Below are 56,249 nucleotides of genomic sequence, written 5' to 3'. Positions count from 1 at the left end.
CCGCTCGATCTCCTGGTAGTGTGCCTGGTTGGTGGAGGAGTGCAAGGTGCATGATTCAGGGCGCTGCGCTTTATCACACGAACAGGGGGGGCGAATCTCATTCGCGCATGATATTTGCCAGCGCGACACGACGCGTTTGAATCGCTGTGCGCCGTTTTGAGCCGCTCGGGCTCGCCCCACTAATAGGTATACGTAGATAGCCCCGGGGCGGCGGGCAGGGGGCTCGCGCATGATAGAATCATAAGATTGCGCTGCGTCTGCGGCGTCCATGCGACAGCAGGGCGCGTTGCGCGGTTTGTCTGGCAGGCAGGCTTGCCGGCAGCCCCGTGCGCCCGATAACGACATCGATAATGGATCAATTCGCCAAAGAGACTCTGCCTATCTCCCTCGAGGAGGAAATGCGCCGCTCGTATCTCGACTACGCGATGAGCGTGATCGTCGGGCGGGCGCTGCCGGATGTGCGTGATGGCCTGAAGCCCGTGCACCGGCGCGTGCTGTACGCGATGCACGAGTTGAACAACGACTGGAACCGCGCTTACAAGAAGTCGGCGCGTATCGTCGGCGACGTGATCGGTAAATACCACCCGCACGGCGACACGGCTGTCTATGACACCATCGTCAGGATGGCGCAGGACTTCTCGCTGCGCTACATGTTGGTCGACGGCCAGGGCAACTTCGGCTCGATCGACGGCGATAACGCCGCGGCCATGCGTTACACCGAAATCCGCATGGCGAAGATCGGCCACGAACTGCTCGCCGACATCGACAAGGAAACCGTCGATTTCGGGCCGAACTACGACGGCAGCGAAAACGAGCCGCAGATTCTGCCCGCGCGCATCCCGAACCTGCTCATCAACGGTTCGTCGGGCATCGCGGTTGGCATGGCCACGAATATTCCGCCGCACAATCTCAACGAAGTGGTCGATGCCTGCCAGCATCTGCTGAGGAATCCGCAGACCACGATCGATGAGTTGATCGAAATCATTCCGGCACCGGATTTCCCGACCGCCGGCATCATCTACGGCGTCGCCGGCGTGCGCGACGGCTATCGCACCGGGCGCGGGCGCGTCGTGATGCGCGCGGCCACGCACTTCGAAGAGATCGACCGCGGCCAGCGCATGGCGATCATCGTCGACGAGCTGCCGTATCAGGTGAACAAGCGTTCGTTGCTGGAGCGCATTGCCGAGCTCGTCAACGAAAAGAAGCTCGAAGGCATTTCCGACATCCGCGACGAGTCGGACAAGAGCGGCATGCGCGTCGTGATCGAGCTCAAGCGCGGCGAAGTACCCGAGGTCATCCTCAACAATCTGTATAAGGCGACGCAGCTGCAGGACACGTTCGGCATGAACATGGTCGCGCTGGTGGACAACCAGCCGAAGCTGCTGAACCTGAAAGAAATGCTCGAGCATTTCCTGTCGCACCGCCGCGAAGTGCTCACGCGGCGCACGGTATACGAACTGCGCAAGGCGCGCGAACGCGGCCACGTGCTCGAAGGCCTCGCAGTTGCGCTTGCGAACATCGACGAATTCATCGCCATCATCAAGGCTGCGCCCACGCCGCCGATCGCGAAGCAGGAGTTGATGAACCGTCCGTGGGACTCGTCGCTCGTGCGCGAGATGCTCACGCGCGCGGAGCAGGAGAACGCCTCGGCGGGCGGCCGCGACGCATATCGCCCCGAAGGTCTGAACCCGCAGTACGGCATGCAGACCGACGGCCTCTATCGTCTGTCCGATACGCAGGCGCAGGAAATCCTGCAAATGCGGCTGCAGCGCCTCACGGGCCTGGAGCAGGACAAGATCATCGGCGAGTACCGCGAAGTGATGGCGCAAATCGCCGACTTGCTCGACATCCTCGCGCGTCCCGAGCGCGTAACGGTCATGATCTCCGACGAACTCACCGCGATCAAGAGCGAATTCGGCGACGCCCGCCGCTCGAAGATCGAGATGAACGCGACCGAGCTGAACACCGAGGATCTGATCACGCCCCAGGACATGGTGGTGACCATGTCGCATGCGGGCTACGTGAAATCGCAGCCGTTGTCCGAATATCGCGCCCAAAAGCGCGGAGGTCGCGGCAAGCAGGCCACGTCGATGAAGGAAGACGACTGGATCGACACGCTCTTCATCGCCAATACGCACGACCACATCCTGTGCTTCTCGAATCGGGGCCGCGTGTACTGGGTCAAGGTGTACGAAGTGCCGCAGGGCTCGCGCAACTCGCGCGGCCGTCCGATTGTCAACATGTTCCCGCTTCAGGACGGCGAGAAGATCACGGTCGTGTTGCCGGTGAAGGAGTTCTCGGCGGACAAGTTCGTGTTTATGGCGACTGCACTCGGTACGGTCAAGAAGACGCCACTCGAGGCATTCAGCCGCCCGCTGCGCAAGGGTATTATTGCGGTCGGCCTGGATGAGGGTGACTACCTGATCGGCGCAGCCATCACCGATGGCGCGCACGACGTGATGCTGTTCTCGGACGCCGGCAAGGCAGTGCGCTTCGACGAAAACGACGTGCGGCCGATGGGCCGCGAAGCGCGCGGTGTGCGCGGCATGCAGCTCGAGGAGTCTCAGCAGGTCATCGCGCTCCTCGTGGCGGAAGACGAGCACCAGTCGGTGCTCACGGCAACCGAGAACGGCTACGGCAAACGCACGCCGATCACCGAATACACACGCCACGGCCGCGGCACGAAGGGCATGATCGCGATCCAGACGTCGGAGCGCAACGGCAAGGTGGTGGCGGCTACGCTCGTGGACCCGGAAGCCCAGATCATGCTGATCACGACCACGGGTGTGTTGATCCGCACGCGCGTCTCGGAGATCCGTGAAATGGGCCGTGCGACGCAAGGTGTTACACTCATCAGCCTTGACGAAGGCACGAAGCTTTCTGGCCTGCAGCAGATCGCGGAGGCCGATGCCGAAGGCGACATCGCTGACGGCGAGGATGAAAGCGAAGAGTAAGTTTTGCGTGCAGGTTGATGTGGCCAGGCGGCCCGCGCGAGCGGGCCTCTTCATATCAGGATGCCGTCGGTGTTTTGAGTGGCCAACGGTGCTGAATGGTGCCGGGTGAATTGCAGGATCGGGCGGCGGGCGCGCAAAGCACGCTCCGGAGCGCCCCCCGCAGTTTGCGCGGCAGGCAGTTCGATTATTTTCTCAGAGGGAGTAATGATGCAAAAACGATTCAAGCAGGTAATGTTGCTGGCCGCTCTCGTGCCGACGTTCGCCATGGCGCAAGCGCTTCAGAACCAGGCGCCCGCTCCGGCGGCACCGGCTGCTGCCGCAGCACCGATCGATCCGGCCAAGCAAGCCGCGATCAAGGACCTGCTGGACGCGATCGATGCGCAGAAGCTCGTCGGCGCAATCGGCAACAGCGCGCAAATGCAGGCAAAGCAGCTCGTCCCGGCAATCCTGTCGGACGCGCTGTCGGAAAACAAGACGATGACGGACAAGCAGAAGCAAGCTTCCGTCCCGACGCTGCAGAAGAACGCAGTGCCGAAGCTGGTTGACTCGGCAGGCCAGGTCTTCGCCACGGAGTCGTTCAAGCAGGACGCGATGCAAGCTCAGTACGACGCTTATGCCAAGTACTACAGCACGTCGGAAATCAAGGACCTGACCACGTTCTACAAGAGCCCGACCGGCCGCAAGTTCATCCAGGTTCAAGACCAGGTGGGCCGCGACGTCGTCAACGGTCTGATGCAGAAGTACATGCCGCAGTCGATCAAGGCCACGCGCGACCAGGCTGACAAGGAAGTCGCTTCGGTCAAGCCGGCCAAGTAAGCATCGCCTGTCGCACTTGCCCGGGAGGCCCGCGTTGGCGGGTTCCCGGCGACAATGCGATAATGGCCGTTTGTGCGATAAGCACAAGCGGCCATTATTTTTTTGGCGCACCGGCCTGGGGCCGTGGCGTCTGCCTCGGGGATCCCCATACGATGCGCGTCTTCAACTTCTCCGCCGGACCGGCTGCATTGCCCGAAGAGGTGCTCCGCCAGGCCGCCGACGAAATGCTCGATTGGCACGGCAGTGGCATGAGCGTGATGGAAATGAGCCATCGCGGCCCGGAATTCATGCAAATTCACGGCGAGGCGCTGCTCGATCTGCGCGAACTGATGCAGGTGCCGGCAAGCCACCAGATCCTGTTTCTGCAAGGCGGCGGCATCGGCGAGAACGCGATCGTTCCGCTGAACCTGTTCGGCGCGAAGCCGCGCGCCGACTTCGTGATCACGGGCTCGTGGTCGCAGAAGTCGCAGAAGGAAGCGCTCAAGTATGGCGCGGCGCACATCGCAGCAACGGGCCGCACCGAAGCGGGCTTCACGCACGCGCCGGCGATGAGCGAGTGGAAGCTCTCCAACGATCCCGCCTACGTGCATCTGTGCACGAACGAGACGATCGACGGCGTGGAGACCTTCGAGATTCCCGATCTGGGCGATATTCCGCTCGTGGCCGACGCCTCGTCGCATATCCTTTCGCGCCCGATGGACCTCGCCAAATACGGCGTGCTCTACGGCGGTGCGCAGAAGAACATCGGCATGGCGGGCGTGACGGTCGTGATCGTGCGCGAAGACCTGCTGGACCGCGCAATGCCCATTTGCCCGTCGGCGTTCGAGTGGAAGACCGTTGCTGCGAACAACTCCATGTTCAACACGCCCCCCACTTACGCGATTTACATCGCGGGCCTCGTATTCAAGTGGCTCAAGCGCCAGGGCGGCCTCACGGCCATCGAGGCGCGCAATATCGAAAAAGCGCAGCTGCTCTACGACACGATCGACGCGAGCAGCTTCTACATCAACAAGGTGGAGCGACGCGCGCGCTCGCGGATGAACGTCCCGTTCTTCCTCGCCGATGAAACACGTAACGATGATTTCCTGGCCGGCGCGAAGGCGCGCGGGCTTCTGCAGCTGAAGGGCCACAAGTCCGTCGGCGGCATGCGGGCGTCGATTTACAACGCGGTGCCCCTTGAAGCAGTGAAGGCACTGGTCGAGTACATGAAGGAATTCGAGGCGAAGCACGCCTGACGGGGTTTCACGCCCCGCAAGCGCGCTCTCGCGCATCTCCTTTCAGATTGCCGGTTTCACGCATGGACGACGAACTCAACACACAACTCAAGCCGCTGCGCGAGCGCATCGATGCGATCGATGCCCAGCTCATCGCGCTCCTGAACCAACGCGCGGCGGTGGCGCTCGAAGTGGGCGAGGTCAAGAAGCACTTCAATGCGCCCGTATTCCGCCCGGAGCGCGAGCTCCAGGTGATCGAGCGCCTGCAGAGCATGAGCGAAGGTCCGCTCGGCAACGATCACATCAGCGCGATCTGGCGCGAGATCATGGCCGCGAGCCGCTCGCTCGAAAAGACCATCTCGGTGGCGTATCTCGGCCCGGTCGGCACCTATTCCGAGCAGGCGACGTTCGCGTACTTCGGTCAGTCGATCGAGGGCATGCCGTGCCTGTCCATCGACGAAGTCTTTCGCTCGGTCGAGTCGGGCTCCGCGGAATTCGGCGTCGCGCCGGTCGAGAATTCGACCGAAGGCGCGGTGTCGCGCACGCTCGATCTGCTTCTGCAGACGCAACTCGTGATCGGCGGGGAAATCGCGCTGCCGATCCAGCACAACCTGATGACGCAAAGCGGCACGCTCGACGGCGTGACGCGCGTGTGCGCGCACCCGCAGGCGCTGGCGCAGTGCCAGCGCTGGCTCACGGTCAACGCGCCGCAGCTGGAGCGCCAGGCCGTATCGAGCAACGCCGAGGCCGCGCGCCTCGCGGCGCAGGATCCGACCATCGCGGCCATCGCCGGCGAACGCGCGGCCACGCACTATGGCCTCGCGATCGCCAATGCGCTGATCCAGGACGACCCGCATAACCGCACGCGCTTCGTGATGATCGGCAAGCAGCCGGCGGGCGTGTCGGGCCACGACCAGACCTCGATGATCGTCTCGGTGAAGAACGAGCCGGGCGCCGTCTACAAGCTGCTCGAACCGCTCGCGCGCCACGGCGTGTCGATGACGCGCTTCGAGTCGCGCCCGGCGCGCGTCGGTACGTGGGAGTACTACTTCTACATCGACTTCGAAGGCCATCGCGACGAGCCGGCCGTGGCTGCCGCGCTCGAAGAGTTGGGCAAGAAAGCCGCATTCCTGAAGATTCTCGGCTCGTATCCGCGTTCGCGCTAAGTTCGTTTTTGCCCCGGTTTCGCCGCAGTTGTGCCTCCGCGGCGCGGCGGCCGAAGCCGCCAGCGATCCTGCATGGGGCGAAGCGACGACTTCACGCGGACCTTCGCCGATACTGGAGAAACACGCATGACCACGCAATTCGGCCCAACATACGTGCGCGCGATCGCGCCGTATGTTGCCGGCAAGCCGATTTCCGAAGTTGCCCGCGAGTTCGGCCTCGACGAGGCGCGCATCGTGAAGCTCGCGTCGAATGAGAATCCGCTCGGCATGCCCGAGTCGGCGCAGCGCGCGATTTCACTGGCTGCGAGCGAGTTGGGCCGGTATCCGGATTCGAACGCCTTCGAACTGAAGGCCGCGCTGGCCGCGCGCTACGACGTGCCGCCCGAGTGGATCACGCTAGGCAACGGCAGCAACGACATCCTCGAAATGGCCGCGCACGCATGCGTCGAGCGCGGCCAGTCGATCGTCTATTCGCAATATTCGTTCGCGGTCTATGCACTTGCGACCCAAGGGCTCGGCGCGCGCCATCTCGTGGCGCCCGCCGTACAGTACGGCCACGATCTGGATGCGATGCTCGCGGCCATTGCCGACGATACGCGTCTGCTTTTCGTTGCGAACCCGAACAATCCAACGGGCACGTTCATCGACGGCGCCACGCTCGAAGCGTTCATCGCCAGGGTGCCGGGCCACATTGCCGTGGTGCTCGACGAGGCCTACACCGAGTATCTCGCGGCGGACAAGCGCTACGACTCGATCGCGTGGGCGCGCCGCTATCCGAACCTGCTGGTTTCGCGTACGTTCTCGAAGGCTTACGGGCTCGCGGGCCTGCGCATCGGCTTCGCGATCGCGCAGCCCGAGCTCACCGAACTGCTCAACCGGCTGCGCCAGCCGTTCAACGTGAACACGCTCGCGCAGGCTGCGGCTATTGCGGCGCTCGGCGACGCGGCGTTCCTCGACAAGAGCGCTGCATTGAACGCCGAAGGCTATCGCACGCTGACCGCCGCGTTCGAGCGCATGGGGCTCGAGTACGTGCCGTCGGACGGTAACTTCGTGCTCGTGCGCGTGGGCAACGACGATCAGGCCGGCGATCGCGTCAATCTCGCGCTGCTCAAGCAGGGCGTGATCGTGCGCCCGGTCGGCGGCTATGGCCTGCCGCAGTGGTTGCGCGTGACGATCGGCTTGCCCGAGGAGAACGCGGCATTCCTCGCGGCGCTCGAACGCGCGCTCGCATAGCATGCGCGCGCAATTTTTCTTTATTCCGGTGATGGCGTGAGCGCGTTTTCCTTCAACAAACTGGTGATTTTCGGTGTCGGCCTGATCGGCGGGTCGCTCGCGCGCGCTTTGCGCGAGCGTGGCGACGCCCGGCGTGGCGACGCCACGGGCCAGGTGATTGGCGTGGGCCGCCGTGCCCATTCGGTCGCGCGCGCGCTCGAATTGGGCGTGATCGACGCGGCTGTGACGCTCGATGACGAAGCGGCGCTGGCCGCCGCGCTCGACGGCGCGGACCTCGTGCTGATCGCGGCGCCTGTGGCACAGACGCAGGCGCTGCTCGAACGCGTCGCGCCGCATCTGCAGTCGCACACCATTGTCACCGACGCTGGCAGCACCAAGGGCGACGTGATCGCCGCCGCGCGCGCTGCGCTCGGCGAACGCATCGGCCAGTTCGTGCCGGGGCATCCGATCGCGGGCCGCGAATCGAGCGGCGTCGAAGCGGCGTTGCCGGATTTGTACGTCGGCCGCAACGTCGTGCTGTGTCCGCTCGAGGAAAACTCGCCCGAGGCAGTCGAGCGCATCGCCGCGATGTGGCGTGCAACGGGCGCGGTCATCGGCCAGATGCCGGCTGCGCAGCACGACCGCGTATTCGCTTCGGTGAGCCATTTGCCGCACGTGCTTTCCTTCGCGCTCGTCGACCAGATTCTGGCCACGCCCGACGCCGAGTTGAAATTCTCGTTCGCCGCGGGCGGGTTCCGCGACTTCACACGCATTGCCGCGTCGAGCCCCGAAATGTGGCGTGACGTCTGTCTCGCGAACCGCACTGCGCTGCTCGCGGAACTCGACGCCTACACTAATGTGCTGGCGAGGCTGCGCGCGGCCATCGACGCGGGCGACGGCGCAGCGCTCGAAGCCGTGTTCGCGCGCTCGCGCGCGGCGCGCGAGGCATGGCAGGAACGCGGCGGCAAGCGCGCGAATGGCGAAGGCGGCGCAGCGGCGGAGGGCTCCCAAGCCGCGCCCGGCGCTACCGACGCCGCTGCCAAATAGGCGGTCCCCGGCAATCAGGCAACAGTCATGCGGCGCGGCGCATCGTTTTGAAGCCCGCCACGGCAATATCAGGACAAGCTCATGGAACACCTCAATCTCGGACCGTTCACCCGTGCATCCGGCACGGTACGCCTGCCTGGCTCGAAGAGCATCTCGAATCGCGTGCTGCTGCTTGCGGCGCTCGCCGAAGGTGAAACGACGATCACGAACCTGCTCGACTCCGACGACACCCGCGTGATGCTCGATGCGCTCGCGAAGCTCGGCGTGAAGCTCACGCGCGAAGGCGACACCTGCGTCGTGCAGGGTACGCGCGGCGCGTTCACGGCGAAGCAGGCGGACCTGTTCCTCGGCAACGCGGGCACGGCGGTGCGTCCCCTTACGGCGGCGCTCGCCGTGAATGGCGGCGACTATCGCATCCACGGCGTGCCGCGCATGCACGAGCGGCCCATCGGCGACCTCGTCGACGGCCTGCGCCAGATCGGCGCGAAGATCGACTACGAACAGAACGACGGCTACCCGCCGCTGCGCATCCGCCCGGCGCACATTAGCGTCGACGCGCCCATCCGCGTGCGCGGCGACGTGTCGAGCCAGTTCCTCACCGCGCTGCTCATGACGCTGCCGCTCGTGCGCGCCCAAGGCGGCGTGACGATCGTGGAAGTGGACGGTGAGTTGATCTCGAAGCCCTACATCGATATCACCATCAAGCTGATGGAGCGTTTCGGCGTGAAGGTCGAGCGTCACGGCTGGCAGCGCTTCGAGGTGCCGGCGGGCGTGCGCTATCAGTCGCCGGGCAAGATCATGGTCGAGGGCGACGCTTCGTCGGCGTCGTACTTTCTCGCGGCGGGTGCCATCGGCGGCGGCCCGCTGCGCGTGGAGGGCGTGGGCCGCGCGAGCATTCAGGGCGACGTCGACTTCGCCGCCGCGCTCATGCGCATGGGCGCGAACGTGACGGTGGCCGACGACTGGATCGAAGTGCGCGGCATCGGCAACGATCATGGCAAGCTCGATCCCATCGACATGGATTTCAACCTGATTCCGGACGCGGCGATGACGATCGCCGTGGCGGCGCTCTTTGCCGATGGCGCGACTACGCTGCGCAATATCGCGAGCTGGCGCGTGAAGGAGACCGACCGCATCGCGGCGATGGCGACCGAATTGCGCAAGGTCGGCGCCGACGTGGACGAGGGCCCCGACTACCTGATCGTGCGTCCGCCCGAAAAGCTCGTGCCGAACGCCGCGATCGACACCTACGACGATCACCGCATGGCGATGTGCTTCTCGCTCGTGAGCCTCGGCGGCGTGCCGGTGCGCATCAACGACCCGAAGTGCGTCGGCAAGACATTCCCCGATTATTTCGAGCGCTTTCTGGCGCTCGCGCAATCCTGATTCCACCGCAGTCGCCCCCCCCGCCGCATGAAACAGATTCGTCCCTTTTATCCGACGCCCCTGATCGCGATCGACGGCCCGACTGCCTCCGGCAAGGGCACGGTGGCCACGCTGGTTGCCGCGCACCTCGGCTTTCACTTGCTCGACAGCGGGGCGTTGTACCGGCTCGCCGCGCTCGCGAGCATGCGCTACGCGATTGCGGCCGATGACGCCGACGGGCTTGCAAGGCTGATCGACGATCTCCACATCACGTTCCGCGAAGGGCTCGCGCAACTCGATGGCGTTGACGTTTCGAACGAAATCCGCGCGGAGGAAGTCGGCAACCGGGCCTCCGTGATTGCCGCGCATCCGTCCGTGCGCGCCGCGCTGGTGGCCCGCCAACGGGCGTTCCGCAAGCTTCCGGGTCTCGTCGCCGATGGCCGCGATATGGGCACGGTAATCTTCCCGGACGCCGACCTGAAGGTGTTCCTGACGGCCAGCGTGGAGGCTCGCGCGGCCCGCCGGTATAAGCAATTGATCCAAAAAGGTTTTTCTGCTAATATGGATGACTTGCTCCGGGATTTGCGTGAACGCGACGCGCGCGACAGCAATCGCGCGGCCGCGCCGCTCAAGCCCGCAGCGGATGCGAAGCTGTTGGATACCTCGGCGCTGTCCATCGACCAGGCGGTCGAACAGGTCGTGCAGTGGTACCAGGAGTCGAGCCAGCGATCCGTGCGCCATCCCGATGGCCACGGCAAGTCGCAGAGTAAAGAGCAGTCGTAGCAAGTAGTGGTGCCCTGCTGGGAAGCAGGGCGTTTGTTAAACCCTTTAACCCCGTATGGCTTTTGCATCTGCGCCGCGAACGTAAGCGCTCCGGCCTCAACGCCGACAGTCAAAACTGACTGACGTGCAGCAAAAACCATGCAAATCCAGATTTTTATGTCCGACCTGCAAACCTCCACCCCGAATACCGAATCTTTCGCGGCTCTGTTCGAAGAGTCGCTGACCCGCCAGGACATGCGTGCCGGCGAAGTCATCTCCGCTGAAGTCGTGCGCGTCGACCACAACTTCGTGGTCGTCAACGCTGGCCTGAAGTCCGAGGCTTACATTCCCATCGAGGAATTCCTGAACGACCAGGGCGAAGTGGAGGTTCAGGCGGGCGATTTCGTTTCCGTCGCGATCGACGCGCTGGAAAACGGCTACGGCGACACCATCCTGTCGCGCGACAAGGCGAAGCGTCTCGCTTCGTGGCTGTCGCTGGAAAAGGCTCTCGACAACAACGAACTCGTGACCGGCACGATCACGGGCAAGGTCAAGGGCGGCATGACCGTGATGGTCAACGGTATCCGCGCGTTCCTGCCGGGTTCGCTCGTCGACACGCGTCCGGTCAAGGACACGACGCCGTACGAAGGCAAGACGCTCGAATTCCGCGTCATCAAACTCGACCGCAAGCGTAACAACGTCGTGCTGTCGCGCCGCGCAGTGATCGAAGCCACGCAGGGCGAAGAGCGCGCAAAGCTGCTCGAAACGCTCAAGGAAGGCGCGATCGTCAACGGCGTGGTCAAGAACATCACCGACTACGGCGCGTTCGTGGACCTCGGCGGCATCGACGGCCTGCTGCACATCACCGACATCGCATGGCGCCGCGTGCGCCACCCGTCGGAAGTCCTGTCGGTTGGCCAGGAAGTCACCGCCAAGATCCTCAAGTTCGACCAGGAAAAGAACCGCGTTTCGCTCGGTATCAAGCAACTGGGCGACGATCCGTGGGAAGGCATCTCGCGCCGCTACCCGTCGGGCACGCGCCTGTTCGGCAAGGTCACGAACATCACCGACTACGGCGCGTTCGTCGAAGTCGAATCGGGCATCGAAGGCCTGGTTCACGTGTCGGAAATGGACTGGACCAACAAGAACGTTGCTCCGTCGAAGGTTGTCCAGCTGGGCGACGAAGTCGAAGTCATGGTCCTCGAGATCGACGAAGACCGCCGCCGTATCAGCCTCGGCATGAAGCAGTGCAAGGCCAACCCGTGGGATGACTTCAGCCGCAACTTCAAGAAGGGCGACAAGCTGCAAGGCGCGATCAAGTCGATCACCGACTTCGGCGTGTTTATCGGCCTGCCCGGCGGCATCGACGGCCTGGTTCACCTCTCCGACCTGTCGTGGAGCGAAACCGGCGAAGAAGCTGTCCGCAAGTACAAGAAGGGCGACGAAGTCGAGGCCGTGGTTCTGGGCATCGACGTCGAGAAGGAACGCATCTCGCTCGGCATCAAGCAGCTCGAAGGCGACCCGTTCAGCAACTTCGTTGCTGTCAACGACAAGGGCTCGATCGTCGACGGCGTGGTCAAGTCGGTCGACGCCAAGGGCGCTGTCGTGACGCTGAACGCAGACGTCGAAGGCTACCTGCGTGCTTCGGAAATCGCGCAAGACCGCGTGGAAGATGCTCGCAACGTGCTGAAGGAAGGCGACAAGGTCAACGCGATGATCATCAACATCGATCGCAAGTCGCGTGGCATCAACCTGTCGATCAAGGCGAAGGATTCGGCCGAGACGCAGGAAGCGCTGCGCAGCATGTCGGCTGATTCGGGTCAGGCTGCCACCGGCACGACCAACCTCGGCGCGCTGCTCAAGGCCAAGCTCGACGGCCAGAACCAGTAAGCCTCAAACGGGGGCAAGCTGAAGTATGACCAAATCTGAATTGGTCGCGCAGCTGGCTACGCGATTTCCGCAACTTGTTCTGAAGGATGCGGATTTCGCGGTCAAGACGATGCTCGATGCGATGTCCGAGGCGCTTGCCAAGGGTCATCGCATCGAAATTCGTGGCTTTGGCAGTTTCGGCCTGAATCGCCGGCCGTCGCGCGTCGGACGCAATCCCAAGTCGGGTGAGAAGGTGCTGGTGCCTGAGAAGTTCGTGCCGCATTTCAAGCCTGGCAAAGAGTTGCGCGAGCGCGTCGACCGTCATTCGGGCGAGCCGCTGAAGGCAGACGAGCCGGACGACGATCTGTAAGCGCCGCAGGGTATTCGCAGCGGTTGCAGCCGTTGGCGGTCAATGCCAGATGGCCAGTGCATGGACCGAAAAAAGCGCAGGGTTTTTCGAAACCCGGCGCTTTTTTTTCGTCCACGTTTTTGCCGGTGCGGCTTGCGGCTTTGCGCACGTGCCGGCTCGCGAGCCGTTCCATTACAATACGGGACACTTCGGCGCCCCCGATGCTGCGGCGCAGCAAAGGGGCGGTGCCGGCGCATTCCCGCAACTGCCAAGAGAATCCTTCATGAGATTTATCGCCTGGGTGATCCGTGTACTGGTGTTCGTGTTATTGCTCGTGCTTGCACTGGAAAACACGGATCCTGCGACACTGCACGTCCTGGCCGGCTATTCGTGGCAGGCTCCGCTGATTCTGATCGGGCTGGCGTTCTTCGTTGTGGGGCTGCTGGCCGGTCTGCTTTCGGCGCTGCCCGCGATGTTCCGGCTGCGCATGGAGAACGGACGCCTGAAGCGCGACCTTCGCACCGCGAAGGAAGCGCCCGCAACGCCTGCGGAGCCGCCGCTGCCGCCGCTTATCTGATTTGACTTGCCGTGCCGCGCGCCGCCGATGCCACAAAGGTGCTTTACGGGTGCTTGAAGGGTGTCCGCAGCACGCGGCCTGATTACCGTTCCTACCATCGCTCGCATGGATCTCGATTTTTGGTGGCTGCTCGTCATTCCCGTCGCATTTGCGTTCGGCTGGATGGCGTCGCGCTACGACCTGAAGGCGTTGCTGTCCGAAAGCGCCAATCTGCCGCGTTCGTATTTCCGCGGTCTGAATTTCCTGCTCAACGAGCAGCCCGACAAGGCCATCGACGCGTTCATCGAGGTTGCCAAGCTCGATCCCGAAACAGTCGAACTGCACTTCGCGCTTGGCAACCTGTTTCGCCGCCGCGGTGAAACCGATCGCGCGATCCGTGTGCACCAGAATCTGCTGTCGCGCTCGGACCTGCCCGTGAACGAGCGCGATCACGCGCTCTATGAACTCGGCCAGGACTTCCTGAAAGCCGGCATGCTCGATCGCGCGGAAGAGACGTTCAGCATGCTCAAGTCGGGCGACTATGCGCAGGGCGCGCAGCGCGCGCTGCTCACGATCTATGAGATCGAAAAGGACTGGAACCGCTCGATCGAGACGGCGCGGTTGCTCGAAACCATGGGAGCGGAGCCGCTCGGCCTCGAAATCGCCCAGTTCCACTGCGAGCTTTCGCAGGAAGCGCTGCAGCGCAAAAACCCGGACGAGGCGCGGCGCCAGCTTGTGCTCGCGCTCAAGGCCAATGAGCAGAGCGTGCGCGCGACGATTCTCGGCGGCGACGTCGACGCTGCGAGCGGTGACTGGCAGGCTGCGCTCGCGCAGTGGAAGCGCGTCGAAGCCCAGAACCCCGCCTATCTGCCGCTGGTGGCCGAGAAGATCATGAAAGGCTACGAGGCGCTGGGCCGCACGCAAGAAGGGGCGCAACTGCTCACCGGGTGGGTCGATCGCTATTCATCGAACGATCTACTCGATGTCGCCTATAGATACGTGGCTGAGCTGAGCGGCCCCGACGCGGCCCACGCGCTCGCCCGCGCGCAAATGCAGAAGTCACCGAATCTCGCCGGCATGACGCGCCTGCTCGAAGCTCAGCAGGCGAACGCCGAAGAGCCGCGGCGCGGCGAGCTCGAACTCATGAGCAAGCTGATCCAGCAGCGCACCAAGAATCTGCCGCGTTACACGTGCCAGAATTGTGGCTTCCGGGCGCGCCTTTTCTACTGGCAGTGTCCCGGTTGCAGCGGCTGGGAAACGTATGCGCCGCGCCGCGTCGAGCCCATCCCCGCACCAGGTTGATGCGCGCATCGGCGCATAAGCCACATCCATTTCCGAATTTGTCACCGGAGCGCGTATGAAAATCACCATTATCGGTACCGGCTATGTCGGTCTCGTCACCGGGGCGTGCCTTGCCGAAATCGGTCACGACGTGTTCTGCCTCGACGTCGATCCGCGCAAGATCGATATCCTGAACGGCGGCGGCGTGCCGATCCATGAGCCGGGTTTGCTCGAACTCATCGAGCGCAACCGCAAGGCCCGCCGCATCACGTTTTCCACCGACGTTGCCGCAAGCGTCGCGCACGGCGAGGTCCAGTTCATCGCCGTGGGCACGCCGCCCGACGAAGACGGCTCGGCGGACCTGCAGTACGTGCTCGAAGCTGCGCGCAGCATCGGCCGCTACATGAACGGCTTCAAGGTGATCGTCGACAAGTCGACGGTGCCGGTAGGCACCGCCCAGCGCGTGCAGGCTGTGATCGCCGAAGAGCTTTCGAAGCGCGGCCTCGACGGCAGCGGCCAGCACCGCTTCTCGGTGGTCTCGAACCCCGAGTTCCTGAAGGAGGGCGCAGCGGTCGATGACTTCATGCGCCCCGACCGCATCATCGTCGGCATCGACGACGACGCGAACGGCGAGGTCGCGCGCGAGAAGATCAAGCGCCTCTATGCTCCGTTCAACCGCAACCACGAACGCACGATCTACATGGACGTGCGCTCGGCCGAGTTCACGAAGTACGCGGCCAACGCCATGCTCGCCACGCGCATCTCGTTCATGAACGAGATGGCGAATCTCGCCGACCGCGTGGGCGCCGACATCGAGTCGGTGCGCCGCGGCATCGGCTCCGATCCGCGCATCGGCTATCACTTCCTTTACGCGGGCTGCGGCTATGGCGGCTCGTGCTTCCCGAAGGACGTGCAGGCGCTGATCCGCACGGCTGCCGAGTCGGGGCAGAATCTGCGCATCCTGGAAGCGGTCGAGAACGTGAACGATGACCAGAAGGACGTGCTCGTGCAAAAGATCGTCAAGTCGCTTGGCGAGGACCTCACGGGCAGGCGCTTCGCGGTCTGGGGCCTCGCGTTCAAGCCGAACACCGACGACATGCGCGAGGCGCCGAGCCGTCGCCTGATCGCCGAGCTCCTCACGCGCGGCGCGACAGTGTCGGCCTACGATCCGGTCGCGACCGACGAGGCGCGGCGTGTGTTCGCGCTCGATCTCGCTGGCGCGCCGGATCAGCACGCGCGCCTCACGTTCGCGGCGAGCCAGGACGAGACGCTCAAGGGTGCCGATGCACTCGTGATCGTCACCGAATGGACGGCGTTCAAGGCTCCAGACTTCGAGTATCTGAAAGAGACGCTGAAGGCGCCGCGCATTTTCGACGGGCGCAACCTCTATGAACCCGACACAATGGCGGAGCTCGGTTTTGACTACCACTCGATTGGACGGCCTCATGTCAAGCACGCAACAGCCCCAGCAGCCTGAGAACGCGGCGCTCGCTCCCGAGGTTACGGTCGTGCCGCGCGAGAGATTTGCGGCGTCGCGCGTGCTGGTAGTGGGCGACGTCATGCTCGACCGCTACTGGTTCGGCGACGTCAACCGCATTTCGCCGGAAGCACCGGTGCCGGTGGTTCATGTGCAGCGCCAGGAGGACCGCCTCGGCGGCGCAGCCAACGTGGCGCGCAACGCGGCGGCGCTCGGTGCGAGCGCGGGCCTTTTGTGCGTGGTGGGGCACGACGAGCCCGGCGAGCGCATCGTCGAGCTGCTCGGCGAGAGCCACGTGAGAGCGTATCTCGAGCGCGATCCCGCGCTGCCCACCACGATCAAGCTGCGCGTGCTGTCGCGTCAGCAGCAGCTGCTGCGGGTGGACTTCGAAAAATCGCCCGCGCATGAGGCGCTGCTCGCGGGCCTCGCGCGCTTCGATGCGCTGCTGCCCTCTCACGACGTGATCCTGATGTCCGACTACGCGAAGGGCGGCCTCACGCACGTCACGCAGATGATCGCGAAGGCGCGCGCCGCGGGCAAATCCGTGCTGGTCGATCCGAAGGGCGACGATTGGGAGCGCTATCGCGGCGCGAGCATCATCACGCCGAACCGTGCGGAATTGCGCGAGGTGGTGGGTTCCTGGAAGTCCGAAGCGGATCTGCTCGCGCGCGTGACGAAGCTGCGCCAGGAACTGCAGTTCGACGCGCTGCTGCTCACGCGCTCGGAAGAGGGTATGACGCTCTTTTCCAATGCCGGCGTGCTGCACGCGCCGGCTGTCGCACGCGAAGTGTATGATGTCTCGGGTGCGGGCGACACCGTGATCGCGACGGTCGCGGCCTCACTGGGCGCGGGCCTCTCGCTCGTCGAGGCCGTCGCGCTCGCGAACCGCGCCGCCGGCATCGTGGTCGGCAAGCTCGGTACCGCCACCGTCGACTACGACGAACTCTTTCAATGACGTTCCGCGGGCGGCCCGCTTGTAACATAGCGGGCGCGGCTGCTCGACGGGCGCGGTGAGGCAGGGATTTCAGGAGAGTTTTCCCGGCCTCGCGTGAACCTCTTCACCGCAGAATTACCATGACCCTCATTGTGACCGGCGCGGCCGGCTTCATCGGCAGCAACATCGTCAAGGCGCTGAACGAACGCGGCGAAGACCGCATCATCGCCGTCGACAATCTCACTCGCGCGGACAAGTTCAGGAATCTCGTCGACTGCGAGATCGACGATTACCTCGACAAGACCGAGTTCGTCGAACGCTTTGCGCGCGGCGATTTCGGCAAGGTGCGCGCGGTGTTTCATGAAGGCGCCTGTTCGGACACCATGGAAACCGACGGCCGCTACATGATGGACAACAACTTCCGTTATAGCCGCACGGTGCTCGACACTTGCCTCGCTCACGGCACGCAGTTTTTGTATGCGTCGTCGGCGGCCATCTATGGCGGGTCGAGCCGCTTTGTCGAAGATCGCGAAGTGGAAGCGCCGCTGAACGTCTATGGCTATTCGAAATTCCTGTTCGACCAGGTGATCCGGCGCGTGCTGCCCACCGCGCAAAGCCAGATCGCAGGCTTTCGCTACTTCAACGTGTATGGGCCGCGCGAGACGCACAAGGGCCGCATGGCCTCGGTGGCGTTCCACAACTTCAATCAGTTCCGCGCCGAAGGCAAAGTGAAGCTGTTCGGCGAATACAACGGCTACGCACAGGGCGAGCAGACGCGCGACTTCGTGTCCGTCGAAGACGTCGTGAAGGTCAACCTGTTCTTCTTCGATCATCCCGAGAAAAGCGGCATCTTCAACCTTGGCAGCGGCCGTGCACAACCGTTCAACGACATCGCGAGCACGGTGGTCAACACGCTGCGCGTGATGGACGGCAAGAGTGCGCTCACGCTCGAAGAGCAGGTGCAGCAAGGCCTCATCGAATACATTGCGTTCCCCGATGCGCTGCGCGGCAAGTACCAGTGCTTCACGCAGGCCGATCTCGCGAAGCTGCGCGCAGCGGGCTACGACGCCCCGTTCCTGACGGTGCAAGAGGGCGTCGATCGCTATGTGCGCTGGCTGTCCGGCCAGGTGTAAGCGAAGGCCGCGTCTGCCTAAACTGGACTCTCCTCGCCGGCGATGGTCGCTGGCGTTGGCATCAAGGAGATCCAGCATGATCAAGAAGTTGCTCGCTGCGGCAGCGCTCGTTGCCGCATTCGGCCAGGTGTTCGCCGCCGTGGACGTCAACACGGCCAACGAAGACGCGCTGCGCGGCATCAAGGGCATCGGGCCCGCGCGCGCCAAGGCCATTCTCGATGAGCGCAGCGCGCACGGTCCGTTCAAGGATGCATCCGATCTCGGCAAGCGTGTGAAGGGCCTCGGTGGTCATACCGTCGAACGTTTGCAGTCCGAAGGGCTGGCGGTCGGGCCTGCCAATGCGCAGGCCGCGCAAGGCACGCAGACCGCACAGGCGGGTGCGAAGGCCGCCCCAGCGAAGACCACGGCAGTGCAACCGCAAGCCGCAACGGTGGCTGTCAAGAAGTAGCTTTTTCGACTTCTTATTCAGGAGGCCTACCTGTATCTCACGGGGCTCGTCTCCTTCAGGCACCGTACCGGCGAGGTCGACCCGCGGCCCGGGCCGCGGGTTTTTGCGCCGCCGACATCCCTTACGCCTGCAGGGCTCCCTCAGCGCGGGATAGCCGCGTGGTTTAGAATCCAAAAATCACCCATCACGCCAGACCGGCGCCCGACCGCCATTACCTATGCCATACAAGACCATTGAAGACACGATCGGCAACACGCCGCTCGTGCAACTCGTCCGCGTGCTCGACGACGAGATTCGCGCCCGCAACAACATCGTGCTGGCCAAGCTGGAAGGCAACAACCCGGCGGGCTCGGTGAAGGACCGGCCGGCGCTTTCAATGATCCGCAAGGCTGAAGAGCGTGGTCGCATCAAGCCGGGCGACACGCTCATCGAAGCCACCAGCGGCAACACGGGCATCGCGCTGGCCATGGCCGCGGCCATTCGCGGCTACAAGATGGTGCTGATCATGCCCGAGGACCTGTCCATCGAGCGTCGCCAGAGCATGGCCGCCTATGGCGCCGAGATCATGCTCACGCCCGTAAAGGGCGGCATGGAATATGCGCGCGACCTCGCCGAGCAGATGCAGCGCGACGGCAAGGGCATCATCCTCGACCAGTTCGCGAATCCCGACAATCCGCTTGCGCACTACGAGGGCACCGGCCCGGAAATCTGGCGGGAGACCGAGGGGCGCATCACGCACTTTGTTTCGTCGATGGGTACGACGGGCACGATCATGGGTACGTCGCATTACCTCAAGGAGCAGAACCCGGCGATCGAGATCGTCGGTGCGCAGCCCGAAGAGGGGTCGCGCATTCCCGGCATCCGCAAGTGGCCGGAAGCCTACATGCCGAAGATCTTCGACCGCAGCCGCGTGGACCGCACCGAAAACGTGAGCCAGGCCGCCGCCGAAGCAATGGCGCGCCGCCTTGCCTCGGTGGAAGGCATTTTTGCGGGGATTTCGTCGGGTGGCGCATGCGAGGTGGCCTTGCGCATCGCGCGCCAGGTCGAGAATGCGACCATCGTGTTCATCGTCTGCGACCGTGGCGACCGCTATCTGTCGACCGGGGTGTTTCCGGCGTGATGGCCGCCGTGGCGCGGTAAAACGGGCGCATTGTGCGCCTGAATTGAAAAACGGGCGGGTTGTCTCTCGAAAGACAACCCGCCCGTTGTGGTATCCGGCGCTTAATGTTTCTTACTGACGCTGCGCCGATTGTGCGCCGCCGGTCGCGAGCATCTGCGCCTTCACGCGTTGGCCCAGTTGATAGACCGCGAGCGCGTAAAAGAAGCTGCGGTTATAGCGCGTGAGCACATAGAAGTTTTTCAGCCCGAGCATGTACTCGGTCGCGCGGCCCGGGGTAGGCAGGTCGATGACCGTGATCGGCGTGTTGCCCTCGGCGGCGAGGTCCACGCCCGGCTCGTTCAGGGCGAGGCCCGAGCGCATCAATTGCGCGAGCGGCATGCGGGGCTCGGGCTTGCCGTCGGCGGCGGCCTGCGCGATGCCCTGGCTGCCCGCGTCGCTTGCGATCTTCCATACCACGGGGCGGCCTGGCTCCCAGCCGTTCTGCTTCAGATAGTTGGCGACGCTGCCGATCGCATCGGCCGGGCTGTTGCGCAGGTCGATGTGATGATCGCCTTCGTAATCGACGGCGTATTGCACGATGCTGCTCGGCAGGAACTGCGGAATGCCGATTGCGCCTGTGTACGAGCCGAGCACCGAACTCGGATCGAGCTGCTGGTCGCGCGTCCATACGAGATAGTCTTCGAGATTCTTGCGGAACGTCGCCATGCGGTCGGTGCGATTGGGCGTGTCCGGATAGTCGAAGGCGAGCGTGGTGAGTGCGTCGAGCACGCGGAAGTTGCCCATGTAGCGCCCGTAGATCGTCTCCACGCCGATGATGCCGACGATCACCTCGGGCGGTACGCCGAACTGGTCGGCCGCGCGCTGCAGCGTGGCCTCGTTCGCGCGCCAGAAGCGCACGCCCGCGTTGATGCGCACCGTGTCGAGAAAACGCGCCTGATACGCGCGCCAGTTCTTCGCGCTCGGCGTGGGCGAGGGCGTGACGAGCTTCACCGCCGTGGCCGAATAGCTCACGGTCGAGAAGAGCGCGTGCAGCGCGTCGGCGTTGAAGTCGTAGCGCGCGACCATGCCGTTGATGAAGGTGTCGACATTGGCATTGTTCGCATAGCGCTGAGGGACGATTTCCTCTTCAAACGTCTGACCGTTTTGCGTGGTGCCTTGCTGCGGCGCCGGGACGGGCGCAGAGGGCTTCTGGTTCGCGCCCGGCGCGGCCTGTCCTGCGGATTGCGCCGGTTGAGTCGCCTTCGCGGGTTTCGTCGATTGCGCTTGCTCGGCGCATGCCGACAGTGCCGCCACAGCGCAAAGCGCGACGGCGAAAGACTTGAAGCGCGGTTGGCTGAGGGCGGGTGAAGCGCACAGGTGCGCGGGCTTTTGCGTCATGGCAGGCGGGCGGGTTTGAACGAGAGGACGTGATCCGGCGCAGTATACCCGAGCCCTTGGCGCAGAAAGCCCCTGGACGTGCGCTGATACGGGCTCGTGGTTGATGTGCGGGGGCGCTGTGGTAACGTGGCAACTGTTCGCGCTCGAACGCGGCCTGTGCGACTGTTGCAAACGCTTGCGCGGCAAACCCGACGAAAGACCTGATGGAGACCCGCAGCGTGCCCGAGTGCAGACTCGAGCGCACGGTGCGGCCAGTACGAGACATGACGACCGGCTTTTTCTCGCATCCCGATTGCCTGCTGCATGAAATGGGCGAGTGGCATCCCGAATGCCCCGCACGCCTGCAGGCGATCGAAGACCAACTCATTGCGAGCCGCATCGACGTGCTGATCGAGCGCGACGATTCCGCGCCGCTTGCCGGCGAAGGCGCGCTTCTGCGCGTGCACACCCAGGCGCATATCGACTATCTGCGCGAGCTTTCGCCGCAGGAAGGCTACGCGGCAATCGACCCCGACACGTCGATGAATCCGCACACGTTGCAGGCCGCGTTGCGTGCCGCGGGCGTGGCCGTCGCGGCGACCGATGCGGTGATCGAGGGCCGCTACGAAAACGCGTTTTGCAGCGTGCGCCCGCCCGGACACCACGCCGAGCCCGCGCGCGCCATGGGCTTTTGCTTTTTCAACAACGTCGCGGTTGCGGCGCGCCATGCGCTCGATGTGCACGGTCTGTCGCGCGTCGCGATCATCGACTTTGATGTGCATCATGGAAACGGCACGGAGGCCGCGTTTGCGGGCGATTCGCGCGTGCTCATGTGCAGCATTTTCCAGCACCCGTTCTATCCGTTCTCGGGCGCGGACAACCAGGCGCCGAACATGGTCAACGTGCCGATGCCGGCGCGCAGCAAGGGCATGGACGTGCGCGAGGCGGTCGACATCATGTGGCTGCCGCGACTGCACGAGTTCAAGCCGGAGATGGTGTTCGTCTCGGCAGGGTTCGATGCGCATCGCGAGGACGATCTCGGCAATCTGGGCCTCGTCGAGGACGACTACGCGTGGATCACCGAGCAGATCCGCGAGGTCGCGAAGCGTCACGCGAAGGGGCGCATCGTGAGCTGTCTCGAAGGCGGCTACAACCTGTCGGCGCTGGGGCGCAGCGTGGTGGCGCATCTGCGCGCGCTGGCCGATATCTGATCGAGGCGGCCGCCGCCGTTCCCCGAATCCCGCGCGGCCGCATCGGGCGCGCCTACCTTAGAAGGAGCCGTGCATCATGAGTGCCGCAGGCGTTCCGCTTTCATCCGCATCATCGGCCGATGACGCGCCGCTCGTCGAGGTCGAGCATGACGCGCATGGCGTGTCCGGCGTCGTGCGTCTCACGCTGAACCGGCCGGATGCGTTCAACGCGCTCTCCGAAGCGCTCATCGACGCGTTACAGGCGCAATTGACCGGCATCGCGAAATCGGATGCGCGTGTCGTGGTGATCGCAGCGGCGGGCCGCGCGTTCTGCGCCGGTCACGACCTCCGGGAAATGCGTGCGGCGCCTTCGCTCGATTACTACAAGCGGCTGTTCGCGCGCTGCTCGAAGATGATGCTCACGGTCCAGACGATGCCGCAGCCCGTGATCGCGTGCGTGCAGGGCGTGGCGACAGCGGCCGGCTGCCAGCTCGTCGCGATGTGCGATCTCGCCGTGGCCGCCGAGTCGGCCCGTTTCGCGGTGTCGGGCATCAACCTCGGGTTGTTCTGCTCGACGCCGGCGGTCCCGCTCACGCGCAACGTCTCGCGCAAGGCCGCGTTCGAGATGCTGATGACAGGCGAATTCATCGATGCACAGAAGGCCTTGCGCGAAGGGCTCGTGAATCGCGTCGTCGCGGCGGACGAACTCGATGCCGCGGTGAGCGCGCTTGCCGCGAGTATCTGCGCGAAGCCGCGCGAGGCGGTGGCGGCGGGCAAGGGGCTGTTCTACCGTCAACTGGAGATGGGCATCGAAGCCGCGTATCAACTGGCCGGGCAGACCATGGCCTGCAACATGATGACCGATCCGGCGCTCGACGGCGTGCAGGCGTTCATCGAGAAGCGGTCGGGTAAATAGACGCACTAGCAGCAGCACAAGCAGCCGCAACCACGCGCCGGCCTCAAGGCAGGTGGCGGCCGATCCAATCCACCATTGAATCAATCACGCGCTGGCGGTCGAGATCGTTGAGCGTCTCGTGATAACTGCCTTCGTAGAGCGTGAGGGTCCGGTCGGGCGACCCCACCTGCGCGCTGAACGCGCGGCTGCCTTCGGGCTCGGTGAGCTTGTCCTCGGTGCCATGCCAGATCAGCACCGGCATGCGCAAGCGTGCGCGGCCCGCTTCGATGCGCTTCATTGCTTCGAGCAACTCGGCGCCCGTGCGCGCGGGAATCGCGCCGTGGTGAACCAGCGGATCGGCGCGGTTCGCCGCGACCACGGCGGCGTCGCGCGCGAGCAGGGCTGCGTCGATCTTCATGGCGGGAAAGCCCGGCCAGACCGCGCTCATTACGCGGCTCGCCGCGATCATCCAGTTCGGCACATCGCGGCCAGGCGCGAGCGCGGCGCTCGAAAGCAGCAGGCCCGCGAACGCGACGTCCGCGCGTGGGGCGCGCTCGATCGCATAGAGCGCGGCAATCGCGCCGCCCATGCTGTGGCCCATCAGGAAGAGCGGCGTCTTGCGCGCGCGGCATTGCTCGGCGGCGTGCTCGACTAGCGCCTGGACATCGTCGAGATAATCGTCGAAGCGGGTGACCCATGCGCGGCGTCCGCCGGCGTGACCATGTCCCCGCAGATCGATCGCATAAACATCGATGCCCGCCGCGTTCAGGCGCGCCGCGAGCGGCGCGTAGCGGCCCGCATGCTCGGCGAGGCCGTGCACGAGCGCAATGGCCGCGCGGGGCTCGGCGCCAGGGGCGTACCAGGCATAGAGCGGCAACTCGGTGCCGTCGCGGGAGCGCAGCGTCTTGCGCTGCGGCGGGGCACTGGCCGTCGATGCCGCTGCCGCGCATGCCGCGTCCCTGGGTTGGGTCGTCTCCATCGTCGCTGCTCTCCCGACTATTTATTGATGTCGTGCTGAACGGTCGGCAGAGAGTAGCACCCGTTTCCGGAGTTTCGGGACATCGACGCCGCAATCCCGCTCTAATGCCCCAAGGTTATTAAATTATCGGAAACGATTATTAATAGGAATTTGCCCGCCAGGGTAAAATGCCGGATCAATTCCAGTCCAGCAAGCGGCGGCTGTCTGCCGGCGCGACGCGTCTTGTGATCTTGTGCGATCGAAAGATCGCGGCACATGCAACGCGGCGCGCGGCACATCCGCCGTTTCGTTTTTTTCATGATCGAAATTCGAAACGTTTCCCAGCGCTTTGCCGGGCCACAAGGCTGGATCGAAGCGCTGCACAACGTCAATCTGACGGTTCCGCCGGGGGAAGTGTTCGGCATCATCGGGCGCAGCGGGGCGGGCAAGAGCACGCTCGTGCGCACCATCAATCTGCTCACGCGGCCCACCGAAGGCGACATCGTCGTCAATGGGCGCACGCTCACGTCGCTCTCCAGCGCCGACTTGCGCGAGGCGCGCCGCGAGATCGGCATGATCTTCCAGCATTTCAATCTGCTCTCGTCGCGCACCGTGTTCGACAACGTCGCGCTGCCGCTCGAGCTCGCGGGCATGAAGCGTCCGCAGATCGAGGAGGCGGTGCTGCCGCTGCTCGAACTCGTCGGCCTCTCCGCGCAGAAGGACCGCTATCCGTCGCAGATCAGCGGCGGCCAGAAGCAGCGCGTGGGCATTGCGCGCGCGCTCGCGAGCAGGCCCAAGGTGCTGCTCTCCGACGAAGCGACGTCCGCGCTCGATCCGGAGACCACGCGTGCGATTCTCGACTTGTTGCGCAAGATTAATCGCGAGCTGAATCTGACAATTGTGATGATCACGCACCAGATGGAAGTGATCAAACAGGTCTGCGATCGCGTGGCCGTGCTCGACGCGGGCCGCGTCGTGGAAACCGGTCCCGTGATCGACGTGTTCTTGCAGCCGCGCCACGAAGTCACGCGCGCGCTGCTAGGCGACGTGATCGCGCAGGAGCTGCCGCCCGCGCTCAAGGCGCGCGTGGCCGAGCGTCTCGCGAAGGGCAGCGGGCACTTGCTGCGACTGGCCTTCACGGGCACGGGCGTCGATCAGCCGGTGCTCTCGGAGACGATCCGCCGCTTCGAGCTCGATTTCAACATCTTGCATGGCCAGATCGACGAGATCCAGGGCCAGGCGTTCGGCTCGCTCGCGGTGCTCGCGGGCGGCGATCCGGTGAAGGTTGCGCAGGCCATTGCCTGGCTGCGCGAGCAGGGCGTGGTGGTGGAGGAGTTGTCTCATGTGGACTGAAATGTTCGATATGTTCGTCCAGTCGTTCTGGGAGACGCTCATCATGGTGGGCATTTCCGGCGTGGTGGGCGCGGCCATCGGCCTGCCGCTCGGCGTGCTGCTTTATCTGACCGACCGCGAGGGCGTGTTGCAGAACCTCGCCGTCAATCGCGTGATGGGCGGCATCGTCAACGCCGTGCGCTCGACGCCGTTCATCATTCTGCTGGTTGCCGTGATTCCGTTCACGCGCGTCGTGGTGGGCTCGTCGATTGGCACTGCGGCCGCCATCGTGCCGCTCACGATCTCCGCCGCGCCGTTCATCGCGCGTCTCGTGGAAACCGCGCTGCGCGAAGTGGATCGCGGCCTTATCGAAGCCGCGCAGGCCATGGGTGCGAGCACGCGTCAGATCGTCTTCAAAGTGCTGCTGCCCGAATCGCTGCCGGGCGTGGTGGCCGGCTTGACCATCACGTTCATTTCGCTCGTCGGCTATTCGGCGATGGCTGGCGCAATCGGCGGCGGCGGCCTCGGCGACCTGGGCATCCGCTATGGCTATCAGCGCTTCGAGCCCGAAGTCATGCTGATCGTCGTCGTGATCCTGATCGTGTTCGTGCAGCTCGTGCAGTCGTTCGGCGACTGGCTCGTGCGGCGCTTGAGCCATAAATAAGCAGTCCTTCGAGAACTTCACACAGGACAAGGGGTGGGGGTATGCAACGTCGTTTCATGATCCGGCTGGCGGCTGCGCTTGGTGCGGCCTCGATCGCCGCGCCGCTGTTTGCGCCGCTCACGGCGCACGCCGACGAGACCATCAAGGTGGGCGTGACGGGCGGCCCGCACGAGCAGGTGATGGAAGTGGTGAAGCAGGTCGCAGCGAAAAGCGGCCTCACCATCAAGATCGTCGAGTTCTCCGACTACGTGCAGCCTAACGCGGCGCTCGCGAGCGGCGACCTCGATGCGAACAGTTATCAGCACGAGCCGTATCTCGACGCGCAGGTGAAGGATCGCGGCTACAAGCTCATCAAGCTAACCGACACGGTCACGTTCCCGATGGGCATCTACTCGAAGAAGATCAAGACGCTCACCGAACTCAAGCCCGGTGCGCGCATTGCGGTCCCCAATGATCCGACCAATGGCGGCCGCGCGTTGCTGTTGCTGCAGAAGCAGGGCCTCATCAAGCTGCGCGCCGATGCTGGGTTGAAGGCCACGCCGCGTGATATCGTAGAAAATCCCCGGAAGCTGAAGATCGTCGAACTCGACGCTGCGCAGATTCCGCGCTCGCTCGACGACGTGGACGCCGCAGCGATCAACACGAACTTCGCAATGGAGGCGGGGCTCAAGCCGAAGCAGGACGCAATCGCGATCGAGGACCCGAAGGGGCCTTACGTGAACATCGTCGCGATCCGCGCGGTGGATCGCAACAAGCCGTGGGCCGCCAAGCTGGTGGCGGCGTACCACTCGCCGGAAGTCAAGCAGTACGTCGAGCAGAAGTTCGGCGGGGCGGTAATCGCCGCATGGTAAATGGGCCAGATAAGGCCTGCGTAGCAGGCCTGGTTTGCGCGGTGGGATAGTCGCCGCCAGGGTGTCGGGCCCGGTAGAGAATTCGGTCGGAGAAACCCGGGCTTGAGCCCGGGTTTTTTCCGACATAAAATCGCACGATCGTTCGCAATCCATGGCCATCGGACCTGAAAAAAGGTAAGCGGGGCCAGAAGCGGGTTGTGCGGGAAATGTGCTGGCGGGTGGGTGCGAGCGGGAACGCTATCGCTATAATGTCCGCCAGGTTGACGTATTCGTAACTTCGGAGCATGTGAATGAAAGTCCTTGTGCCAGTCAAGCGCGTAGTCGATTACAACGTCAAGGTTCGTGTGAAGTCGGATGGCACGGGCGTCGACATCGCCAACGTGAAGATGTCGATGAACCCGTTCGACGAAATCGCCGTGGAAGAAGCGGTTCGTCTGAAGGAAGCCGGTGTGGCGACGGAAGTCATCGCCGTGTCCGCTGGTGTCGCGCAAGCGCAGGAAACGCTGCGCACGGCGCTGGCGATCGGCGCGGACCGCGCGATCCTCATCGAATCGAATGAAGACCTGCAGCCGCTCGCAGTCGCGAAGCTGCTCAAGGCGCTCGTCGACAAGGAGCAGCCGCAACTCGTGATTCTCGGCAAGCAGGCGATCGACGACGATTCGAACCAGACCGGCCAGATGCTCGCCGCGCTGGCGAACCTGCCGCAAGCGACCTTCGCTTCGAAGATCACGGTCGCCGACGGCAAGGCCACGGTCGCGCGTGAAGTCGATGGCGGGGCGGAAACGCTGTCGCTGAAGCTGCCCGCCGTGGTCACGACGGACCTGCGCCTGAACGAGCCGCGCTACGTCACGCTGCCGAACATCATGAAGGCGAAGAAGAAGCCGCTGGAAACGGTCAAGCCGGAAGACCTGGGCGTCGATGTCACGCCGCGTCTGAAGACCCTGAAGGTTGCCGAGCCGCCCAAGCGTAGCGCGGGCGTGAAGGTTGCCGACGTGAAGACGCTGGTCGAGAAGCTGAAGACCGAAGCCAAGGTGCTGTGAGGAGCGAAAGAGAAATGACGAATCTGGTTATTGCCGAACACGACAACGCAACCATCAAGGCTGCGACGCTGAACACCGTGGCTGCCGCACAGAAGATCGGCGGCGACGTGCACGTGCTGGTCGCGGGTCACAACGCGCAAGCTGCTGCTGACGCAGCCGCGAAGATCGCCGGCGTGGCGAAGGTACTGCTGGCCGACGCGCCGCAACTCGAAGCAGGTCTTGCCGAAAACGTCGAAGCGACGGTTCTTTCCATCGCGAAGCACTACTCGCACATCCTCGCGCCGGCGACGGCTGCGGGCAAGAACGTCACGCCGCGCATCGCCGCGAAGCTGGACGTCGCGCAGATCAGCGACATCACCGCAGTGGACTCGCCCGACACGTTCGAGCGTCCCATTTACGCGGGTAACGCGATTGCGACGGTTCAATCGGCTGATCCGGTCAAGGTGATCACGGTCCGCACGACGGCATTCGATGCGGTTGCAGCCGAAGGCGGCAGCGCAGCGGTGGAGAAGCTCGACGCGGCAGCAGACAGCGGCCTCACACAATTCATCGGCCGTGAAGTCACGAAGCTCGACCGTCCGGAACTCACGAGCGCGAAGATCATCGTCTCGGGCGGCCGGGGTCTGGGCAGTGGCGAGAACTACACGAAGGTGCTGGAGCCGCTCGCGGACAAGCTGAACGCAGCGCTCGGCGCTTCGCGCGCGGCAGTGGACGCGGGCTACGTGCCGAACGATTACCAGGTCGGCCAGACCGGCAAGATCGTCGCGCCGCAGTTGTACGTCGCGGTGGGCATCTCGGGCGCGATCCAGCACCTTGCAGGCATGAAGGACTCGAAGGTGATCGTGGCGATCAACAAGGACGAAGAGGCGCCGATCTTCAGCGTGGCCGATTACGGCCTCGTCGGCGATCTGTTCACGGTTGTGCCGGAACTCGTCAAAGAACTCGGCTAAGCGCTGCAACAAAAAGGGGCGCTTCGAGCGCCCCTTGGATTGCCGACAAAACCCAGGCCTTGCGCCTGGGTTTTTTATTACGCGTATGCTGGGCGATGCGCGGCGGCCGTCTCTCCGAGATAACGATAGACCGAGAGATCGTCGGCGCGGATCGCGGGCTGCTTGCCCGAGATGAGGTCGGCGAGCAACTGGCCCGATCCGCACGACATGGTCCAGCCGAGCGTGCCGTGCCCCGTGTTCAGGAACAGGTTCGAGAACGGCGTGCGGCCCACCACCGGCGTGCCGTCCGGCGTCATCGGGCGCAGGCCGGTCCAGAAGGTGGCCTGCGAGGTATCGCCGCCGCCCGGGAACAGGTCGTTCACGCACATTTCGAGCGTCTCGCGGCGCGCTTGCTTGAGCGCCGTGTCGTAGCCCACGATTTCGGCCATGCCGCCCACGCGGATGCGGTCGTCGAAACGCGTGATTGCAATCTTGTAGGTCTCGTCGAGCACGGTGGAGACCGGCGCCGCGCCCGCGTTCACGATAGGCGCTGTGATCGAGTAGCCCTTGAGCGGGTAGACCGGAATCTTCACGAGGCCGGCCAGCATCTTCGTGGAGAACGAGCCGAGCGCGACCACGAATGAGTCCGCGCGCACGAGTTCGCCACCGCACTGCACGCCCGCGATGCGCTCGCCTTGCACGGCGAGGCCGTCGATCGGCGTGTTGTAGCGGAACTTGACACCCAGTTCCTCGGCCATTTTGGCGAGGCGCGTGGTGAAGAGCTGGCAGTCGCCGGTTTCGTCGCCGGGCAGGCGCAGGCCGCCGGTGAGCTTGTGCGAGACCGCGGCAAGCGCGGGCTCGGCACGGCCGAGCTCGGAGGACGTGAGCAGTTCGTACGGAACGTTCGCATCCTTCAGCACGGCGATGTCCTTTGCCGCGCCGTCGAACTGCTGCTGCGTGCGGAACACCTGCAGCGTGCCGCCGGTGCGGCCTTCGTACTGGATGCCGGTTTCGGCGCGCAGCGCCTGCAGGCAATCGCGGCTGTATTCGGCGAGGCGCACCATCCGGCCCTTGTTGAGTGCATAGCGCTCGGGCGTGCAGTTCTGCAGCATCTGCCACATCCACTGCAACTGGAATTTCGTGCCGTCGAGGCGGATGGCGAGCGGCGCGTGCTTCTCGAACATCCACTTGATCGCCTTGAGCGGCACGCCCGGCGCGGCCCACGGCGCGGCGTAGCCGGGCGAGATCTGGCCGGCGTTCGCAAAGCTCGTTTCGAGCGCGGGACCGGACTCGCGGTCGATCACCGTTACCTCATGGCCCGCGCGGGCAAGATACCAGGCGCTGGCGACCCCGACAACACCACTGCCCAACACGACGACTCGCATAGTCTGCTCCAGATAGATTTGTTGGGGCTACGCCGCGCTGCCGAGGGCTTGCCGCATCCGTCTCGGGGGATTCAGCGCCGAAGGCATGAAAAATCAGGAGTAGCCAGTAATATCGACTATGCTATTGTTCTACGACTAGATTTTGTTATCGTATTTGTCAAATTTTCAGGAAAAACACATGAGAACGCAGCGTCAGCCGGTCCGCGCGCTGGACCGGCTCGATCACCGCATCCTTAAGCTGCTCCAGGAGGACGGCCGCATGGCCATGAAGGACCTCGCAGAGCAGGTCGGGCTCTCCGTCACGCCGTGCATCGAACGGGTCAAGCGCATGGAGCGCGACGGCGTCATCACGGGCTACTACGCGCGCGTGAATCCGAACGTGCTGGGCGCGGCGCTGCTGGTGTTCGTGGAGATCACGCTCGACCACAAGAGCGGCAACATGTTCGACCAGTTCCGCCGCGAGGTGAAGAAGATCCCGGAAGTGCTCGAATGCCACCTGGTTTCGGGCGACTTCGATTACCTGATCAAGGCGCGCATCGGCGAGATGGCCGACTACCGCAAACTGCTCGGCGACATCCTGCTGCAACTGCCGGGTGCGGTGCAGTCGAAGAGCTATGTGGTGATGGAGGAAATCAAGGAAACTTTGACGATCGCGGTGGGCGAGTAGTCGCGCGAAGCCGCGCTCGAAAGCGCCCCGTTTTTAGCGCTCGACAAGGCGTCTCGATACTGTATATTTATACAGTATCGAGACGCCTTGCTGCATTGTGCCGTGAAAGAACTGGACCCTGACCATCCCGCCGAGACCTGGTACCCTGTCGCGCCGCCTGCGCCGCGCAAGGGGCGTGGTGCCGTCACGAACCTGCAGGGGCGCTACGAGGTTGATCGGCGCGAAGTCTTTGACGACGGCTGGCAGCATGCGCAGCCGGATGAGAGCCCCGGCGATCTTGCCGCCGAAGAAGCCCCGGCATTGCGCACCGAGGTCTTCGAGGAGCGCGCGAAGAGCATCCTTACGCGCAACCAGTCGCCCGATATTCCGTTCAATGTTTCGCTCAATCCGTATCGCGGTTGCGAGCACGGCTGCATTTACTGCTTCGCGCGACCCACCCACAGCTATCTGGGGCTCTCGCCGGGACTCGATTTCGAGAGCCGCATTTACGCAAAGATCAATGCGCCCGAGTTGCTCGCGCGCGAAATCGCGAAGCCCGCTTATGAGCCGGAGCCCATCGCGCTGGGCGTGAACACCGATGCCTGGCAGCCGGTCGAGCGCGATATGCGCATTACGCGTCGCGTGATCGAGGTGCTGAGCGAGCGCCAGCATCCGTTCGCGGCCATCACGAAGTCCTCGCTGATCGAGCGCGATCTCGATCTGCTAGCGCCCATGGCGCAGCGCCAGCAATTCATGGCGGCCATCACGATCACCACGCTCGACGCCGAACTCGCGCGCACGCTGGAGCCGCGCGCGGCCACGCCGGCGCGGCGGCTGCGCACGATCCGCACGCTTGCGCAGGCGGGCATTCCGGTTGGGGTGAGCATCGCGCCCGTGATTCCGTTCGTTACCGAACCGGACATGGAGCGCGTGCTGGAAGCCTGCGCCGAGGCGGGTGCGAGCAGCGCGAGCTATATCGTGCTGCGTCTGCCGTGGGAGGTGGCGCCGCTCTTCGAAGGCTGGCTCGAAGCGCATTTTCCGCAACGCGCGGCGCGCGTGATGAGTCGCGTGCGCGACATGCGCGGCGGCAAGGACTACGACTCGGCGTTCTCGCAGCGCATGAAGGGCACCGGGCTTTGGGCCGACCTGCTCAAGCAGCGCTTTCACCAGGCCGTGAAGCGGCTCGGCTTGAACGAGCGGCGTTACGGCATTCTGGATATGTCGGCGTTCATGCGCGCGAAGACGGTGCGCGAGAAACCGCAACTCGATCTGTTCTAGCGCCGCGCTGCAGTTGTCGGGCAGTCGTCGCTCTCAAGAAACAAATCCTGCGGGGCCGGTTTTAGGCTGCCGTTTCGGGTTCAAGGCGGAAGCCCAGTGCCTTGGCGCGGCGCTTGAGAGCGGCCACACTGCGCTGCTGTTGCTGCTGCTCATAGCGCTGCTGCCCTTGGTCGACGAAGGCCTCGCCGCGCGTGAGCATGAAATACACCATGCGGGCGAGCTTGTGGGCCACCGCGGTATTGGCGCGCGGCTTGTCCATGCGGGCGCACAGGCGGCGATAGAACGCGCCGAGTGCGGAGTCGCTGCGCGACAGGGCCATGGCCGCCATTTTCAATGCCTGGCGGGCGCGGTTGGCCGAGCGCTTGGTACCGGCAGACAGGATCTTGCCGCCGCTGATCTTCGTGGCGGGGCAGAGTCCCAGCCAGGAACAGAAGTGCTTCACGCTGGCAAAGCGGCGCAGGTCCGGGCCGATCTCCGAAAGCAGGGTCATCACAGTGCTCACACCCAAGCCGTTGATGCGCGTCAGATCGACGCCAGCCCAGTTCGCGAGTCTCTGCCGCAGGTCGAACTCCACCCGTTGTCTGCTGCCAGATCGGGGTGCCGGCCCCAAGTCAGCCTGGTGCCGGCTACGTTGGTCGAGCAATGCTTGAAGTCTGGCATCGCATTCGCCAAGATGGCGGGCAATATCGTCGTACATGGCGAGCGACTGTTCGAGCACAAACAGATGCTCTTCGCGCCAGTTGCCCGTCAGCGCGCGCACGATATCGTCCTCGCTGCGCTTGACCCGGCCGTGACGATGGCGCGCCAGCACCTTCGGATCGCGTTCGCCCGTCACGATTGCGCGGATGATCGCCTCTCCTGTCATGCCCATGATGTCGGTGAGCACCTCGGCGAGCTGGAGGTTCATCTGCACCAGCGCCTTCTGCATGCGCTGCACCCAACTGGCCTGTTCGACGAGCAGCACCTCGCGTTGCCGGGCGATCGCGCGCACCACGCAGACCTCGTCACCCGGGCGCCAGGCCGCCCGCAGCAGCCCCAGACTCATCAGCTTCTGCAGCCACTGGCAATCCTGCACATCGCTCTTGCGCCCCGGCACGTACTTCATCTGCCGCGCGTCGACCAGCCAGACCGTCAGCCCGCGCTGCTCCAGGATTTCGTACACGGGGTCGGGTAGCAGCAGCGCATTGCTGCGCCGCCGCCCCCTGAGAACGGAACGTGCGAGTTTCCCCGCATTCCGCTCAAGCCTTTCAAAGCCCCGTCACCGGAGCCGGTTTCACCACCGGAAATCGGCGAACACGCGCGATCCTGTGACAGTCCCGGTGCAGCATCACCAGATTGCGGCTTGCGTCCGTGCCGCCGTCGGTCACTCGTTCCAGGTGGAAGAGGCGCCACCCACTGGACTTTGTGATCATCTGGCCGCACACGGGGCACGCGCGCTCCTGATGCAGCCACAACCGGATCAGTCGCATTCGGCCTTTCAGCGAGTTCATCATTGCGAGACCTGACCGCTCCTCGAAATAGCTTTCCCACTGCGGATCGAATGGATTGGCGGCACCCTTGATCTTGCGATGCCGCCGGATCGGCGTGCTGGTGATGTCGTGTAGCGCCAGAAGTTCAGGCTTTCCTGTGCTGAGCGTTCTGCCTGTTTCCGCTCCAAAGATCCAATGCCGTGCACCGACAGACCGGAAATACTTCTGCCGTACCCAGCGTGCGCCTTTGTTCCGGTGCCGACGTCGCGCCCAGCGCCACAGACATTGCCAGATCGCACAATTGGCCCTGTTGAAGATGCGTTTCGACACAACATGTCGATAGTAGTTGGCCCATCCACGAATCAACGGATTGAGCTTCCCGATCAACACGTCCTGCCGTACCGTGGCATTGCCCTTCACGATTTCCCGCAGCCTGCGCAGAAAGCGCTGAACGCTCGTTTTCGCCGGCTTAATCAGCAGCTTGCCGTCATATTTGCGAACGGTCATGCCGAGGAAATCGAACCCCTCGTCGATATGCGTGATCCGGGTCTTCTCTGACGACAGCGCTAAGCCCCTGTGCGCCAGAAACTGCTCGACCAGCGGCCGAACTTCCCCGGCCAGTACTTCCCGTGTTGCGCCGGTGATGATGAAGTCGTCGGCATACCGGACGAAGTGGACTTTCAACGGACTTTTGCTGCCCTTGTAGAATTTCTCAACAAGCACCTGCTCCAGTCCGTCGAGCGTCATGTTCATCAACGTGGGGGACACGATACCGCCCTGCGGGGTACCCGCCTCCGTTGAGTGAAGGATACGGTTATGAAGGTAGCCAGCCTTCAACCATCTTCGAAGTATCGCCTTGTCCGTGGGGATGTTGGCGACCAGCCAGTCGTGCGAGATTTCGTCAAAGCAGCTGCGGATGTCGGCCTCCAGAATCCACTGCGCGCTATCAGAGCGTACAAGAACTTTGAAACATTGTTCAATAGCGTCAGCCGTGGACCGGGCAGTCCTGAACCCGTATGAGTTTGGGTCCGCCCTGGTTTCTGCGATGGGATCCAGAGCCAGCAGATACAGCGCTTGCCATGCCCTGTCGACCATACACGGAATTCCAAGAGGTCTCATCTTTTTCCCATCGGCCTTGGGGATGTATATCCGCCTCAGCGGACGCGGCCGGTAGCCGCGCCGTTTGAGTGACAGCACTGCCTTGAGCTTCGCTCCCGGCGTGGACCATGTGACACCATCCACGCCCGGAGTCTTCTTGCCACGATTCCCAGTCACCCGTTTGACGGCGAGAGCCTTGCCGCTGAACGAGTGGGTCAGCAACCATTGCAGGGCTTTCACCCTGCCGTGCCTGCCAGCCTGTTCGGCCTTCACTATGCGTGTCTGCAGCCTTCGGACCTCGCGATGGCACCGGGCCCAGTCAATGCTGTGCCAGTGCTTCGCGCGATCGGAGGACGCACCAGTGCCTTGCCGCTGCACCGTCATCTGCCTCTCCTCCTTTAAAGGTTGATCAAACTCTCTAGTAATGAAAGACCATGCGGAAGTCTGCCCGCTTTCGCGTGGGATGATGCTGCCTTGCGACGCAATCCCTATCCGCCCGATTACAGGGCGGCCTTCGCTTTTTCCGCACTCCCATGCCCGCACCGCCTACAGCTTTCCTTGCGGTCAGCCTGCCCGAATGGGCAGCGATACGGGTTTTCCGTGTTCCACCAGATTCGCACGGATGGTTTAGATCCTGCCTCTTCACCGGTAGTGTTCCTGTCCGTGCCGCCCCATGGATCAGAGGCGGGCCCACTACGTTCCCATTTTGGGCAAGGCCTTTCAGTGTCTTTGGCCTTTTCAGTCTTGACGATGTTTACCAGCAGTTCAGATATCTTGACCATGCCATCCAGTCTAGGGCTCCCTCCGCATTGACACTCACAGAGGCACATCAGTCTCACGACTTCAGCGTAGCTTGCGCCGGGGCTCCATTGTCTCGGTGGCTTCACACCTTGCCGTTACCAGCAACGCATGCACCGATAGACTACGGGCGACGGAACGCCCGGTTTCCTACCGCCAACTTCAGCGATGAAACAACGAATCTGGCGACTTTCACGTCGCACTATCCAGTAGACTCCCGTCGATTCGAGCGCCACGGTGTCGACACCACATGCGAGCAGCCAGTCGGCCATCGCATTCAGATCGTCCGTCATCGTCCCGAACTCCCGCACGGGCTCATCTGAGGTTGCCCTGGGTACGGCCACCCAGTGACTTGAGCCGCCAATATCGATCCCCGCTGCGTTCGGAAACACTTCAGGGCTGTCTTCACGCTTGCGCATCGCCATGGCTTGTCTCACTATCGTGGATGGGCAGCAGCGCCATGGGAAGCGTCGTATTCGACTCGATCTCTCAAACGGGATGCGGCTTGCGCCGCTCGCCACTGTCACCGACGATTCCCGGACCATGCTATTGAACGGGCTCGCTACACGACGCGCCAACGCCGTGAGCTCGCACCAATGCAGGTTCGGTCATCTCGGCGCTGCCGCTCTCTTTATAGCGCTTTCCGCCGAATCTCCTCCATCCATCGTTTCTCCGCGAACACCGTAGCCGCCAGGGTTTGGGAAGCTATTGAGAAATGGCCTTGGCCGCTTCGACCTGCGATTCGAAATACGTCTGGAAAGTCAGGGCCAGGCCCGTCATCAGCAAGAATGCACCGATCAGCAGCGAGAAGATCACCACGAAGATCACGGCCCAGCCCGAGCGGCTTGCGCGGCTGCCCGCGAAGGCCGCGTTGAACTGCGCGTCCCACCTGGCGTCCGGGCGCAGCCCGTAGACGATGGCGGCCAGAAATGCCGAGAGCACGGACACGGCGCCGATCACGGCGAGTGCCCAGCCGGGTATCGACTCACGCTGGGTTGCCACGAGCAGGAGCACGCCGGGAATGCCGAGCAGCGTGCCGGCGATATGCGCCCAGCCCCACACGTCGCGCCTTCCGTAGAGATAAAAGCGGTGCGCCCCCAGGCTGCCGAACAGGAAGGCGAGGGTGGCGGTAAGGGTCTTGGAGCGAAAGCGTGCAGGATTTTTTTGATTGGACATGGGCAGACGGATTGGATGACTGCGCGCTGATTGCGCGATGGCAGCTCAACAACTGCGTGTGCAACAACGGCGCGGCCGCGGGCCGCCGGCCATTGTACGTGGCGCGCGCCTGCGTCAGCAGATGTTGCCGCTTATGCCGGGAAATGGCTGCAGGCGTGCGGAAGGGCGCATGACGGCCGCGTGTATGGCTAGGGCTTCGCGTAAGTCACGCGATAAATCGCGCCTGCATAGTCGTCGCTGATGAGCAGCGAACCGTCGGGCAGCGGCAGCACGTCCACGGGGCGGCCCCACACGGTTTTATCGGGATTGAGCCAGCCCTGCGCGAATACCTCCTGATGGGCGTTCGCGCCGTTGGCGTCCGCCATCACGCGCACCACGCGATAGCCGACCTTGCTGCTGCGATTCCACGAACCGTGCTCGGCGATGAAGATGCTGTCACGATACCCGGCCGGGAACATCGTCCCTGTATAGAAGCGCATGCCGAGCGCCGCGACGTGCGCACCCAGCCCCATGACGGGTGGCGTGAAGCCACTGCACGGATGGCCCGCGCCGAATTCCGGGTCGGCGACGTTGCCGCCGTGGCAATACGGAAAGCCGAAATCTAGACCTGCGCGTGCAAGCCGGTTGAGCTTGTCGTCGGGGGTGTCGTCGCCCATCATGTCGCGGCCGTTGTCGGTGAACCATAGTTCGTGCGTCCGCGGATGCCACGCGAAGCCCACCGTATTGCGCACGCCGCGCGCGATGCTCTCATAGTGCGAGCCGTCCGGATTCATCCTGCCGATCATCGCGTAGTGGTCGCGCTGCGGGTCGCCCGCGGGCAGGCAGACGTTGCAGGGCGCGCCTTGAGGGACGTAGAGCTTGCCGTCCGGGCCGAAGGCGATGAACTTCCAGCCGTGGTGGCGCTCGGCGGGGAGCGCGTCGGTGACGACGGCGGGCTTGGGCGGATCGTCGAGATGCGTATCGATGGCGTCCAGCCTCACGATCTTCGAGACCGCCGAAACATAGAGCGCGCCGCCGTGCCAGGCGACGCCCACCGGCATCGTGAGCCCGGAGGCGACCACGTGGTGCCTGACGACCCTCGCGTTGAGCAATTCGAGCGCATGGACGCGGCCTTCCATGCTGCCCACGTAAAGCGTGCCCGCAGGCGAAAGCGTCATTTCGCGCGCGCCGGGGATATCGTCGGCGAGCACTTCGATGTGGAAGCCGGCCGGCAAGCGGATGCGCTCGATGGGCAGCGCGGCCCGCGCGAGCGATGCGCCCATGACCAGGAGGGCGGCGAGCGCGAACCGTGCGCGGCTTGGCCGTGAAATGCGAGGCGCTGGGCGCGGGAGCGGCGCTGGCGATTGATGATGGCCGTCGCCAGGCCGATGAGGGGCCCGATCAATGCGGTGCGCTGGGGAAGGCGCGTTGTCGCGCCGCCACAAGCGTGAAAGGTTCGCAATGGGCGAAGCGAGCGCGGTTTTCGCCCGAAACACTTTGGCGCAAATCCACGCCCGCCGCCGCTGCGACGCTGGCGCGAAGCACTGTCCGTGATGTCCGTCAGACGCCGATCGATCGCCGTTCATCGCCGTTTCCTCACGATTGTCACACCGTTTCCACGCGGTTTCCGTCCAGATTCCCGTTAAGTGTTTGTTGTGCCATTGGTTTCGGGCTATAATCGCATGTTTCAGTAGTCCCGAACCCCCGGTTTTCAAGGATTCTAGTAATGGTCATCATCCGTCTGGCACGCGGCGGCTCGAAGAAGCGCCCGTTCTACAACATCGTCGCAACCGATTCGCGCAACCGTCGCGACGGCCGTTTCATCGAGCGCGTGGGCTTCTACAACCCGGTCGCCACCAAGGGTGAAACCCTCCGTATCGCGCAAGATCGCGTGACGTACTGGAAGGAAAACGGCGCGCAAATGTCGCCGGCCGTCGAGCGTCTCGTGAAGGAAGCGCAAAAGGCTGCTGCCGCTCAACCGGCTGCTTAAGTCTTGTTCATGTTTTACACCCGTGCGCGCAGCGTGAGCCGCGTGTGCGAGTCCAGGCTGGCTGCGAGGTTTGCCCATGCCCGTGCATGACGATGTAAAGGCGGACAAGGGCGCTGCCGCAACGGGCGAAGTGGCACGCAAGGCGCCGTCGTTCGGCGCGTTTGTGCGCAAGCCCGTGGAGCGCCGGCAGGCGCGCGATGGCGTGTCTGAAGCGCTCGGCGCGGCTGAAGGCCTGCGCGCCGAAACGCCGGCGAGCTGGCCTGCCGACGCAGTCGAAGTGGGCGCCGTGCTCGACGCCTATGGGCTGAAGGGCGGGCTGAAGATCGCCCCGCACGCGCAGGGCGGCAAGGCGCTCATCGCAGCGAAGCGCTGGTGGCTCCGGAAGGGCCGCGAGCACCCGGAGCGTCATTCCGCGGTGCGCGTGAGCGCCAAGGTGCATGGCGACAGCGTGGTCGGGCAACTGACCGGTGTCGCCGATCGCGACGCCGCACTGCGGCTGCGTGGTGCGCGTGTCTATGTGAGCCGCGCGGATTTCCCCGCGACCGAAGCCGACGAGTATTACTGGGTCGACCTGATGGGTCTCGACGTCGCCAACGAGGCAGGCGTCGAGCTCGGCAAGGTCGCCGACCTGATCGACAACGGCGCGCAGTCGGTGTTGCGCGTCGAGTATCCCTCGACGGACAAGAACGGCAAGCCCATTACCGGCGAGCGGCTGATCCCGTTCGTCGGCGTGTTTGTCAAGACGGTGGACCTGGCGGCGAGGCGCATCGTCGTCGACTGGGAAGCCGATTACTGAACCTGCTGTGCTGATTCGCTGAACGGAGAGAGCGATGCAGTTTGATGTCGTGACGCTCTTTCCCGAAATGTTCGGCGCGCTCACCGACTGGGGCATCACCAGCCGGGCGGCGAAGCAGCAGCGTTATACGTTGCGCACGTGGAATCCGCGCGATTTCACGACCGACAACTACCGCACCATCGACGATCGGCCTTACGGCGGCGGCCCCGGCATGGTCATGCTGGCCAAGCCGCTCGAAGCGGCGATCGGCGCGGCGAAGGCCGCACAGGCGGAGCAGGGCGTCGCGAGTCCGCGCGTGCTGCTGATGTCGCCGCAAGGCAAGCCGCTCACGCACGAGCGCGTCGTGCAGTTCGCGCAGGAGCCCGGTTTCGTGTTGCTGTGCGGGCGTTACGAGGCGATCGACCAGCGTCTGGTCGACCGTTGCGTGGACGAGGAAGTCAGCCTTGGCGACTTCGTGCTGTCGGGCGGCGAATTGCCGGCGATGGCGCTGATGGATGCCGTGGTGCGGCTTCTGCCAGGCGTGCTCAACGATGCGCAATCGGCGGTGCAGGACAGTTTCGTGGACGGTCTGCTCGACTGTCCGCACTACACGCGGCCCGAGGAATACGACGGCGTGCGTGTGCCCGATGTGCTGCTAGGCGGCCATCATGCGGAAATCGAGCAATGGCGCCGCCGCGAAGCGTTGCGCAACACGTGGCAAAAGCGGCCCGATCTGATCGCGCGGGCCAGGAAGAACAAAACGTTGAGCCGTGCCGACGAGGCATGGCTCGCCAGTCTCGCGAAGGGCGCGAACGAAGCGTAAGGCTTCGGACGGGCGTGGCGCGGGGCGTCAAAGGCGGTGCCGCTTCATGCGTGAACGGCGCCAGTTGTGAATCCATCCTCTATCGGGGCCGTAGTTGCAGGCAATCCTGCACAGGTACGAACGCCGACAAGATGGCTTACGGAGTCAGTCATGAATCTGATTGAAAAACTCGAGCAGGAAGAAATCCAGCGCGTGCTGGGCGAGAAGACCATCCCCGAATTCGCTCCCGGCGATACGGTGATCGTCAACGTGAACGTGGTTGAAGGCAACCGCAAGCGCGTTCAGGCATACGAAGGCGTCGTGATCGCAAAGCGTAACCGCGGTCTGAACTCGTCGTTCATCGTTCGCAAGATCTCGTCGGGCGAAGGCGTCGAGCGTACGTTCCAGACGTACTCGCCGCTGCTGGCAAGCATCGTGGTGAAGCGTCGCGGCGACGTGCGTCGCGCGAAGCTGTACTACCTGCGCAACCTGTCGGGCAAGAAGGCTCGCATCAAGGAAAAGCTGGTGTCGAAAGACCGCGCAGCTGCTCCGGCCGAGCAGGCGTAAAAGCTGTAAGAAAAAGCACCCCTCGGGGTGCTTTTTTGTTTTTGGTCGCAAAATACGTAGATGTGCCTGAATCCAGAGTCAGCCGTTGATCCGTCCAGTATTTGAACCCGAAAGCCTGCCGATCGAATCGACGGGCATCGACCTGCCTCCTGTCGCCGCCGGCCGACTCACGCCCGACGGCCTGCGCGCGCGTTTCGAGCAGCGCTTGCCGTGGGATCCGGAGCCCCAGGAGGCGCGCGTGGCCGAGATTCGCGATCCGCGCGAAGCGGCCGTGCTCATGCCGATCGCGATGCGGCCCGGCGGCCTCACCGTGCTGCTCACGCAGCGCGCCGACAACCTCAGCAACCACGCCGGCCAGGTGAGCTTCCCGGGCGGCAGCCGCGAACCCGCTGACGCCACGCCGATCGCCGCCGCGCTGCGCGAGGCGCAAGAGGAGGTGGATCTCGATCCCGCGCGCGTCGAGGTGCTGGGTGCGCTGCCGGACTACCTCACGGGCACGGGTTTCAAGGTGACACCCGTGGTGGGCCTCGTGCACGAGCCGTTCACGGTGATCGCCGATTCGCTCGAAGTGGCGAGCATCTTCGAAGTGCCGCTCGACTTTTTGATGAACCCCGCGCATCACCAGGTGCGCGTGCTGCGCTGGGAAGGCGGCGAGCGCCGCTTCTTCGCCATGCCGTATCCGCAGGCAGGTGATGGCGTGAGCGGCACGCACTTCATCTGGGGCGCGACGGCGGGCATGCTGCGCAACTTTTATCGTTTTCTGCTCGCCTGACGCAGAGCGTTTTTGCGATGCGGCAGGCGCCGCGTCGTGGCGCGCGGCGCGGTTTCGCCTCGCAAGATCCTGCTCGACCGCGTTCCGCTGTTGTGTCTTTGCAGCCACTTGCTCAGGCACATCTGGCCCTGTGATATCGTTGCAACAATTTCTGAAAACCCCTTTTGCAATCCCACTTGCACGGCGCGTGGTATGACTTTCTTCTCCGTATTGCTGGCTCTCGTCATCGAACAGGTGCGGGCGCTTTCGCCCAATAATCCGGTGACGGCGCTCCTGCGCCTCAATGCGGACTGGGCCGCGCATGGCTTCGACGCGGGCAAGAAAAAGCACGGCGTGATTGCCTGGCTCGTGGTGGTGGTGCCCTGGACGGTGGCCACTGCGCTGATCTACTACGTGCTTTATCACATCAGCTTCGTGCTGGCGTTTCTCTGGAACGTGGTGGTGGTGTACTTCACGCTGGGCTTCCGGCAGTTCAGCCACTATTTCACCGACATTCACCTTGCGCTGAACAACGACGACGTGCCGCGCGCGAGAGAGATCCTCACCGAATGGACCGGCATCGACGCCGTGGACATGCCCGTGAGCGAGATCGTGCGCCATACGCTCATTCACGCCGTGGTGGCCTCGCACCGCCACGTATTCGGCGTGTTCTTCTGGTTTCTTGTGCCGATCGGGCCGGCGGGCGCGGTGCTGTACCGGATTGCCGAATATCTGGCGCGCGCATGGTCGCGTCCCGCCGACGACCGCACCGAGGCCTTCTCGGACTTCGCACAGCATGTGTTCTTCGTGATCGATTGGGTGCCGGCGCGACTGACGTCGCTGGGCTTTTCGATCGTCGGCAATTTCGAGGACGCGATCTATTCGTGGCGTAACCATACGAACCAGTGGCCCGACACCAACGAAGGCGTGCTGCTCGCGACCGGCAGCGGCGCGCTGGGCGCGCGTCTCTCGGGGCCACTCGCGGAGCAGTCGAGCGTCGACGCACTGGCCCAGCCCGGCGAGGGCGATCCGTACACGGTTGGCGACGACTGCACGCCGCGCACGCTGCAATCGGCGGTGGGCCTCGTGTGGCGCGCGGTGATCCTGTGGATGATCCTGCTGCTCATGCTGACCATTGCCGTCTGGATCTGAACGGTCCTGGTGCCTGGCGCACAAGGTACAACGGCTCGCGATCAGCGAGCCGTTTTTGTTTCTGCGTGCGCCAGAGCGGTTTCATTCATCGCGCGGATCACGTTCGCGGCCGCATTGCCAGCACACCGTGAATTGCGCTTCCAGCGTTTCGCCGCACTGTGGGCAGCGCCACGATGGCGCGCCGGGTGGCGGGCCTTTGGTGGCGTCGGCGATCAGCTTGCGCGCAAGGGTTTCGTCGCGTTCGTCGGCGAGCCAGATTTCCGGCGCGCACTGATCGGCGGGAATCTCGCCCATCGCGCCGCTCAGATAGCGGTTGTGCAACTCGCATGGCACGCCGGCAGCTTCGAGGATATTCATCCAGTGCTGGGCGATGACCCCATTCGGCGCGCGCGCGAGCCTGATCATAGTGGTATGGGGAGAGAGCGTCAGCGCACGATCTGGCTGATCTCGTGCACGAGTTGCGCATAGAGCGCGTGGCGCTCCGGCGCGACGCGGCCGTCCTCCACCGCGTCGAGCACCGCGCAGCCCGGCTCGTGCAGATGATGGCAGTTGTAGAAGCGGCAATGCGCGAGCAGCGGGCGGAACTCGGGGAAGGCGCGCTCGAGCGTGCCTTCGGTGAGGTGGTAGAGCCCGAATTCCTGGAAACCCGGCGAGTCGATCAGCGCGCCACCTTCGGGAAGTGTGTAGAGACGCGTGAACGTCGTGGTGTGGCGGCCGCTGTTGAGCGCCGTCGAGATCTCGCGCGTGGCGGCCTCGGCGTCGGGAATCAGCAGGTTCACGAGCGTCGATTTACCCATGCCCGATTGCCCGAGCAGGATCGTCTGATGGCCGTGCAGATGCCTGGAGAGAATCGCGTGCGCCTCTTCGGGATGCTGCTTCTCCGACACTTCCAGCACCGTGTAGCCTAGCGCCCGATAACGCTCGAGCCGCTGGCGCGCGAGCGGCAGCGCCGCTTCCAGGTCGATCTTGTTGAGCAGGATGATCGGCGTCAGGTCGTTGGCCTCGGCGGCCACCAACGCGCGGCCGAGCAGGTCTTCGCTGAAGTGCGGCTCGGTGGCGAGCACGATCAGCAACTGGTCGAGGTTGGCCGCGAACAGCTTCGACTTGAACTGGTCCGAGCGATACAGCAGGTTGCGCCGCTCGCCGATTGCGACGATCACGCCCTGGTCCGCCGAAGTCGATTGATACTCGACGCGGTCGCCCACCGCGACCTCACTTTTCTTGCCGCGCGGGAAGCACTGCAGCGCTGCGCCGCCGCCGTCGGGCGCGACCAGGTAGTGGCGCCCGTGCGCCGCAATCACGACGCCGTGCAGCGTCGCCCCCGTGCCTGCCTGTGCTGCTTGTGCCATGCTGCCGGCGGCTTTCGTCGCGCGCCGGTTCATGCGTGCGAGAGCAGTCGATCGATCCGCTGCGAAGCCGGCGGATGCGAGTAGTAGAACGCGGTGTAGAGCGGGTCCGGCGTGAGCGTGGACGCGTTGTCCTCATACAGCTTGACGAGCGCGTTCACGAGGTTCTGCGCGTCGGTCTGCGTGGCGGCGAAGGCGTCGGCCTCGAACTCGTGCTTGCGCGAGCTGAGGCTGCTGAGCGGTGTGACGAAGAACAGGAACACCGGCACGGCGAGGAAGAACAGCACGAGCGCGAGCCCGTCGTTGCCGCCGAGCAGCGACGGCCGCACGCCGAGGCCCTCGTAGAACCACACGCGCTGGGTGAGCCAGCCGAGCACGCCGAGCAGCACGAGGCTGATCGCGAACGTGACTACCATGCGCTTGATCACGTGGCGGCGCTTGAAATGGCCGAGCTCGTGCGCGAGCACGGCCTCGATCTCGCTGCCCGAGAGGCGCGCGAGCAAGGTGTCGAAGAAGACGATGCGCTTGGCGGCGCCGAAGCCCGTGAAATAGGCGTTGCCGTGCGCGGAGCGGCGGCTGCCGTCCATCACGAACAGGCCCTTGGCCGCGAAGCCGCAGCGCTGCATGAGCGCTTCGATGCGCGAACGCAGCGCCTCGTCGCGCAGCGGCTCGAACTTGTTGAAGAGCGGCGCGATGAAGGTCGGGTAGAGCACCAGCACGAGCATCTGGAACGCGACCCAGACCACCCACGTCCAGAGCCACCAGAGGCTGCCGGCCTGCTTCATGAGCCACAGCACCACGAAGAGCAGCGGAATGCCGAACAGCGCGCCGATCAGCAGGCCCTTGATGCGATCGGCGAAGAAGATGCGCCGCGACATGCGGTTAAAGCCGAAGCGCTCCTCGATCACGAACTGGCGGTAGTAATCGAGCGGCAATTCGACGATGCCGCTCACCGCGAGCACGGCGGCGACCAGCGCGATCTGCCCAACGTAGTCGCGTCCGATCAGGTCTGAAATGCCGAGGTCGATCGCCTGCACGCCGCCGAGCAGCGTGAGCGCGATCAGCACGACCGCGGAAAGCACGATTTCGATCATGCCGAGGCGCGTGCGCGCGACCGTGTAGTCGGCGGCGCGCTGGTGCGCGGCAAGCGGAATCGTCGCCGCGAACTGGGTGGGGACTGCGCCGCGGTGAGCGGCCACGAAGCGGACCTGGCGCGAGGCGAGCCAGAGCTTGGTCACCACCATGGCCAGCACGGCGACAACGAAAATCACGCTGAAAGTCAGCGCGGGGGACAACGCAGTTGATGAGGTCGGCATCCGGGGAGTCCGTGGTATCTATGCGACAATTATATGTTCTCGGCGGCCCGGCCATGGCATCCCCGCCAAGGGCTTGCTTCCGGCGTGCGGGCCGCGCCTGTATGGCGCATGAGCGCCGCTTCTCAACCCGCATTCAACCCGCATTCAACCGCTCCAGGCTGCTTCACATGACTGATATCACTTTTGCCGACCCGGCGGGCCAGGCGACTCCGGCGATGGAGCGCACCGACATGAACTTGATCTGGCTCGACATGGAGATGACGGGGCTCGATCCCGACAACGACCGGATCATCGAAATCGCCGTGGTGGTGACCAATTCCACGCTCGACAAGATCGTCGAGGGGCCCGTGCTGGCGATCCATCAGCCCGAAGCCGTGCTCGACCGCATGGACGAGTGGAATCGCAACACGCACGGCCGCTCGGGCCTGACCGAGCGCGTGCGCGCCTCCACCGTGACCGAGGAAAGCGCAACGGAGCAGATTCTCGCGTTTCTCTCACAGTACGTGCCGCCGGGCAAGTCGCCGATGTGCGGCAACTCGATCTGCCAGGACCGCCGCTTCATGGCGCGCTGGATGCCTGCGCTCGAGCGCTTTTTCCACTACCGCAATCTCGACGTGAGCACGCTCAAGGAGTTGTGCCGCCGCTGGCAGCCGACGATCTACAAGGGCTTCCAGAAGCGCGCGATGCATACGGCGCTGGCCGATATCCACGAGTCCATCGACGAGCTCAAGTACTACCGCGAGCATTTCCTGATTCCGTCGGCGGGCGTGGCGGCCGCCGACGCGCCGGCGGGCAGGGTGGCGCAGTAAGGAAGAGGCGCCCGCAGGCGCGGGCGCCGCACGAGCAGACAGTACCCCGGACAGCAAGCAGGGCAGATTACGCGCGCGGCGCTCGCTGCGCGTTCTTGGGCCGGAACGCCGCGACGACGTTCGGATCGGTTTCGATATACGGCCCGCCAATCAGGTCGATGCAGTACGGCACCGCCGCGAAGATGCCCGGCACCTTCGTCGCGCCTTGCTCGTCGCGCAGGCCTTCCAGTGTTTCCTTGATCGATTTCGGCTGACCCGGCAAGTTGATGATGAGCGCCGCGCGATCGTCCGCGCCGCTGCCCGTTTCGCGGATCACCGCCACCTGGCGCGAAAGAATCGCCGTGGGCACGAAATTCAGGCTGATCTGGCGCATCTGCTCGCCGAAACCGGGCATTTCTTTCGTGGCGACCGCGAGCGTCGCTTCGGGCGTCACGTCGCGGCGCGCGGGGCCGGTGCCGCCCGTGGTCAGCACGAGGTCGCAGCCGAGGCCGTCCACCAGCGCCGTGAGCGTGGCGGAAATGGTGGCCGCGTCGTCGTGGATCAGGCGCGTTTCGGCGCGCCACGGCGACTTCAGCGCGTGGCCGAGCCACTCCTTCAGCGCCGGAATGCCTTTGTCCTCGTAGACGCCGCTGGTGGCGCGGTCGCTGACCGACACGAGGCCGATCACCAGTTCGTCCGGGTGGCTGCGCTCAGGCTTCGTCATTTTCGCGGTCCTCTTCATCGCTCGCGTGCTCATCGGCATCGTCGGCGCCCTGGGCGCTCACGTCCTTGATCCACTGGAACAGCTCGCGGAAATACTTCGGCGGGCGTGCCTGCTCCTGCTCGCGCCGCGCGTTGCGAATCAGCGTGCGGCCTTCCTGCGGGTCGGCGGCCGGGTGCTGGCGGATGAATTCGGTGAGGGCGTCGTCGCTGGCGAGCAGCTTCTCGCGCGTGCGCTCGATCCAGTGCAGGCGCGCCGTGGCGGCCTTGTTCACGCCGCGGTGCTCGTCGAGCGCGGTGCGCAGCGCGGCGACTTCGTCCTCGCGCAGGCCGCGCATCATGCGGCCCACGTACTGGAGCTGGCGGCGCTTGCCTTCGTGGTCGGTGATGCGGCGCGCCTCGTGGACGGCGTCGGCGAGGTCTTCCGTCATGGGCATGCGCTTGAGCGCATCCTTGGGCAGCTCGACGAGCGCCGTGCCCAGCTCCTGGAGCGCGGTCATCTCGCGCTTGAGCTGCGACTTGCTCGGGCGATCGTAGCCGTTGTCGTCGTCGTTGCCCTGTTGGGCGGCAACGTCGTTCATGGGTTGAATGCGGGTTTTGCGTTTCATGACGCGTATTGTAGCGTGCGCGCGCTGTCGGTTCGGCGCAGGGTTCGGCGCGCCTCGGGCAGTCGCGGGCCATGCGGCTGCGGTACGCGTTCGCATACCTTGCTATGATCGCGAAACGCGCTTCTTTACAGAGCTTTGGCGAGGCGCATGATCCGATACCCCCGACACACGACAAGCGGGCCGCTCCGGCCCGAAACCGGACCATAACGACAATGGCTGCAGACATCGAAGCCCGGCAACGATTTTTCCCGCATACCCAGGACGAGCTGAAAGAGATCGCGTCGGACATTCTCCGTCACGCGAAGGCGCTCGGCGCGAGCGACGCCGCGACGGAAATCTCCGAAGGCGATGGCCTGTCGGTTTCCGTGCGGCGCGGCGAAGTCGAGACCATCGAGCACAACCGCGACAAGTCGGTCGGCGTGACCGTCTACATCGGCAACAAGCGCGGCAATGCGAGCACCTCGGACTTTTCCGCGCAGGCGCTCAAGGACACCGTGGCGGCGGCCTACAACATCGCGCGTTTTACCGCGGACGACGACTGCGCCGGCCTCGCCGAAACCGACCTGCTGGAAACCGCGCCGCGCGACCTCGATCTCTATCACCCGTGGAGCCTCACGGCCGACGAGGCCGTCGAGATCGCGCGCCGCGCCGAAGACGCCGCGTTCGCCACCGACCGCCGCGTGACCAATTCGGAGGGCGCGAGCGTTTCGGCGCAGCATTCGCAGTTCGTGCTCGCCACCTCGGGCGGCTTCATGCACGGCTACCCCTATTCGCGCCATTACATCGCGTGCGCGCCCATCGCGGGCACCGGCCGCAGCATGCAGCGCGACGACTGGTACACCTCGCGGCGCAGCGCGAGCGAGCTGGCCTCGCCGGAGGCGGTCGGCCGCTATGCCGCCGAGCGCGCGCTGTCGCGCCTGTACGCGCGCGGTCTCGACACGCGCAAGGTGCCGGTGCTGTTCGAGGCGCCGATCGCGGCAGGCCTGCTCGGCGCGTTCGTGCAGGCCACCAGCGGCGGCGCGCTCTACCGCAAGACCTCGTTTCTCGTCGACAGCCTCGGCAAGCCGGTGTTCGCGCCGCATATCCAGGTGGTCGAGGACCCGCACGTGGCGCGCGCCGCGGGCAGCGCGCCGTTCGACGAGGAGGGCGTGCGCACGCAACGGCGCGAAGTCGTGAAGGACGGCGTGGTGCAGGGCTACTTCCTGTCGTCGTATTCGGCGCGCAAGCTCGGCATGCAGACGACGGGCAACGCGGGCGGCTCGCACAACCTGCGGCTGGAAAGTTCGCTCACGAACCCCGAGGACGACTTCGAGGAAATGCTCAAGAAGCTCGGCACGGGCCTGCTGCTCACCGAGCTGATGGGGCAGGGCGTGAATTTCGTGACGGGCGACTATTCGCGCGGCGCCTCGGGTTTCTGGGTCGAGAACGGCAAGATCCAGTATCCGGTCGAGGAGATCACGGTGGCGTCGACGATGCAGGAGATGTTCCGCCACATCGTCGCGGTGGGCGCCGATACGCTCGCGCGCGGCACGCGCCAGACCGGCTCCGTGCTGATCGAGCGTATGACGGTGGCGGGGCAGTAAGCGGCTTTTCCGCAGGCTCAATGCACAACGGCACGCCTTGGCGTGCCGTTTGTGTTTTTGCGTGCGTGCTTTCGACGCTCAACGCTACGCCCAGTCGCGCCGCTCGTAAGTGACGAACGCGAAATCGAAGTCGTTGGGCGGATTCGCGTGCAGCGTCTCGCGCGCCGTTTCGCGCCAGTGTGCGGGATCGGGCGCAGGGAAGGTGGCATCGCCTTCGAAGTCGGTGGCGATCTCCGTGACGATCAGCTTGTGCGCGAGCGCGATGCCCTCGGCGTAAAGTTGCGCGCCGCCGATCAGGAACGCTTCGGGCGCCTGGTCTTGCGCCGCGAGCGCGAGCGCGGCTTCGAGGCTCGTGACCGTGTCGCAGCCGGGAAAGCGCCTGGCAGCGTCGCGCGTGACGACGATGTTGCGGCGGCCGGGCAGCGCGCGGCCAATCGATTCATGCGTTTTGCGGCCCATCACGATGGGCGCGCCCATGGTGGTGCGCTTGAAGAATGCAAGGTCCTCGGGCAGCCGCCAGGGCAGCTCGTTGTCGCGGCCGATCACGCCGTTGCGGGCGCGAGCGACGATCAGGGTGAGCGTCGTCATCGAGTCAGTCGAAGTGCGTTGGAATGGAAAAGCCAGTTGCACCGATTTTACCCGACGGCCTCATCGCCTCCGTACCCGTGGCGTCATGCCGAAGGCCCGATTGGCCGGTCCGGCTGATTCTCCGCCTCGCCGTCGAAGATCGTTTTCTCGTCGCGCAGGCCGTGCGTGCCCATGAGCCGGTAGAGCGTCACGCGCGAGATGCCGAGGTCGGTGGCCGCTTCGGTCAGGCGATGGCGATGGCGCAGCAGCGCCGCCTCGATCGCGCGTTTTTCCGCGGACTCGCGCGCCTCGGCGAGCGTCACGGTCTGCTGCGCGGTGAACTGATCGAGATCGAGATCCCCGGCCGAGATCAGCTTGCTTTCCGCCATCACGATCGCGCGCCGCACGCGGTTGATAAGCTCGCGCACGTTGCCGGGCCAGTTGTAGTTGTACATCGCCTCGATGGCATCCGGCGTGAAGCCGCGGATCCTGCGCGCGCTGTCCTGCTTGAACTTGTGCAGCACGTGGTGCGCGAGAATTTCGATGTCCTTGCCGCGCGCGCGCAGCGGTGGCTCGTCCACGCGCAGCACGCACAGCCTGTGAAAGAGGTCGGCCCTGAAGCGCGAGTCGCGCATCGCCGCTTCGAGATCGACGTGGGTGGCCGAAATGATGCGCACGTCCACGGGAATCTGCTCATGGCCGCCCAGGCGCTCGATCTTGCCTTCCTGGAGAAAGCGCAGCAGGCTTGCCTGGCTTTCCATCGGCAGGTCGCCGATTTCGTCGAGAAAGAGCGTGCCGCCGTTGGCCGCCTCCACGCGCCCGATCTTGCGCTGATGCGCGCCCGTGAACGCGCCGCGCTCGTAGCCAAATAGTTCGGATTGCAGAAGATGATGCGGGATCGCGCCGCAATTGATCGGCACGAACGGCGCCTTGCGCCGCGCCGAGCGCTCGTGGATCGCGAGCGCGGTGAGCTCCTTGCCGGTGCCCGATTCGCCCGAGATGAATACCGTTGCGTCGGTGTTCGCCACCTTGCGGATGGTGCGAAAGAGCTGCTGCATCGCTTCGCAGGTGCCCACCATTTCGTCTTCGTCCGCGCTTGCGGCCGACGCCGGCGCATTGTCGAGGTCGCACAGCGTGACCATGCCGAACGCGTGGCTCACGAGGTAGTCGAGCGTAGCCGGCGCGACCGGCAGATGCACGTAGTCGAAGCAGTAGTGGCGGATCAGGCGGCGCACTTCGGGGTCGGTGAGACGCTTGGCGTCGGTGAGGGCGATCCAGCCGACCTGTTGCAGCCGCAGCACCGCTTCGAGCGCGGCCAGGTCGCGCGCGGTGAAGCTGGTCAGATCGACGATGCCCGCGCAGGTCGGCTCTGTTTTCACGAGCCGCGTGGCTTCGGGCGCGCTTCTCGCCGTCGCGACGTCCCAGCCGCGGCTCTTCAGATACGCGCCGAGTTGCGCGTCCGGCATTCGGGCGACGTACAGCAGCATGCGGTCGATGTCGGCAAGCGGCCCGCCATCGGGGCCGGGCGTGCATTCAGGCGTGCGCGCGGCGGCGTCGAGTCCGCGTTGCCCGGTTGCCGTCGCGCCCTCGGCCGTTGCCTTCGCTGTGGCCGGATGCGGCGGCGCGCCCGCCATGGGTAGCCGCGGGCCGGCCCCGGCTAGAGGTGTCACGGTAGCGCCCAGAGGGGAAGAATCACGCACGATCGGCCTCGTCTTCATCAGAAGGTGTAGGGGAACCGCAGGCCGACGACGAAGTTCGGCGCATCCGGCGTGAGGCCGACCGACACCACGCCGTTGATCGTCAGGTGCTTGTTGACCACGTGATTCAGGCCGAAGTTGAGCACCGACGCCGTGGTCTCGCTGCCCGGCACGCCGGTCCAGCTGCCGCCGGGCGCCTTGGTCTTCGACTGCGGCTCGATGGCCATCGTGTAGGAGATGCTGGCCGAGTCCTTGTCGGAGAAGGCGAGCGCGACGCCGCCCCCGAACTGGATGATGTCGCCGAGCTTCACCTCGGCCGGCTGCGTTTGCCCGACGACCGACGAGATATCGGAGAACGAGCGCGCGATGTTGTACGTGTACGAGAAGCTGCCGAACAGCACGACCGGGTCGTAGGTCTTCAGCACCGAGACGCCGGCCGTGACGTTCCAGAAGCCGGTGCCCGTAGGCAGCTTGCTGGGCGCGACGAGGTTGGTGTTGTCGGGCGTGAGCTGCACCACTTTGATGCCGAACGGCGAGGTTCCGGTGTCCGTCTTCACGCGCAGGCTGCCGACCACGTCGGGCAGGCTATTGGTCTCCTTCAGGAATTGGTAGTAGATCCCGAAGTTCACGTCGCCGATCGCGTGCGAGCTCACGGACGCATCGGAGAGCGTGTTCGCCGCGCCGCCCGCGCCGCCCACGATGAAGCTGCTATGGCGGTAAATGTACGGGACGTCGACGTCGATGCTCATGCGGTCGGTGATGCCGTACCGCGTGTCGAGATCGGCCATGAGCTGGTGCGACTTCGTCTGGCCCAGATTGATATTGCCGAGGAAGATCGCATCGAGCGCGAGGAAGCCTGAGAGCTGCAACTGGCGCCGGTCGTAATAGGTGTCGCTGATGCCCCAGTCGAGCGTGAGCTTGTGATCGAAGAGCGGGGCATGTTCGCGCTGCACGACTGCTTGCTCGGCCTCGGTGCGGGTGGGCGCGGCGCTCTTTTGCGTCTGGCCCACGGTCGGGTTCGCGCCCGTGTTGTCCCCCGCATTGACGCCGACCGGCGCGCCTTGCTGTGGCCCGCTCGCGGCGGACGAACCGGTGGCGCCCGTGGCCGGGCCGCTGTCGGGCGAGGGCGGGTTCACCGGCACACCGGTGGCGGTGCCGGTGAGGGAGCCTGGGGCGGTGGCGCCGGGCAGCGCTTGCGCGAGCGGCGGCAGCGGCACGGGCAAGCCGTCCGCGCCGGGCTGGTCGGCGACGCTCGCGCTGTCGCCGGCGGCCGGCGCACCCGCGCCCGGCACGCCGCGCCCGCGCTGCGCCATTTCGAGGTTCGTGACCTGGCGCTCGAGAGACTGGATTTGTCGCTGCTGCTCGTCCACCACGCGCATCAGCGTGTTGAGACGTTCTTCGACAGACTGGCTTTGCAGCGCCTGCGCGTGGGCGGTTTGCGCGAGCGCGAAAAGCAGGACTGCTGCTGGAATGGCGGCCAGCGTCAAACGCGGCGCCGCCGTCGGGTACGACGTGCTCATTCTTTTCCCCCCGGATCGAAAGTCGATGCACGACAGAGCACGAAGTTCTGCGCCCGCATCGTCGATACGCTTGCTCGATGTTGCTTCACGCGTTCTGGCGGTTCGCGTGCTGGTCTCCTGCTGGTGTCTCCTTGTGGCGGCCGTCGATGGCGGTCGGCGGCATCTTGTTGCTGTAATCAGGCGGCGCTTTTTTAGCGGGTGTTGCGTAGAGCCTGTAATACGCCGGCCTGCCGGATCATTTGCGCGCTCAACTGCTGCGTCTGCAAGCTGAGCTGCAACTGGTTTGCGACTTGCTGGTTGTTGCCCGCGACCTGGAGCAACTGGGCAATGGCGCCCGCCTGCTGTGCGCTGCCGGGCATGATGTTCTGCGTCGCCATGCCGGCGGGCGTTTGCAGCGTGACGTTGATGCCGTTGCCGCCGAATGCGATGCCGGCCTTGATGGTGCCGTTCGCGTTCGAAGCCGCTGCGCTCGTCTGGTTGGCGCCCGCCATGCCGGCGATCTGCAGCGCGTGGCTGTAATCGATGGTCGCGGCGTTGGAGCCGACGTTGTTGTTGCCCGCGACCTGGGTGATCTGCGATACGCCGTTGACCGACACGTTCTGGCCGCCCGAGGCCGAGGCGTTCGGCGTGGCACCGCTATTGCCCGGGTTCGTGCCGCCCGGCATCGGGTCGGTGACGCGTGCGCTGGTTTGCACGCTCGCGCTCAGATGGTTGGCCGTGTTCTGCGAGACGGCGAGCGCGCCTTGTGCGACGGCGCTGGCGCCATTGGGCAACTGCCATTGCGACAGCACGCTGAGCACGAAGCCGGAAATCATGTCGCTGCCGGCGTACTTGCCGGTTTGATGCGCGAGCACCTCGTCGTCGACGAGCTCGCAGCGCACGGGCTGCGCGTCGGGGCCGCCCGCTGAAAGAAATGCAGGCACGGCCGCCTGGGTGGCGGCGAGGCTTTCTGCTGCGCACGCATTGCCCGAACAAGCGCAGGCGAGCGCGCAGACACCTGCCGCGATGCTACACTGTGAGAGGTTGCGTTTCATGGCTATTCAGGACTTCAGAACATCAGGGCCTTGTCGAGGCCGTATTCGAAGAAAGGAGTCGGCGCCGTGCCGTTGAGCAGGGCGTTCTCGCGCAGCTTCAAGGCGATCGACTCGTTGTTCTGCAACAGCGGAGAATCCTCCCGAAACGGTTTGCCGAGCACGGCGAAGACGAGGCCGTTCCACGTCTTCGCGAAGTCATCCTCGGCGACGATGCGGTTACCGAGCGCGGGGTCCGCAATGAAGATGCGGTTGTTCTCGGCATGCTTGACGATCACGAAGTGCTCGTAGCCCTCGATGTTCATGAGGACGAGCACGGGAATCTGCAGGTGATAGAGTGCGTCGGTATTGACGCGAAAGCCCCGGCCGCGCAGGCCGATCGTTTCGACGAACTTCTTCATGTCGAGCATGGAGAAGCCGTTCTTCACGACCACCTCGGGGGTGGAGAACACCATCATGCGCCGGATCAGTTCCGGTTCGGGAATGTCGATGCCGTAGCCGTACTTGAGCAGCGTCGCGAGCGCGGCCGCGCCGCAGCTGTAGTCGTATTGCTGCGTGACGACGCTGTTGTAGCGAATCTCGCGCATCGAGCGGACCGGCAACTTGATCGGCACGCCGATCAGGTGGGTCGCGTCGATGCTCGTCTGCGCCTGGCTAGGCATCCACGCCGCAGTGGCGGCGAGCGCCAGCGCGACGGCACATGTTCTTGACGCCGGGGACGAAACGGACCCGGACATGGTGGTCTCCTGCATCGGGTTTGCGCGCCAGCCGCTGTGTGACGGCGGCCGGCGCGTCGGGGTACAGCTTGCAACTACCTGGATATCAGGACTGCGTATTGATGCTCGGGCCTTGCCTAGTGGCCGTTGCTCATTGCCGCGATGGCCATGCCGTTGTGCTGCAGGTTGCCGATGCCGCCGGCAATGTTCACGCCGATGTTGCCGCTGGCATTGGCGAGCGTGCCGGCGCCGAGGCTAGCCGTACCCTGGAACTGGCCCGTTGCCGTCATGCCTGCGTTCTGCACGTTGTTGTCGGTCGCGACCATCGCCGTGGTCTGGGCGGAACCGGCGTTCTTGGCCGTCGTTACGGAGCCGGCGAGGCTGTTGTTCTGCGCGTTGCCGATACCCGAAGCGACGTTCACACCGACATTGCCCGAGACGCTGGCGAGCGAGCCGTCACCCACCGAAGCGTTGAGGTTGAAGTTTTTCACATTGGCTGTGCCAGCGGACGCTTGATTATTGAAAATCTGAGCGTTACCGAACACATTGCCCACATCGACCGAAGCGAGCGCGACGTCATTGCTTTGCGCGTTGTTGATGCCTTCGGCGATGTTCACGCCCAGGTTGCCCGTCACTCCGGTTGCTGCGTTGTTGCCGGTGTTGGCGTCGAGCGTGGCGGCCTTGCGGGTGTCGATGTGATTCGTCACCCAGCCGGTCGTCGTATCGTCGACCGTCTTCATCGTGTCGTTCACGCTGTAGCCTGACGTATGCCTTTCTTCCGTGGCTCTCGCGTAAGCCTGCGAGTGCGAGTGCGAGCTGCTGCTCGATTCGCTGAAGTGGTGATTGTACGTATTGCTGGAGTTGCTCGACTTGCCGCTCGTGCCGTTCGCATAGGAGGAGACCGCGGCGCTGCCCGTGCCGTCGGCGTAGGCCGTGTTCGCGTTGGTCGAGCTGTTGCTCGTGTTGCGGTTGTTGGCCGTCGACCACGTGCTCGCCGTTGCGGTCGAGTCGCTGTTGTTATGCGAGTTGCTCCTCGTGTGCGACGAGCCTTCGGACCCGCTCGCGGCGAAAGTGGCCGAGCCGTTCAAGAAGTTGCCGGTGTGCGTCCACGAGGCGCCGACCTGGACGCCCGCACTGCCGTTTTGCGAATGCGTTGAGGTGTTGCTGCCGACGCTGTCGTACGAGTGGCTGTGATTGCTGTGGCCCGTGTCGCTATAGGTGCTTGCGGTCGTCGAATTGCTCGTGTTGCCGCTGTCGGTGGCGACGTGATAGTTGGCCGCGATGCCGGCGTTGAAGGTCTTGCTGAAGCTCGAGTTGCGCGACGAGGTCGTCGCGGTCCATGCGCTCACGTCGTGCGTCTTCGACGATGCGCTCATCGACTGCGAAGCGGATCCTTCGGCGAAGTACGAGGTGCGGTAGCTCGAATTGGTGCCCGTGCCGACCTTGCTCCAGTTGGTGTCGTTGAAGTGGGTCGTCACGTTGCCGAACTGATAGCTCTGCGCCTGCGGAAGCAGCGTGCCGCCACCCGTGTTCTGCGTGTTGTTGATGACCGCGCCGGCCGTGCTCGAGACGG

General features: G+C 64.5%; 51 protein-coding genes and 2 pseudogenes (1 of these 53 cut by a window edge). 34 read left to right on the top strand and 19 right to left on the bottom strand.

Translation table 11 applies throughout. The features are described 5' to 3' along the window. The first annotated feature begins 350 nt into the window (after window positions 1–350). The 17 genes from gyrA to cysM all read left to right on the top strand — a co-directional run bounded on the left by gyrA (window position 351) and on the right by cysM (window position 19,703). Entirely contained in the window at window positions 351–2,954 is a 2,604-nt protein-coding gene (gene gyrA, locus P5W99_RS10645) for a DNA gyrase subunit A (protein ID WP_434660649.1), read from the top strand. A gap of 207 nt (window positions 2,955–3,161) precedes the next feature. Continuing rightward, window positions 3,162–3,770: a DUF2059 domain-containing protein gene (locus P5W99_RS10640; protein ID WP_421025249.1), complete on the top strand. Its 609-nt coding sequence runs from the start codon at window positions 3,162–3,164 to the stop codon at window positions 3,768–3,770. A gap of 152 nt (window positions 3,771–3,922) precedes the next feature. Further along, complete coding sequence (gene serC, locus P5W99_RS10635) at window positions 3,923–5,005, top strand: 3-phosphoserine/phosphohydroxythreonine transaminase (protein WP_421024454.1); 1,083 nt, start codon at window positions 3,923–3,925, stop codon at window positions 5,003–5,005. 62 nt (window positions 5,006–5,067) lie between these two features. Continuing rightward, complete coding sequence (pheA, locus tag P5W99_RS10630; protein ID WP_434660647.1) at window positions 5,068–6,150, top strand: prephenate dehydratase; 1,083 nt, start codon at window positions 5,068–5,070, stop codon at window positions 6,148–6,150. Between the two features lie 126 nt (window positions 6,151–6,276). Beyond that, entirely contained in the window at window positions 6,277–7,383 is a 1,107-nt protein-coding gene (hisC, locus tag P5W99_RS10625; RefSeq protein ID WP_421024452.1) for a histidinol-phosphate transaminase, read from the top strand. Window positions 7,384–7,419: 36 nt separating this feature from the next. Further along, complete coding sequence (locus tag P5W99_RS10620) at window positions 7,420–8,409, top strand: prephenate dehydrogenase (RefSeq protein ID WP_434660645.1); 990 nt, start codon at window positions 7,420–7,422, stop codon at window positions 8,407–8,409. Between the two features lie 81 nt (window positions 8,410–8,490). Beyond that, window positions 8,491–9,795 carry a 3-phosphoshikimate 1-carboxyvinyltransferase gene (aroA, locus tag P5W99_RS10615; RefSeq protein WP_434660643.1) on the top strand — a complete coding sequence of 435 codons (1,305 nt, stop codon included), beginning with the start codon at window positions 8,491–8,493 and terminating at the stop codon, window positions 9,793–9,795. A 27-nt stretch (window positions 9,796–9,822) separates the two neighbouring features. Then, window positions 9,823–10,557, top strand: a complete 735-nt coding sequence (gene cmk, locus P5W99_RS10610; protein WP_421024449.1) for a (d)CMP kinase — start codon at window positions 9,823–9,825, stop codon at window positions 10,555–10,557. Window positions 10,558–10,695: 138 nt separating this feature from the next. Beyond that, complete coding sequence (gene rpsA, locus P5W99_RS10605; RefSeq protein ID WP_213293869.1) at window positions 10,696–12,426, top strand: 30S ribosomal protein S1; 1,731 nt, start codon at window positions 10,696–10,698, stop codon at window positions 12,424–12,426. A gap of 25 nt (window positions 12,427–12,451) precedes the next feature. After that, window positions 12,452–12,775: an integration host factor subunit beta gene (locus P5W99_RS10600; protein WP_035522478.1), complete on the top strand. Its 324-nt coding sequence runs from the start codon at window positions 12,452–12,454 to the stop codon at window positions 12,773–12,775. A 262-nt stretch (window positions 12,776–13,037) separates the two neighbouring features. Next, window positions 13,038–13,331 carry a lipopolysaccharide assembly protein LapA domain-containing protein gene (locus tag P5W99_RS10595; RefSeq protein ID WP_129562524.1) on the top strand — a complete coding sequence of 98 codons (294 nt, stop codon included), beginning with the start codon at window positions 13,038–13,040 and terminating at the stop codon, window positions 13,329–13,331. 105 nt (window positions 13,332–13,436) lie between these two features. Continuing rightward, complete coding sequence (gene lapB / locus P5W99_RS10590) at window positions 13,437–14,612, top strand: lipopolysaccharide assembly protein LapB (protein WP_421024447.1); 1,176 nt, start codon at window positions 13,437–13,439, stop codon at window positions 14,610–14,612. 55 nt (window positions 14,613–14,667) lie between these two features. After that, window positions 14,668–16,068, top strand: coding sequence for a UDP-glucose dehydrogenase family protein (locus P5W99_RS10585; protein ID WP_421024446.1), 1,401 nt, complete (start codon window positions 14,668–14,670; stop codon window positions 16,066–16,068). Then, a complete protein-coding gene (gene rfaE1 / locus P5W99_RS10580; protein ID WP_421024445.1) occupies window positions 16,037–17,023 on the top strand; it encodes a D-glycero-beta-D-manno-heptose-7-phosphate kinase in 987 nt (328 codons plus the stop codon). The genes P5W99_RS10585 and rfaE1 overlap by 32 nt, the downstream gene beginning before the upstream one ends. Before the next feature lie 119 nt (window positions 17,024–17,142). Next, window positions 17,143–18,135, top strand: a complete 993-nt coding sequence (rfaD, locus tag P5W99_RS10575; RefSeq protein WP_434660639.1) for an ADP-glyceromanno-heptose 6-epimerase — start codon at window positions 17,143–17,145, stop codon at window positions 18,133–18,135. A gap of 76 nt (window positions 18,136–18,211) precedes the next feature. Continuing rightward, window positions 18,212–18,583, top strand: a complete 372-nt coding sequence (locus P5W99_RS10570) for a ComEA family DNA-binding protein (protein WP_421024443.1) — start codon at window positions 18,212–18,214, stop codon at window positions 18,581–18,583. A gap of 217 nt (window positions 18,584–18,800) precedes the next feature. Beyond that, on the top strand, window positions 18,801–19,703 hold the full coding sequence (gene cysM / locus P5W99_RS10565) for a cysteine synthase CysM (protein ID WP_213293901.1): 903 nt from the start codon (window positions 18,801–18,803) through the stop codon (window positions 19,701–19,703). A gap of 111 nt (window positions 19,704–19,814) precedes the next feature. Here cysM and mltB read toward each other — a convergent pair whose 3' ends face one another. Next, window positions 19,815–21,080, bottom strand: a complete 1,266-nt coding sequence (gene mltB / locus P5W99_RS10560) for a lytic murein transglycosylase B (protein ID WP_421024442.1) — start codon at window positions 21,078–21,080, stop codon at window positions 19,815–19,817. A 263-nt stretch (window positions 21,081–21,343) separates the two neighbouring features. Here mltB and P5W99_RS10555 point away from each other — a divergent pair, with 263 nt between their 5' ends. Continuing rightward, complete coding sequence (locus P5W99_RS10555) at window positions 21,344–22,270, top strand: histone deacetylase family protein (RefSeq protein ID WP_421025248.1); 927 nt, start codon at window positions 21,344–21,346, stop codon at window positions 22,268–22,270. 76 nt (window positions 22,271–22,346) lie between these two features. Beyond that, a complete protein-coding gene (locus P5W99_RS10550) occupies window positions 22,347–23,165 on the top strand; it encodes an enoyl-CoA hydratase (RefSeq protein WP_421024441.1) in 819 nt (272 codons plus the stop codon). A gap of 43 nt (window positions 23,166–23,208) precedes the next feature. On the opposite strand, the gene P5W99_RS10545 is transcribed toward P5W99_RS10550, so the two are convergent. Next, window positions 23,209–24,123 (bottom strand): lysophospholipase, encoded by a 915-nt coding sequence (locus P5W99_RS10545; protein WP_434660636.1) that lies wholly within the window; start codon window positions 24,121–24,123, stop codon window positions 23,209–23,211. A 297-nt stretch (window positions 24,124–24,420) separates the two neighbouring features. On the opposite strand from P5W99_RS10545, the gene P5W99_RS10540 reads away from it, so the two are divergent. From P5W99_RS10540 to P5W99_RS10520, 5 genes are all read left to right on the top strand, one after another. After that, window positions 24,421–25,455 carry a methionine ABC transporter ATP-binding protein gene (locus P5W99_RS10540; RefSeq protein ID WP_421024438.1) on the top strand — a complete coding sequence of 345 codons (1,035 nt, stop codon included), beginning with the start codon at window positions 24,421–24,423 and terminating at the stop codon, window positions 25,453–25,455. Continuing rightward, window positions 25,445–26,098 (top strand): methionine ABC transporter permease, encoded by a 654-nt coding sequence (locus P5W99_RS10535; RefSeq protein ID WP_421043386.1) that lies wholly within the window; start codon window positions 25,445–25,447, stop codon window positions 26,096–26,098. Before P5W99_RS10540 ends, P5W99_RS10535 begins: the two co-directional genes overlap by 11 nt. A gap of 41 nt (window positions 26,099–26,139) precedes the next feature. Continuing rightward, the gene (locus P5W99_RS10530; protein ID WP_434660633.1) at window positions 26,140–26,949 is read left to right on the top strand and encodes a MetQ/NlpA family ABC transporter substrate-binding protein; all 810 of its coding nucleotides are present in this window, start codon (window positions 26,140–26,142) and stop codon (window positions 26,947–26,949) included. Window positions 26,950–27,239: 290 nt separating this feature from the next. Beyond that, on the top strand, window positions 27,240–27,989 hold the full coding sequence (locus tag P5W99_RS10525; protein ID WP_421024435.1) for an electron transfer flavoprotein subunit beta/FixA family protein: 750 nt from the start codon (window positions 27,240–27,242) through the stop codon (window positions 27,987–27,989). Between the two features lie 14 nt (window positions 27,990–28,003). Further along, window positions 28,004–28,939 (top strand): electron transfer flavoprotein subunit alpha/FixB family protein, encoded by a 936-nt coding sequence (locus P5W99_RS10520; protein WP_421024434.1) that lies wholly within the window; start codon window positions 28,004–28,006, stop codon window positions 28,937–28,939. Between the two features lie 77 nt (window positions 28,940–29,016). Here P5W99_RS10520 and P5W99_RS10515 read toward each other — a convergent pair whose 3' ends face one another. Continuing rightward, window positions 29,017–30,303 carry a D-amino acid dehydrogenase gene (locus tag P5W99_RS10515; protein ID WP_434660629.1) on the bottom strand — a complete coding sequence of 429 codons (1,287 nt, stop codon included), beginning with the start codon at window positions 30,301–30,303 and terminating at the stop codon, window positions 29,017–29,019. Between the two features lie 178 nt (window positions 30,304–30,481). Between P5W99_RS10515 and P5W99_RS10510 the strand changes: the two genes are divergently transcribed. Together P5W99_RS10510 and P5W99_RS10505 are read left to right on the top strand one after the other, a co-directional pair. Further along, window positions 30,482–30,970: an Lrp/AsnC ligand binding domain-containing protein gene (locus tag P5W99_RS10510; RefSeq protein WP_028215922.1), complete on the top strand. Its 489-nt coding sequence runs from the start codon at window positions 30,482–30,484 to the stop codon at window positions 30,968–30,970. A gap of 111 nt (window positions 30,971–31,081) precedes the next feature. Then, window positions 31,082–32,227 (top strand): PA0069 family radical SAM protein, encoded by a 1,146-nt coding sequence (locus tag P5W99_RS10505; RefSeq protein WP_434662552.1) that lies wholly within the window; start codon window positions 31,082–31,084, stop codon window positions 32,225–32,227. A gap of 61 nt (window positions 32,228–32,288) precedes the next feature. On the opposite strand, the pseudogene P5W99_RS10500 reads toward P5W99_RS10505, so the two are convergent. The 5 genes and pseudogenes from P5W99_RS10500 to P5W99_RS10480 all read right to left on the bottom strand — a co-directional run. After that, window positions 32,289–33,392: pseudogene (locus P5W99_RS10500) on the bottom strand (IS110 family transposase); the annotation flags it as partial. An 82-nt stretch (window positions 33,393–33,474) separates the two neighbouring features. Continuing rightward, complete coding sequence (ltrA, locus tag P5W99_RS10495; RefSeq protein WP_421073582.1) at window positions 33,475–35,178, bottom strand: group II intron reverse transcriptase/maturase; 1,704 nt, start codon at window positions 35,176–35,178, stop codon at window positions 33,475–33,477. A gap of 584 nt (window positions 35,179–35,762) precedes the next feature. Beyond that, a pseudogene (locus tag P5W99_RS10490) lies at window positions 35,763–36,017 on the bottom strand (IS110 family transposase); the annotation flags it as partial. Window positions 36,018–36,297: 280 nt separating this feature from the next. Then, window positions 36,298–36,768, bottom strand: a complete 471-nt coding sequence (locus P5W99_RS10485) for an NINE protein (RefSeq protein WP_421024432.1) — start codon at window positions 36,766–36,768, stop codon at window positions 36,298–36,300. 188 nt (window positions 36,769–36,956) lie between these two features. Beyond that, window positions 36,957–38,078: a PQQ-dependent sugar dehydrogenase gene (locus P5W99_RS10480; protein ID WP_434662550.1), complete on the bottom strand. Its 1,122-nt coding sequence runs from the start codon at window positions 38,076–38,078 to the stop codon at window positions 36,957–36,959. Between the two features lie 395 nt (window positions 38,079–38,473). Here P5W99_RS10480 and rpsP point away from each other — a divergent pair, with 395 nt between their 5' ends. From rpsP to P5W99_RS10450, 6 genes are all read left to right on the top strand, one after another. After that, window positions 38,474–38,737, top strand: coding sequence for a 30S ribosomal protein S16 (gene rpsP / locus P5W99_RS10475; protein ID WP_035522523.1), 264 nt, complete (start codon window positions 38,474–38,476; stop codon window positions 38,735–38,737). Between the two features lie 76 nt (window positions 38,738–38,813). Further along, window positions 38,814–39,533: a ribosome maturation factor RimM gene (gene rimM / locus P5W99_RS10470; protein ID WP_421024430.1), complete on the top strand. Its 720-nt coding sequence runs from the start codon at window positions 38,814–38,816 to the stop codon at window positions 39,531–39,533. A 34-nt stretch (window positions 39,534–39,567) separates the two neighbouring features. After that, on the top strand, window positions 39,568–40,335 hold the full coding sequence (gene trmD / locus P5W99_RS10465) for a tRNA (guanosine(37)-N1)-methyltransferase TrmD (RefSeq protein ID WP_421024429.1): 768 nt from the start codon (window positions 39,568–39,570) through the stop codon (window positions 40,333–40,335). A 150-nt stretch (window positions 40,336–40,485) separates the two neighbouring features. Next, a complete protein-coding gene (gene rplS / locus P5W99_RS10460) occupies window positions 40,486–40,881 on the top strand; it encodes a 50S ribosomal protein L19 (RefSeq protein WP_035522529.1) in 396 nt (131 codons plus the stop codon). Between the two features lie 85 nt (window positions 40,882–40,966). Beyond that, window positions 40,967–41,653 (top strand): CoA pyrophosphatase, encoded by a 687-nt coding sequence (locus P5W99_RS10455; RefSeq protein ID WP_421024428.1) that lies wholly within the window; start codon window positions 40,967–40,969, stop codon window positions 41,651–41,653. A 192-nt stretch (window positions 41,654–41,845) separates the two neighbouring features. Beyond that, window positions 41,846–42,784 (top strand): CobD/CbiB family protein, encoded by a 939-nt coding sequence (locus P5W99_RS10450; RefSeq protein WP_421043394.1) that lies wholly within the window; start codon window positions 41,846–41,848, stop codon window positions 42,782–42,784. An 81-nt stretch (window positions 42,785–42,865) separates the two neighbouring features. On the opposite strand, the gene P5W99_RS10445 is transcribed toward P5W99_RS10450, so the two are convergent. The 3 genes from P5W99_RS10445 to P5W99_RS10435 are packed head-to-tail and all read right to left on the bottom strand — an operon-like array spanning window position 42,866 to window position 45,446. Then, the gene (locus P5W99_RS10445) at window positions 42,866–43,186 is read right to left on the bottom strand and encodes a DUF2007 domain-containing protein (RefSeq protein ID WP_421025246.1); all 321 of its coding nucleotides are present in this window, start codon (window positions 43,184–43,186) and stop codon (window positions 42,866–42,868) included. A gap of 23 nt (window positions 43,187–43,209) precedes the next feature. After that, window positions 43,210–44,166, bottom strand: coding sequence for a ribosome small subunit-dependent GTPase A (rsgA, locus tag P5W99_RS10440; protein ID WP_421024426.1), 957 nt, complete (start codon window positions 44,164–44,166; stop codon window positions 43,210–43,212). Continuing rightward, the gene (locus P5W99_RS10435) at window positions 44,163–45,446 is read right to left on the bottom strand and encodes a M48 family metallopeptidase (protein ID WP_421024425.1); all 1,284 of its coding nucleotides are present in this window, start codon (window positions 45,444–45,446) and stop codon (window positions 44,163–44,165) included. Before P5W99_RS10435 ends, rsgA begins: the two co-directional genes overlap by 4 nt. Window positions 45,447–45,613: 167 nt before the next feature. Here P5W99_RS10435 and orn point away from each other — a divergent pair, with 167 nt between their 5' ends. Next, window positions 45,614–46,255 carry an oligoribonuclease gene (gene orn, locus P5W99_RS10430; RefSeq protein ID WP_434660620.1) on the top strand — a complete coding sequence of 214 codons (642 nt, stop codon included), beginning with the start codon at window positions 45,614–45,616 and terminating at the stop codon, window positions 46,253–46,255. Between the two features lie 67 nt (window positions 46,256–46,322). Here orn and mog read toward each other — a convergent pair whose 3' ends face one another. Together mog and yjgA are read right to left on the bottom strand one after the other, a co-directional pair. Beyond that, entirely contained in the window at window positions 46,323–46,958 is a 636-nt protein-coding gene (mog, locus tag P5W99_RS10425) for a molybdopterin adenylyltransferase (RefSeq protein WP_434660617.1), read from the bottom strand. Beyond that, the gene (yjgA, locus tag P5W99_RS10420) at window positions 46,945–47,562 is read right to left on the bottom strand and encodes a ribosome biogenesis factor YjgA (protein ID WP_421024422.1); all 618 of its coding nucleotides are present in this window, start codon (window positions 47,560–47,562) and stop codon (window positions 46,945–46,947) included. The genes mog and yjgA overlap by 14 nt, the downstream gene beginning before the upstream one ends. Window positions 47,563–47,774: 212 nt before the next feature. Here yjgA and pmbA point away from each other — a divergent pair, with 212 nt between their 5' ends. Then, on the top strand, window positions 47,775–49,145 hold the full coding sequence (gene pmbA / locus P5W99_RS10415; protein ID WP_434660613.1) for a metalloprotease PmbA: 1,371 nt from the start codon (window positions 47,775–47,777) through the stop codon (window positions 49,143–49,145). 84 nt (window positions 49,146–49,229) lie between these two features. Here the strand turns inward: pmbA and P5W99_RS10410 are convergent, their stop codons facing one another. The 6 genes from P5W99_RS10410 to P5W99_RS10385 all read right to left on the bottom strand — a co-directional run. After that, window positions 49,230–49,733, bottom strand: a complete 504-nt coding sequence (locus tag P5W99_RS10410; RefSeq protein ID WP_421043399.1) for a dihydrofolate reductase — start codon at window positions 49,731–49,733, stop codon at window positions 49,230–49,232. An 83-nt stretch (window positions 49,734–49,816) separates the two neighbouring features. Then, entirely contained in the window at window positions 49,817–51,346 is a 1,530-nt protein-coding gene (locus P5W99_RS10405) for a sigma 54-interacting transcriptional regulator (protein ID WP_434662546.1), read from the bottom strand. 83 nt (window positions 51,347–51,429) lie between these two features. Next, window positions 51,430–52,929, bottom strand: a complete 1,500-nt coding sequence (locus P5W99_RS10400) for a hypothetical protein (RefSeq protein WP_434660610.1) — start codon at window positions 52,927–52,929, stop codon at window positions 51,430–51,432. 191 nt (window positions 52,930–53,120) lie between these two features. Then, window positions 53,121–53,963, bottom strand: a complete 843-nt coding sequence (locus tag P5W99_RS10395) for a peptidase C39 (RefSeq protein WP_434660607.1) — start codon at window positions 53,961–53,963, stop codon at window positions 53,121–53,123. 14 nt (window positions 53,964–53,977) lie between these two features. Then, window positions 53,978–54,697 (bottom strand): C39 family peptidase, encoded by a 720-nt coding sequence (locus P5W99_RS10390; protein WP_434660605.1) that lies wholly within the window; start codon window positions 54,695–54,697, stop codon window positions 53,978–53,980. Window positions 54,698–54,813: 116 nt separating this feature from the next. Then, window positions 54,814–56,249 carry the 3' portion of a hypothetical protein gene (locus P5W99_RS10385; RefSeq protein WP_434660603.1) on the bottom strand. It continues 148 nt past the right edge of the window, so only the last 1,436 of its 1,584 coding nucleotides appear in the window; the start codon falls outside the window, past its right edge; it ends in the stop codon at window positions 54,814–54,816.

This window comes from Paraburkholderia sp. A3BS-1L, from assembly GCF_051125215.1.
Lineage (GTDB): Bacteria > Pseudomonadota > Gammaproteobacteria > Burkholderiales > Burkholderiaceae > Paraburkholderia.
Note: the sequence above shows the minus strand (reverse complement) of the source record. Positions and strands in the feature narration are given on the sequence as shown.

Excerpts from the sequence above, each read along its gene's own strand:
- gyrA (WP_434660649.1), top strand. The coding sequence starts at position 351 with ATGGATCAATTCGCCAAAGAGACTCTGCCTATCTCCCTCGAGGAGGAA.
- P5W99_RS10640 (WP_421025249.1), top strand. The coding sequence starts at position 3,162 with ATGCAAAAACGATTCAAGCAGGTAATGTTGCTGGCCGCTCTCGTGCCG.
- serC (WP_421024454.1), top strand. The coding sequence starts at position 3,923 with ATGCGCGTCTTCAACTTCTCCGCCGGACCGGCTGCATTGCCCGAAGAG.
- pheA (WP_434660647.1), top strand. The coding sequence starts at position 5,068 with ATGGACGACGAACTCAACACACAACTCAAGCCGCTGCGCGAGCGCATC.
- hisC (WP_421024452.1), top strand. The coding sequence starts at position 6,277 with ATGACCACGCAATTCGGCCCAACATACGTGCGCGCGATCGCGCCGTAT.
- aroA (WP_434660643.1), top strand. The coding sequence starts at position 8,491 with ATGGAACACCTCAATCTCGGACCGTTCACCCGTGCATCCGGCACGGTA.
- cmk (WP_421024449.1), top strand. The coding sequence starts at position 9,823 with ATGAAACAGATTCGTCCCTTTTATCCGACGCCCCTGATCGCGATCGAC.
- rpsA (WP_213293869.1), top strand. The coding sequence starts at position 10,696 with ATGCAAATCCAGATTTTTATGTCCGACCTGCAAACCTCCACCCCGAAT.
- P5W99_RS10600 (WP_035522478.1), top strand. The coding sequence starts at position 12,452 with ATGACCAAATCTGAATTGGTCGCGCAGCTGGCTACGCGATTTCCGCAA.
- P5W99_RS10595 (WP_129562524.1), top strand. The coding sequence starts at position 13,038 with ATGAGATTTATCGCCTGGGTGATCCGTGTACTGGTGTTCGTGTTATTG.
- lapB (WP_421024447.1), top strand. The coding sequence starts at position 13,437 with ATGGATCTCGATTTTTGGTGGCTGCTCGTCATTCCCGTCGCATTTGCG.
- P5W99_RS10585 (WP_421024446.1), top strand. The coding sequence starts at position 14,668 with ATGAAAATCACCATTATCGGTACCGGCTATGTCGGTCTCGTCACCGGG.
- rfaE1 (WP_421024445.1), top strand. The coding sequence starts at position 16,037 with ATGTCAAGCACGCAACAGCCCCAGCAGCCTGAGAACGCGGCGCTCGCT.
- rfaD (WP_434660639.1), top strand. The coding sequence starts at position 17,143 with ATGACCCTCATTGTGACCGGCGCGGCCGGCTTCATCGGCAGCAACATC.
- P5W99_RS10570 (WP_421024443.1), top strand. The coding sequence starts at position 18,212 with ATGATCAAGAAGTTGCTCGCTGCGGCAGCGCTCGTTGCCGCATTCGGC.
- cysM (WP_213293901.1), top strand. The coding sequence starts at position 18,801 with ATGCCATACAAGACCATTGAAGACACGATCGGCAACACGCCGCTCGTG.
- mltB (WP_421024442.1), bottom strand. The coding sequence starts at position 21,080 with ATGACGCAAAAGCCCGCGCACCTGTGCGCTTCACCCGCCCTCAGCCAA.
- P5W99_RS10555 (WP_421025248.1), top strand. The coding sequence starts at position 21,344 with ATGACGACCGGCTTTTTCTCGCATCCCGATTGCCTGCTGCATGAAATG.
- P5W99_RS10550 (WP_421024441.1), top strand. The coding sequence starts at position 22,347 with ATGAGTGCCGCAGGCGTTCCGCTTTCATCCGCATCATCGGCCGATGAC.
- P5W99_RS10545 (WP_434660636.1), bottom strand. The coding sequence starts at position 24,123 with ATGGAGACGACCCAACCCAGGGACGCGGCATGCGCGGCAGCGGCATCG.
- P5W99_RS10540 (WP_421024438.1), top strand. The coding sequence starts at position 24,421 with ATGATCGAAATTCGAAACGTTTCCCAGCGCTTTGCCGGGCCACAAGGC.
- P5W99_RS10535 (WP_421043386.1), top strand. The coding sequence starts at position 25,445 with ATGTGGACTGAAATGTTCGATATGTTCGTCCAGTCGTTCTGGGAGACG.
- P5W99_RS10530 (WP_434660633.1), top strand. The coding sequence starts at position 26,140 with ATGCAACGTCGTTTCATGATCCGGCTGGCGGCTGCGCTTGGTGCGGCC.
- P5W99_RS10525 (WP_421024435.1), top strand. The coding sequence starts at position 27,240 with ATGAAAGTCCTTGTGCCAGTCAAGCGCGTAGTCGATTACAACGTCAAG.
- P5W99_RS10520 (WP_421024434.1), top strand. The coding sequence starts at position 28,004 with ATGACGAATCTGGTTATTGCCGAACACGACAACGCAACCATCAAGGCT.
- P5W99_RS10515 (WP_434660629.1), bottom strand. The coding sequence starts at position 30,303 with ATGCGAGTCGTCGTGTTGGGCAGTGGTGTTGTCGGGGTCGCCAGCGCC.
- P5W99_RS10510 (WP_028215922.1), top strand. The coding sequence starts at position 30,482 with ATGAGAACGCAGCGTCAGCCGGTCCGCGCGCTGGACCGGCTCGATCAC.
- ltrA (WP_421073582.1), bottom strand. The coding sequence starts at position 35,178 with ATGACGGTGCAGCGGCAAGGCACTGGTGCGTCCTCCGATCGCGCGAAG.
- P5W99_RS10485 (WP_421024432.1), bottom strand. The coding sequence starts at position 36,768 with ATGTCCAATCAAAAAAATCCTGCACGCTTTCGCTCCAAGACCCTTACC.
- rpsP (WP_035522523.1), top strand. The coding sequence starts at position 38,474 with ATGGTCATCATCCGTCTGGCACGCGGCGGCTCGAAGAAGCGCCCGTTC.
- rimM (WP_421024430.1), top strand. The coding sequence starts at position 38,814 with ATGCCCGTGCATGACGATGTAAAGGCGGACAAGGGCGCTGCCGCAACG.
- trmD (WP_421024429.1), top strand. The coding sequence starts at position 39,568 with ATGCAGTTTGATGTCGTGACGCTCTTTCCCGAAATGTTCGGCGCGCTC.
- rplS (WP_035522529.1), top strand. The coding sequence starts at position 40,486 with ATGAATCTGATTGAAAAACTCGAGCAGGAAGAAATCCAGCGCGTGCTG.
- P5W99_RS10450 (WP_421043394.1), top strand. The coding sequence starts at position 41,846 with ATGACTTTCTTCTCCGTATTGCTGGCTCTCGTCATCGAACAGGTGCGG.
- rsgA (WP_421024426.1), bottom strand. The coding sequence starts at position 44,166 with ATGAACCGGCGCGCGACGAAAGCCGCCGGCAGCATGGCACAAGCAGCA.
- P5W99_RS10435 (WP_421024425.1), bottom strand. The coding sequence starts at position 45,446 with ATGCCGACCTCATCAACTGCGTTGTCCCCCGCGCTGACTTTCAGCGTG.
- orn (WP_434660620.1), top strand. The coding sequence starts at position 45,614 with ATGACTGATATCACTTTTGCCGACCCGGCGGGCCAGGCGACTCCGGCG.
- mog (WP_434660617.1), bottom strand. The coding sequence starts at position 46,958 with ATGACGAAGCCTGAGCGCAGCCACCCGGACGAACTGGTGATCGGCCTC.
- yjgA (WP_421024422.1), bottom strand. The coding sequence starts at position 47,562 with ATGAAACGCAAAACCCGCATTCAACCCATGAACGACGTTGCCGCCCAA.
- pmbA (WP_434660613.1), top strand. The coding sequence starts at position 47,775 with ATGGCTGCAGACATCGAAGCCCGGCAACGATTTTTCCCGCATACCCAG.
- P5W99_RS10410 (WP_421043399.1), bottom strand. The coding sequence starts at position 49,733 with ATGACGACGCTCACCCTGATCGTCGCTCGCGCCCGCAACGGCGTGATC.
- P5W99_RS10405 (WP_434662546.1), bottom strand. The coding sequence starts at position 51,346 with ATGGCGGGCGCGCCGCCGCATCCGGCCACAGCGAAGGCAACGGCCGAG.
- P5W99_RS10400 (WP_434660610.1), bottom strand. The coding sequence starts at position 52,929 with ATGAGCACGTCGTACCCGACGGCGGCGCCGCGTTTGACGCTGGCCGCC.
- P5W99_RS10395 (WP_434660607.1), bottom strand. The coding sequence starts at position 53,963 with ATGAAACGCAACCTCTCACAGTGTAGCATCGCGGCAGGTGTCTGCGCG.
- P5W99_RS10390 (WP_434660605.1), bottom strand. The coding sequence starts at position 54,697 with ATGTCCGGGTCCGTTTCGTCCCCGGCGTCAAGAACATGTGCCGTCGCG.